The following is a 55,139-nucleotide window of genomic DNA, read 5'->3' on the forward strand; positions in this document are numbered from 1 at the left end:
ATGGCGTGCACTGCGAACTGGGTTTTGGTCAGGGCGTATCGGTCAACATCCACGCGACGGCCAATCCGGGTGCGTTTGTCGGCACGGATTTCCACCCGGGCATGGCCGCCCATGCCATCGACCTCGCCGCTGCCGCCAACAATGGCGCCCGACTCTACGACGACAGTTTCGAACAACTGTTGGCGCGCACCGATCTGCCGCAATTCGACAGCATCAGCCTGCATGGCATCTGGACCTGGGTCAGCCGCGACAACCAGAAATTGATCGTCGAATTCGCCCGTCGTCACCTCAAACCGGGCGGCATGCTCTATGTCAGCTACAACTGCTTTCCCGGTTGGTCACCCTCGGCGCCGCTGCGCAATCTGTTCAGCCTGCACGACCGTTTCGCCAACGCCTCGTCGCGCTCCGATCAGCGTATCGACGCCGCCCTGCAATTTTCCGAAGCGTTGCTCGCGGCCAACCCGAAATATGCTGCGGCGGCACCGAGCCTGGGCGCGCGGCTGCAGAGCATCAAAGGCCAGGATCGCCATTACGTCGCTCACGAATACTTCAATCGCGACTGGAACTGCATGTATTTCGCCGACATGGTCGACGCCCTCGCCCCGGCCAAACTCGACTACGCCACCACGGCGGTGCCGCTGGACTCGGTCGATCCGCTCAACCTGAGCGCCGAAGGCATGGATTTTCTGGAAACCATCGAACACCCGATCATGCGCGAACAAGCGCGCGACTACTTCGTCAATCAGCACTTCCGCCGCGATCTGTACGTGCGTGGCGCGACGCGGCTATCCGCAGCCGAACGTCGCGCAAGAATGCTTCACAGCCGTTTCGTCCTGCTGCAACCCGTGCACACCGTAGCCGCCTCGGTCACCGGCCCTGCTGGTGAAGCGACGCTGCAACCGGAGATTTACAATCCGGTACTCGACGCGCTGGCAGCTCAGGACTATGCCGCCAAATCGATGCGCCACTTGCTGTCCGAAGCAAATCCGCTGACTTACGACGACCTCGAGCAAGCGCTCGCGGTACTGATCGGCATGGGCGCTGTCGCGCCGTGCCAGAGCGAGGCTGCCGAAGCGCAGGTCAGCGGACGCTGCGCCGCCCTCAACCTGCAACTGTGCAAACGCTCGCTGTACGGTGCCAATATCCAGACGCTGGCCAGCCCGGTTACAGGCGGTGGCGTGACGGTCAGCCGCTTCCAGCAGCTGTTCCTGATTTCGAGCAAGCAAGGCAAACAGCACCCGGCCGAATGGGCACAACTGGCGTGGGGCGTGATCAGCGAACAAGGCGAGGTGCTCATCAAGGATGGGCAGCCGTTGCTTACCGCCGAAGCGAACATCGCCGAACTGACCGAACAGGCGCAGGTGTTTGCCGAGCAATCATTGCCGGTGCTCAAAGCACTGAAAATTGCCTGACGGCCAAGTTGCGCGGGCAGGCCAGAACTCTCTGGCGCTGCCCGCGTTTCTGATTCAACGCCAAAATTCAAAGCTTTACCAACCGTCCTGTTTCTTGAACTTTCGGCGCTATACCGCCCGTCCAGCTCCTCAGCAATAAACTAAATTTCTGCTCCGCCCACGCCTCACAACTATGCATGCGCCAACGCCCACCAAGGGCGAATGCGCGACAGCCTGGTCTGAGGAGTTTTTGATGTTCATACATAACAAGCGACTTCAATACACCGTCCGAGTTGCCGAACCCAATCCGGGTCTGGCCAATCTGCTTCTGGAACAATTCGGCGGCGCCAACGGCGAACTGGCTGCGGCAGCGCGCTATTTCACCCAGGCTCTGGCTGAGGAAGATCCAGGGCGAAAAGACCTTCTGCTGGATATTGCCACTGAGGAACTGAGTCACCTGGAGGTCGTCGGCTCGATCATCGTGATGCTCAACAGGGGCGCCAAGGGTCAACTTGCCGAAGGCGTTCAGGAGGAAGGTGAACTCTACCGAGCCCTGAATGGCGCCGGTAACGACTCGCACATCACCAGCCTGCTTTACGGTGCAGGCGCACCTCTGGTCAATTCGGCAGGTGTGCCTTGGACGGCGGCGTACGTTGATTCGATCACTGAACCTACCGCCGATTTCCGTTCCAATATCGCAGCGGAAGCACGGGCAAAAATTCTCTACGAACGCTTGATCAACATCACCGATGACCCAGGCGTAAAAGAGGCGCTTGGCTTTTTGATGACGCGCGAAATTGCGCATCAGCAATCGTTCGAGAAAGCACTGCATTCGATCCAGCCGAACTTCCCGCAGGGCAAGCTTCCAGGCATGCCCGAGTTCACCAACAAGTACTTCAACATGTCGGGCGAGCCGAACGTGCGAGGCCCGTGGAACGAGGGTGGCGCATGGGAATACGTGGAAAGCCCCGAGCCGGCGGTCGACGGCGGCGATGGGCTGGCGACGGTGAGTCTGCCTGCCGAGGACGTAGAAGTGCTGGAAGCGATGAAGGCACGCACGGCATCTGATCCGCTCAGCGAGCCGGTTACCGGTGCTGACCTGGGTTCAGGTTATGTGCAAGGCAAGGATATCTGACCTCAGTTTGGCGGCCCCGCACTGGGGTCGCCCCATGCTCAAGGTGAACCCTATGAAAGACACCAAAGTTTCTGCGCTGACCGCTGATCATTTCGAGCATCTGATGGAGCAAGCGTCTGCTGGTTTTGAGCTCGATTGCAAACAGGCCTGTCGAGGACTGAGGGTCAGCATGGCGGTAAATGTTTTCGGTATGGGCACGCTGCTTCCGAATAATTTTGCGGATGAAGACACAAGCAACCCATGGGATTCGCATGCGCAAACCAGCACCGTCTTGCCGGCCATGCCTCTGGTTGCCGAGCGTGCCGCGGCGCAGAGCAAATCGATGGACGTTGCGGAATATTTTCACCAGTAAAGGGAGCGTGACATGAGATCTCACAAAAACCCAGGTTTTCCAACAAGGCTGATGTTCGCGCCTGGCCTTTCGTTTTTGGTGGGTTGCGCGATATTCGCGGCCGGTACGCTGATCCTCTTGAGCGAATTTGCAGGAAGATTCATTTCGCTGTGAGCGTTGCATTTCTGTGTAACGGGAACGTGAATCACCCGAGCATTCAGAACAGCACGGAGGCTGCTTCGCGCATAAAGATCTCGATGGTTTTCGGTCCAATCCCTTCGAACGCGGACAGGCGCTTCTCCAGCGCCTTACAGTCAGCGCTCGCAGCCACGACGTTGCTGACCTTGCCGGCATACTCGCTGTTGAGCTTGTTGGCCAAGGCAAGCAATCGCGACGCGGTACTCTCGTCGTAACGCACATATCGAGCCTGCCCCAGCATCGACACCAATTGGCGGTGCGTGCATTGCGCAAGCTTTTGCGCGTTATCCTTACGATGCTGCTCTACTATGACCTGATACGCCGTGGCAGCAATCGCGCCCTGAATTCTCTTGCCCATCAAAAAACTGGCCAGTAGCCATTTGAACAGGCCGGTCTCATTGGCGTCTCGCAGGTCGATGTTCAAGTCACGGGCCGTGATGATTTTGCTCACCGGTCTCACCTCCAGGCAGCGCGTCCAATACGCATGTTGACCCGACAACACCGCGAACGATCCAATAGCCAGACCTGGCGCTGCGTCGGGCAATAAATTGAATCCCCAACGGCAAAGCGAGGTCATCTTTGAGTAGATGAGAGATGACACGCATAAGGACCCTTATATGCTCGGTCGCAAACTGCCCGACAAGCACGGGCATGACGCCGTAGAAACTGCTCCCATCAAAGCTGTAAACGACATTGCTGCCTTTCGCCTGACAGTGATCTTCATGCTGACGGTCATTCTGGCCTTCCTCGGGGTGGAAGGCTGGCGGACGTGGCGTGACTACCATTCCGCGTTCTCGTCCGCCCGTGATTCGGTCACCAACCTGGCTCGAGCCACTGCGCAACATGCCGAGGACGCGATTCGCCAGGTCGATGTGTTGACCGCTGCCTTGGGCGAGCGCTTTGAGGGCGACGGATTGCAAAACATCAATGCACCGCGCATCCATAAACTGCTGGTTCAGCAAGCCAAACTGATGCCGCAGTTGCATGGCCTGTTCATTTATGGCCCGGACGGGCAATGGATTGTTACCGACAAGGAAGTCATTCCAGACCCGGCGAACAACGCCGACCGCGACTACTTTCAATATCACCGCAACCATACCGACCGAAACGTTCGTATCGGTAAAGTGGTCAAGAGCAAATCCACAGACGACCTGATCATCCCCATATCACGGCGTTTGAATAATCCTGATGGCTCCTTCGCAGGGGTGCTGCTGGGGACGATCAAGGTCAGTTATTTCGTCGACTACTACGGGGATTTCAAAATCGACAACAAGGGCGCACTGGTGCTTGCGCTACGCGACGGAACCATCCTCGTACGTCGCCCCTTTATCGCTTCCGTTATCGGCCAGAGCCTTGCCGACAGTGCGATTTTCAGGAATTACCTCCCGGTTTCCAACGAAGGCATCGCCGAGGTCAAGGCCGTCGTCGACGGTACTGAGCGTTTGTATGGTTACCGGGCCTTGACCACCTATCCCTTGGTTGTGGAAACCGGACTTTCCCGTGAATCGATCATTGCGCCCTGGCGTTGGGATCTGATCAAAACCGGATTCGTTCTGTTGTCCGTTATCTCTGCATTCACGGTTTTCGGGTTGATCGTATTGAAGCAGTTGCGCCAGAGGATGGTGATGGAAAAGGACTTGCGTCGGGCGCACCAGGCCATGAAGGACATGGCACTGACCGACAGCCTCACCGGACTGGCCAATCGTCGACGGCTGGACACGGCGCTGCTCGATGAGATTCGCTTGGCCAGACGGCAGGGTTCGTCCCTGTCGTTGATCATGATCGATGTCGATCACTTCAAACTCTACAACGATACCTATGGGCACGCGGCGGGAGACGATTGCCTGAGCGCGGTCGGCCAAGCGATTTCGCAAGCGGTAAAACGGCCAGGCGATCTACCAGTCAGGTACGGCGGAGAAGAGTTTTCCGTGTTGCTGCCCAATACCGATATCCGCGGGGCAGCCCTTGTCGCTCAAGCGATACTCGAGGCCATTCGGTCGCTGGGCATCGAGCACATCGCTCATCCGCAAGGTCACGTCACGGCCAGCGCAGGTATTGCGGTCGGCAAACCTGGCGAAGAGGACGTGACCCCGGCATTCCTGATCGAGTCGGCGGACAAGATGCTTTATATGGCAAAGCAGAAAGGTCGGGATCGGTACTGCGCGGGCGAAGACGCGTAGCAGACACTGCAGACTTCCAGCCCCCGCGCCTTCAACGGGCGCGCAACATCACGGCAGCGCGAACGCGCTGTACTCCAAACACGGTCATGCGATGGAATTCCTGGTGACTGACTGGCAAGTGCTGACAGTCCATGCCGCGTTTGAGCTTACTGTGATCGACATCGGGATCGTGCAGATAAACGAAGTCCTCATCGCAGCCGGTGATGATCACCCAGTGTGGCGCTTTCAGACGGGTGAAACGGTAGCTGCTGATCAGCACCACGGGTTTGTACCCCGCGGCCAATGCAGCAGCGATATCCAAAGTCGAAGCCAGCACCTGCGCTACTTGCGTGGCAGCCAGGTCGTGGGCAAAACCCTCCTCGACCAGCTGCATGATGGTTTTTTTCTCCGGGCTGCGTACGCCCTGGAGAAACAGCGAGCCTTCGTGGCTGACCTCCAGGCGCACATCGAAACCGCGCCGCCAGGCCGCCAGCGCCAGGCCCTGAGGACTGCAGCCACCGTGTCCCGCCGTCATGAAAATGGTGGTTGCCTCGCGCCACAACTGGATTTCCTCTGCGCGAGTCATGCACCGGGTCGAGTCGATGGCGGCCATTGCCATCAGCAAGCACGCGGCGCCGCAGGTGAACTCGGTGGTCTGCTGGTAAAACGGCACTTGCCGTGCGGGCGGTGGCGTTTCGCGCAGGATGCGTTTCTCGTAACGCAACGCTTCGGCATGGTCCTCGTAATAGTCCTCGACAGTGGCGAAGCGCTGATAGCCATTGGCTTCGTAAAGGCGAATGGCGGCCGGGTTGTCGGCGCGCACTTCCAGCCGAAGCCATGCGCAATTGCGCGCTAACGCGCAGGCCTGGGCCTCGTCGAGCAGGCGCTGGCCAAGATTTTGCCCGCGCCAGGCAGGGCTGACGGCGATGGAATACAAACGCCCAAGCGAGGTTCCACGGTGAAACAGCACCAAGGCATAACCCACAAGCGTTGCGTCTGTGGTGGCGACGATCACAGACGCGTTGGCGCGACTGAGCATCCAGCTGAAGTTGCGCTGATTCAATCGGTCGGAGGTGAAACAGTCCTGCTCCAACGCGACCAGACCATCGATATCGTCCATCGATGCAAAGCGAAAATCAAAAGACATGGCAACACCGTAATTTTTGAGTAACGAACCGGGACAGGTTCAGTGCCCCGTGATTTATTGAAGCGGCGTCTTCTTCAACAGGGATCCATTACTCATGTCAGCGGTGCAAGCCAACGTGAACGAAGTATTAGACAAAACCGAGCATCCGACAATCTCCCTCAGCGAGGAACCTCCCAGTAGCAAACCCTCGGGAAGTCGAATGCTGTTACTCGTCGAGCGCAAGGAGGACTGGGCCGGTTATCTGCCCAGTGAGAGCCTGATGCTGGCTCAGGACTACCTTGAACACAGCGATGATTTTCCTCATCGCACACAGGTCATCAATCTCTGCCGCAACTACAAATACCTCGGCCAGGGGTACTACTGCTCACTGCTGGCCGAAGCGCGCGGCCACAAGGTTTTCCCCTCGGTGCGCACCGTCAGCGAGCTGACCCGCAAAGCGCTTTACGGGGTCGGGTTGAATGATCTGCAACGCACCCTGGAACGGGCGCTGGCCAACCACCCGTACGGCGAGACGGAAGCCTTCACGCTGTCGTTGTACTTTGGCAAGGCCTCGATTGCATCGCTGCAAGAGATCGGTCGTCAGCTGTTCGAAGCGTTCCCCTGCCCCATCCTGCTGGTGGAATTCCGCCGTGGTGAAACCTGGCAGATCGCGGGCATCAAGGCTGGAGCACTGCACAAGCTTCGCGACGAGCAACAACATGTTTTCGCCGATGCGCTGGATGCTTTCAACCGCAGAACATGGCGCCAGCCCGCTTCCAAACGCGTTGCCCGATACGACCTGGCCATTCTGCATGATCCCGACGAAGCACTGCCGCCCTCCAACCCTGCGGCCTTGCAGCGGTTCATCGCAGCGGGCGAACAGATGGGCATTGATGTTGAGCTGATCGAGAAGAAGGATTACGCGCGACTCGCCGAATTCGACGCGCTGTTTATCCGCGAGACAACGCGGGTGGATGATCATACCTACCGGTTTGCAAAGAAGGCTGAAAGCGAAGGTCTGGTGGTCATTGACGATCCGTCATCGATCCTGCGCTGTACCAACAAGGTTTACCTGGCCGACCTGCTCAAACGTCGTGGGCTGGGTATGCCGGTAACGGAAATTCTCTACAAGGATCGTCCGCAGGAACTTGAAAACGTCGGGCGTCGCCTGGGTTTTCCCCTGGTATTGAAAATCCCCGATGGCTGTTTTTCGCGTGGCGTAATCAAGGTGACCGATGCGCAGGCGCTGGCCACTGCCGCACAGGAACTGTTCGAACACTCGGTCCTGCTGCTTGCCCAGGAATACTGTTATACCGAATACGACTGGCGCGTCGGGGTGCTCAACGGCGAGGCGCTTTACGCCTGCCGGTACTTCATGTCCAAGGGACACTGGCAGATTTACAACCACAAGGCACTCCCCGGGGAGATCAACGGCCTGTGCGAGGCAGTGCCCGTCGACTAGGCCCCGCCCGGAGTCGTGCAGCTTGCCGTGCAAACGGCTCGGCTTATAGGCGATGGCCTGTACGGCGTCGACCTCAAGCAGGCGGGGGACCGGGTACTGGTCATCGAAGTGAACGACAATCCCAATCTCGACGCCGGGATAGAAGACGCGGTGCTGGGTGATGAACTGTATCGGCGCGTGCTGCAGGCCTTCACGCAGAGGCTGGAACTCAAACACCGTGGCCAGGCGTGGTGAGCGATGATTGAAGGGTATTGCATTGATCGCGGCGCACTGTGCGAGGCAGCTGAAGACGACGCGACTATCTGGCTGGTCGTTGCCCCGAACGCCACCGAGCAGGCAACGCTGCAGACACGCTTTGGCGTTGGCATGCAAGTGCTCGAATCGTCTCTGGACCCGGACGAGGTGGCTCGCATTGAAATCAAAGCGGATTACCTGTTCCTGATCTGGAAGCGCCCCGAAAGCTTCGATGGGCGCGCATTCAACGTCGCGTCGTTCGGCGTGGTGTTGAGCGAAAAGCGCCTGGTGGTGATTTGTGCGAGCAACGCCCTGCTCGCCAGTCTAGAGCACGACCCGCACATGACCGGTCCGCTGGACGTGTTGATGGCGCTACTCGCTGAAAGCGTTCACCACTACCTCGGGCACTTGCGGGTGGTTAAACAGATTGCTCGGGAAATGCAGCAGCAATTCACCCGAGCGATGGACAACGAGCACCTGGCCCAGATGTACAACCTGAGCGAAAGCCTCGTGTATTACGTCAATGCGATTCAAGGCAATGGCGCGGTGCTGACCCTGCTGCGCAACCACGGCCAGCGCCAGGGTTTCACCGATGCTCAGCTCGATTCGCTGAATGATCTGATAGTAGAAAACGAACAGAGCTATCAGCAGGCCAGGATTCACGCGAAGGTGTTCGCCAACCTGATCGAGTCCCACGGCAACCTCGCCAACAACAGCATGAATCGAGCCCTGCGCAAGCTCACGCTGATCAACGTGGTATTTCTGCCCTTGAACCTGATTGCCAGCATCGGCGGCATGTCCGAGTTCAGCATGATGACGGCGGGCGTCGCGTGGTGGATATCCTTTCCCCTGCTTATCGCCTGCATGGGCCTTATGGGGGCAGGGATGGTTGTCGCGCTGCGGCGCATGGCATAACGGCTTGAGATCAGCCATCAACTGGCTGGTCGACCACCCGAATATCCGTCAGCCCTACCCGCTCGGCCTGCTCAAGAATCTGCTCCGATGTCGAATCCGCCGTTGGCATCACCAGGCTGTTTTCAGCATCGCCCAGATGCAGTTCCAGCAGATGCATCGCGGCTTCGTGATCGGCCAGTTGCGCCTCCTTGAGCTCAGGCTTATAGGTACGATGCTCGCCGTTGAAACGGTATTCGATGTGGTAGGTGTACATGATGTCGTCCGCGTCGGTGGGAAAGGCACTGTTTATCCTGACGCGACGGTCAGCTTTTAGTTCAACTTGCCTGCCATTTTGCGTTCCCGGGCAAACTTTTTGCGCAGCCAGGCGTCCTCTTCTTAACTCTCCATAACAGCTGACCACAGCTAAGGACTGGCAATGACCTTTTTCATTTTCCTTCTGGCCTGCGCAGCGGCGGCAACTACCGGCGTGATGTTCAAACCCGGCCCGTGGTACGAGGCGCTGACCAAACCCTCTTTCACCCCGCCCAACTGGGCCTTTCCCGTAGCGTGGACAATCATCTATCTGCTGCTGGCCTGGGCCGGTTATCGCCTGAGCCTGATCCCCGGCAGTCAAACCGTGCTGGCCCTGTGGGCGGCGCAGATTGCCCTGAATACGCTGTGGACGCCGGTGTTCTTCGGCGCGCATCAGGTGCTGGCGGCGCTGGTGATTCTGGCGATCCTGTGGCTGGTGGTCGCGGCGATGATGGTACTCGCCCTGCAACTGGACGTAGTCACCGGGCTGATTCTGTTTCCGTATCTGGCGTGGCTGAGTGTGGCGGCGGCGCTGAACTGCTCGATCCTGATGAAGAATCGCCTGTGAGCGATTTCCCATGGCCGCAAGGCGAGCGCGAGTTGGCGCAAGTGCGTGCATTCAACAGGAAGCTCGCCTGGCTGCCACGCTTCAAGCTCCGCAATCGACTCACCCCACGGCTGATTCAAGCACTGTTGCGGGTGGGTCAGATCGGCGGCGCCGGCAAATTGCACCGGCATGGTCTGACGGCTGAACGCAAGATCATCGACACGGTGCCCGTACGCATCATCCGCCCCAAGGGCAAGGCCAAAGCCGTGGTAGTGGATGTTCACGGCGGCGGCTGGGTGATCGGCAACGCGCAGATGGATGACAACTTCAACATCGCCATCGTCCGAACCTGCGACGTGGCGGTGGTGTCCGTCGATTATCGGCTGGCGGTGTCGACGCCGATCGAGGGCTTGCTGGAAGATTGTCTGCGCGCCACGCGTGGCATCTTGAACGATCATGAATTTGCCGGATTGCCCGCGGTGATAGTCGGCGAATCGGCCGGCGGGCATCTGGCGGCGGCCACCCTGCTCGCCCTCAAATCCTCGCCCGATTTGCTGCAACGAATCTGCGGTGCACTGCTGTATTACGGCGTCTACGACCTGACCGGCACGCCGAGCGTACGCAACGCGCCAGCCAATACATTGGTGCTCGACGGCCCCGGCATGGTCGATGCGCTGCGCCTGCTCACGCCGGATATGAGCGACGAACAACGACGCCAGCCACCGCTGTCGCCGCTGTATGGCGATTTCACCGGATTGCCACCGGCGTTGCTGTTTGCCGGCGACCTCGATCCACTGCTTGATGACACGCGGCTCATCGCTGAGCACTGGCGACACGCAGCGCCGGTGCAGATGTACGTGCTGCCGGAGTGTCCGCATGGATTCATTCACTTCCCTACGGCCACCGCTGACCATGTGCTGGCTTACAGCCGGAAATGGATCGCGGCGCAAGTGGCAAGCTACTCGATCAAGTCCGCCGACATCAGCCCGACGCTTTAGTAGCTGCCGATTGCATGGCGAGCCATACAGACCGCGACAAATAAAAGGCGCCCTTACCGGCGCCTTTTATTTGCACTGAATATTGCGCGATCGTTGCGCACATTCCGATTGTGCTTCAAATCGAAAACAGTCTTTACCAGATCCGCGCCTGTTTCCCCTGCCAGCCGCCGCATAGAGTTCGCTTCAGCAGCACACTCGACTTCAGAAGGAATATCCCCATGAAAATCTCAATGTTCGTCCTCGCACTTTTCGGCTTCAGCTCAGTGGTCATGGCTCAGGATTCGGCTCCGCCACCCGTCGGGCAATACACCTACGCCAGTCACCTCGACGTCGCCAAAATCATCTCGGAAGATCCCGTGCCCGATGTCTGCGCCGTAGTGCCGATGCACATGACTTATCAGGACTCTAAAGGCCAGCAGCACATCCTGCAATACGAGGTCATGGGCGGCTGCAGCAACGGCTGATCAAGCCCTTACCTCGCACACCCATTGCGTCTCAGAGTGGCCTCGCTGAGACGCAAATGCTTTTACCTTCAATCGACAAGCTCCTGAGCAGTGCTCGCCAACTGCGCGCCTACCCGCGTTTTCAAGGTATCGACGAATCGCGTGATCTTCGCATCGACAAATTGGCGAGACGTATAGACCGCGTAAACATTGCGCTCGTAGGTGTGGTAATCAGACAACACCCGCACCAGCCTGCCGGCACGCAAATCTTCAATCGCAGTGAAGCCCGCCAGCAGACCAATCCCCGCCCCTTCGCGAATGGCCACAGCCATTGCGTCCATGTCATTCACGCTGAAACTTGGTCCACTCGGGATGAACGTCGCGTCGCCCGCCTTGCTTTTGAGCTGCCACTCATCGCGCACGTAATCCACGGTTCCGAGCAGCAGGCATTGATGATCGCAAAGTTGTTCCGGTGTCTGGGGTGCACCATGTCGCGCCAGGTACTCTGGTGAGGCTACCAGCACGCAATGACTGACGCCGATCTTCTGGCTGACATACGCCGAGTCCGGCAGCGTGCGCGCGATGAGGATCGATACGTCCAACTGATCCTCAAGCAGATTGGGCATGCGCTGGGAGAGCATCAGGTCAACGGTTACGTCGGGGAAGGCCTGGCGATATTCCAGCACTGCACCGGTCACCAATTGCCGCGCCAGTCCGGGCACGCAATGCACCCGTAACGTCCCTCGCGGTAGAAGAGCTGCATTGCTCGCCTCGGCTTCGGCACTTTCCAGGTCGGCGAGTATTTTGACGCAACGCTCGTAGAACCTGCGGCCCGCGTCGGTTACCGAGAGGCGCCGGGTCGAGCGCTGTAGCAGGCGTGTGTCGAGTGTGTTTTCCAATGCCGAAACCGCACGCGAAACGTTGCCGACAGTGGAGTCGAGATGGTTGGCCACGGCAGTGAAACTGCCCATTTCGACCACCTTGATGTACACCGACATGTTTGAAAGTTTGTCCATCCTGATCGTCCTGTAGACCTGCCATCCACTGCGGATAAGGTCGGATGCTACACGCTCGCTCCTGCGCTCGATATTACCTTCTGGGACAACAATGATTCCCTCGTGGCCGGCTAAATCAAACGGCACGCCTTCCATAGACTGGATTCCACGGGACGCCTGAACCACCGCGTACAAGGCGCCGAACTCAATCCTGCAACTATGAAGGCGACATCCATGAACACTCCTTACGATCCGCTGTATCTCTTCATCGGTGGTCAATGGCTCACTGCTCAAGGCCGCGCGACCGCTGCCGTGGTCAATCCGGCAACCGGCGAGGAAATCGGCCAGGTTCCACTCGCCACCGCCGACGATCTGGATCACGCCCTCGAAGTGGCCCGACTGAGCTTCGAACAATGGCGCCAGACCGTGCCGGACCAACGCGCAAAAATCCTCAAGCGCGCCGCCGACCTGCTCCTCGAACGCGCTCCGCAGATCGCTGCGCAGATGACGCTGGAAGAAGGTAAGCCACTGCGCGAAAGCCTCGATGAAGTCACCCGCGCGGCGGAATATTTCGAGTGGTTCGCCGAAAGCGCACGACGCATCGACGGCCGCGTCGTGCCGGCCAATCGTCCGGGTGTATTGCAATTGGTCAAACGCCAGGCGATTGGCCCGGTCGCAGCATTCACACCGTGGAATTTCCCGGCCATCACCCCGGCGCGCAAGCTCTCGGCAGCGCTGGCCGCCGGTTGCAGTGTGGTGCTCAAGCCCGGCGAGGAAAGCCCTTCCACCGCGCTGGCCCTGGCCCGGGCTCTGGACGATGCCGGCCTGCCGAAGGGCGTGCTGCAAGTGGTGTTCGGCGTGCCGGATCAAGTTTCAAGCCATCTGATTGCCTCACCGATCATTCGCAAAGTGACCTTCACCGGTTCGGTGCCAATCGGTCGGCTGTTGTCGGCCCGCGCTGCCGAAGGTGTCAAGCCGATCACTCTGGAACTGGGCGGCCACGGCCCGGTGCTGGTATTTGCCGACGCCGACATCGAAAAGGCTGCTGTGGAAGGCGTCGCCAATCGCTTTCGCGGCACCGGTCAGGTGTGTATTTCCTCGACTCGCTTCCTGATCCAGCGCAAGGCCTATGCCGAGTTTGTCGAGCACTTCGTCGCGGCCACCCAGGCATTGAAAATCGGCGATGGCATGGATCCGCAAACCCAGGTCGGGCCGCTCGCCAACCCACGGCAACTGGCGAAGATGGAGCAACTGATCGCCGACGCCGTCGGGAAAGGCGCGCGGGTGCTGGCCGGTGGCGAAGCGTTGCCGGGCGCGGGCTTCTTCTTTCAGCCCACCGTATTGGCCGATGTGCCGATGAATGCGCGAGTCATGCACGAAGAACCCTTTGGCCCCATTGCCGTGCTGATGCCTTTCGATGAACTGAGCGACGGGTTGCAAGAAGCCAACCGCCTGCCCTACGGCCTCTCGGCCTACGCATTCACGTCCAATGCGCGCACCGCGGTCGACGTGGCCGATGGCCTGGAAGCCGGAATGATCGGCATCAACCAGTACCGCATCGTCGCCACCGAGCTGCCGTTCGGCGGTATGAAGGAAAGCGGCCACGGTTCCGAAGGCGGCATCGAAGGCATCGAGCACTACCTCACCAACAAATTCATCAGCCAGGTTTAAGGGGATTTCCATGTCGACTATCGATTTCAGCAGCCCACGCGAAGCCGCCCGCGCCTTCACCCCGAAACTGGCGCAATTGGTTGACTCAACGTTGTACCCGCAGATCTGGAGTGACCCCGCATTGGCACCCCGCGAGCGCAGCCTGATCACTGTCGCCGCGCTGATTGCCGGCGGCCACTGTGAAGAATTGCCCGCGCACCTGCGCCGTGCCGTGAGAAATGGCGTGAGCCATGAAGAGTTGTCGGCGGCGATCACTCACCTGGCCTTTTACGTCGGATTCCCGGGCGCCATCACTGCCTCGGCGATCGCCAATGCCACCCTTGCCGACACGGAGCAACGCTGAGATGAAAGCCATCAACCTGAAAGAATTCGGTTCGGCAGAAGTGCTGCAACTCGGCGAAGCACCCAACCCTGATGTGCGCCCGACCGACCTGCTGGTGCGCGTCTACGCGGCCGGCGTGAACCGTGCCGACCTGACCCACCGAACCGGCGGCTACGGCCATGCGAACTTCGGCGACTCTTTGATCATCGGCCTGGAGATTGCCGGGGAAGTGCTGGAGGCCGGCAGCGAGGCCAGCGGATTCGCCGTCGGTGACCGGGTGATGGGCGTGGTCGGCGGCGGCGCCTACGCCGAACTGGCGCGCATCGACTACCGCATGGCCATGCCGATTCCGGCGCAGCTCGACTATGTGCACGCAGCGGCGATTCCCGAAGTGTTCGTCACTGCCCACGAAGCGATGCTGCACCTGGCCCGACTCAAGTCAGGTGACTCGGTGCTGATCCATGCCGCCGCCGGTGGCGTCGGTTCCGCTGCCGTGCAACTGGCCTACGCCACAGGCGCCACGGTGTACGCGACCACCGAAGGCAGCAAGCTGTCGCGTGTCGAACACTTGGGTGCCGATGTGGCCATTGACTACAAGAGCGAGGATTTCGCGCAAGTCATCGCCGACAAAACCCAGGGTCGCGGCGTCGATGTGATCATTGACTTCGTCGGCGCGCCTTACTTTGCGCGCAACCTCGCCTCGCTGGCCCACGGTGGTCGTCTTGTCCAGGTCGGCATCCTCGGCGGCGGCGGCAAGGTCGACGTGGAGCTGGAGCACATACTCTATCGGCACCTGCAAATCATCGGCACGGTGATGAAGTCGCGCACGCAGCCGGAGAAGCACGCGATGATCAAGCGCTTTCGCGAACACTGGCTTGGACGCTTCGCCGGCGCCGCGAGTCTGGAACCGGTGGTGGACAGCACCTTCCCGCTGTCCCGCGCAGCCGACGCCCATCGGCGGATGGAGTCTTCGCAGAACGTCGGGAAGATTATCCTGACGATGCAGGCCGAGGATTTGCGCTAAGGCAGGTTGTTCAGATCTGCGACAGGCCGCCGTCAACCATCAATTCCACACCGTTGACATATTTCGCATCGGCGGATGCCAGGAACAGCGCCGACGAGGCGATTTCTTCAGGCTCGGCCATGTATCCCAGTGGCGTGATCTGCTCGACGTGCTGGCGCAGCACGGCGACGTCACTTTCGCTCATCTTCAAGCCGTTGTCCATCAGCGGCGTGCGGGTGAAACCGGGGCTCAGGACATTCGCTCGAATCTTGCGACCTTTGAGTTCGTTGGCCCAAGTCCTGGCAAAGGAACGTACCGCGGCTTTGGACGCGTTGTAGAGGCTCAGTCCTTCCATGCCATTGCTGGAACAGATAGAGGCCGTCAGTACGATCGACGCGCCATTTTTCAGTAATGGCATCAACGTCTGCACGGTAAAAAAGACCCCCTTGACGTTAATGTCGAACAGGTTGAAATAGGCGGCTTCAGTGGTCTCGCCCAGCGGGTTCTTTTCGCAAATGCCCGCGTTGGCAAACACGCAGTCCAGTTGGTCGTCGCGCGCCTCGATCGTCGCCCTGAGCCTATCGAGATCAGCCTGGCGGGCGACATCGGAAATGACCGCGACCGCTCTATCGCCAAGCTTGGCCACCGCCGTCTCCAGCGTGGCTGCCGAGCGCCCGGTGAGGTAAACGCGCCTGGCGCCCTCGGTAATCAAACCCTGTGCAATCGCAAACCCGATTCCGGTGGACGCGCCGGTGACGACAGCGACCTGACCAGCGAATTTACCTGACATAACTGACTCCTCAATCTCGGTTGTGTGGCTCGACTGGAGCCACAGTCCGGCCATTTTGCGAGGAGTCAGGGGCGCAGCGGCACTGCCATAAATGAACATTGGCCGTTCAATTATGTGAGGCGTCAGCGAAGGTTTGATCGTTTAGATTGAAGTCAGCTGACTCCAAGCATCACCCGCAATCGAGAATATTCTGGAGCCGAAGGGTTGCAGAAAGGAGACCTTATGCCTCAAAAAAAAGCAGCCCTCCCGCAACCGCGACGCTGGCTGATGTTCGCCATCTTGTTGGTCGGTGCATTCTTGCCGCCGCTGGACTTTTTCATCGTCAACGTAGCGCTGCCTTCCATCCAGCAATCGCTGGGCACGGCCTCCTCCGCTGAGCAGTTGATCATCTCTTCTTATGCGGCGCTGTATGCCGTGACGCTGATCACCGGCGGACGGCTTGGTGACATCTTTGGCCGCATGAGAATGTTCTTCGTCGGCCTGATTGGCTTTGCCGTCGCCTCACTGATCTGCGGTGTCGCCGAGTCACCCTGGGTGTTGATCGCCGGACGCTCGCTGCAAGGCGTGACGGCCGCCGTCATGGCGCCGCAGGCACTCGCTTCAGTGCAGGCGATATTCCCTGAGTCGGAAAAACCCTTGGCGTTGAGCCTGTATGGCGCGGTGTTTGGCCTGGCGTCGGTAATCGGCCAGGCGCTTGGCGGGATTCTGATCTCGCTCAACCTGATGGACCTGGGCTGGCGGGCGATATTTCTGGTGAATCTACCGGTTGCGTTGCTGGTCATTCTGATCGCCATTCCCGTGGTCAAGGAAACCCGTGCCCCCCAGTCCAGCAAGCTGGATATGGGCGGAACGCTGTTGTCGATGGTGACGCTTGCGGCGCTGATCGTTCCACTGATCGAAGGGCGTGAAGCGGGCTGGCCGTTGTGGGCCTGGCTATCGCTGGCGGCGGTGCCACTGCTGGCCTGGCTGTTCTGGCGCTACGAAACCCGGTTGCATCAAGCGCAAGGGTCACCTCTGCTCAATCCTGCCGCACTTCGAGCGCCCGGCCTGGGCCGATCATTGCTGGTCGCGCTGACCTTCTACGCGATCGGCGTGTTCTTCCTGCTGTTTTCCATTTATTTACAGGGAGCACTGCAGACGAGCCCACTCAGCGCAGGTCTGGTCTTCCTTCCCTTCGGTGCGGGTTTCTTGCTGGGGCCGCTCGCCACCCAGCAATTCCGGCGTTTGCTGGGCTCGTACGTGAATCCCTTCGCAATGGCGCTCGAAGTGCTGGGCTTCGTGCTGTTGGCCTGGCTCGTGGCGCACACACCGACGGCCGTCATGCCCCCTGTGCTGTCACTTGCCGCCATACTCTTTCTGATCGGCTTAGGACAAGGACTGGCCCTTCCGACATTGATGCGCATGATCACAGGACGCGTGGCACCGGCGTATGCCGGAATGATTGCGGGCATCACCAGTTCCACCCTGCAAATCAGCACATCACTGAGTGTAGCGATCATCGGCGGCATTTTTTATACGCTTCTGGGCACGGACACGGATGCGGCCGCCATCACCCACGCCTTCACCGTCTCCATACTGTGCATCGCCGCATGCGTGGCGGTAGGCGCGGGACTGAGCCTGACCCTTGCGCGCCAACCTGCTGCGGCACTGCAAACGGCAGCCATGCACCCGGCAGAGTGAATCACCCGCCTGCCTGAGTGCCGGTCATCATGGAAGCAAGGTCGGCCAAGGCGCGAAGGCTGTCCATCTGGCGCATGTCCTGGTGGTAGCCCATCCAAATGTCGCGGCCCGGTGGCGGTTCATCCGAATCGATCAGTCGCAGAGCCGTCAACCGGTCGCCCAAAACGCGCGGCAATACCGCAACGCCCTGCCCTTGCGCGCACATTTGCGCCTGAACCGTGCGGCTGCTACTGGTGAACACGGTACGCGCCAGAGGGTAACGCTGCTGCAGCCACTGCACGTCAGGATAATGAGACTGGGCAACACTCATGGTAATCAAACCCACCCCGCCGCCATTCGGCTCGGGATCAGGCGATCCGACCGCCGCGTACAACCCATAGCTCAGGGAGACAAGCTTGCGGTGCACGATATCGGCTTCGGTGAAAGGAACGATTCGAAACGCGATGTCAGCGTCGCGACGAGCCAGGTCAAACAAACGATGTCCGGCAATAACCTCGGGCACGATCAACGGATAGCGTCGCCCCAGTTCACTCAGCACCGGAGCGAGCACATAACAGGCAAACCAGTCAGCGCAGGAAATGCGCAACACACCCTCGGGCTGTGCGCTGTCCCCCGCGAGGCGCCTTTCGATGGCCAGCGCACTCTGCTCCATTTCCTGCGCCAGGCTGAGCAGCTTCTCTCCGCTGTCGGTCAGCACCAGACCTTGGGTGGTACGCAGGAAAATGGGCTGGCCACTGGACTGTTCAAGCACTTGCAAACGCCGCCCGACGGTCGGATGGCTAACACCCAACAGCTTGGCGGCAGCGCCCAATGACCCGCTGCGGGCAATCGCGAGAAAGACTCGCACATCACTCCAGTCCATGCTCTGCCCCCGTACAAAAATGAACAGTGAGAGTGCAGCAATGACAGTGCCGTAGCAATCCCGCGCCCTACATACTTGTCTGCATTCACCGTCGTCGAATACCCACCGGAGACTGCAAATGAAGATTGGTTTTATCGGAGCGGGAAGCCTGGGCAGAGCGATCATTCCACGGCTCGTGCGGGCTGGCCATCACGTCTCGGTGTGGAACCGCAGTCACGCGGCGATCAAGGATCTTGAAGGCATCAGCGTGCTCGAATCGCCGGCCTCGGCGTTTCAGCGAGAAGTCGTCATCAGCCTGCTGGCCGATGATGCCGCCGTCAGGCGAGTGCTGCTCTCCAGCGCTGCTCTGGAGCATGCAGACAAGGCTTGCGTGCATGTCGTGATGTCGACCTTGTCGCCTTCGCTGATGTTGGAGTTGCAGCGCGAACACGAAGCGGTCGGCATGGCATTGATCGCGGCACCGGTCTTCGGCGTGCCCGCAGTCGCGGCTAAAGGCGAGTTGAATATCCTGGCGGCCGGATCGCAGGCGGCTGTCTCGACCGTCCAACCGCTGTTCGATCTGCTCGGAAAAAACACCTGGTACCTGGGCGATCAACCTGAACAGGCGTGTATCGCGAAAATCGCCGGCAACATGATGATCACCCAAGCCATCCAGTCGCTGGGCGAAGCAAGCGGACTCGTTCAACGCCACGGACTGAGCCCTTCGATTTTCATCAGGCTGATGACCCAGACTCTGTTTGCCTGCCCCAGTTATCAACGCTATGGGCAGAACGTCGTCAACCACAGTTTTGAACCGGGTTTCAAACTGTCGCTTGGCCTCAAGGATATAAATCTGGCGATTGATGCCGGTCGTCTCAAGAACCTGGAACTGCCTGCGGCAGATGCCGTGCGACTGAAAATGACGTCGGCGGTAGCCAGGGGGGATGGCGAAAAGGACTGGTCTGTTTTCGCTCAGCAGACGAATCACTAAGAAGCTCTTTGGAACAACTGTCACGAGGCCATTCATGGAAAACTCCGGCATCGCGCGTCAACTCTCAACATTCAGAAAAACCATCGACAATATCGACGCCGCCCTCATCCACATGCTCGCGGAACGGTTTCGCTGTACCGATGAGGTCGGGTTGCTCAAAGCCCGATATCAGTTGCCTGCGGTAGACCAGGCCAGAGAGCAGCAGCAATTCCAACGTCTGGCAGTACTTGCGCAAGAGGCCGACCTGGACAGCGCCCTCGTGCAGAGGCTGATGCAGTTCGTCATCGGCGAAGTGGTCGAGCGCCACAGACAGATCGCCGCCAGGCATGAGCCGAAACCCGCCAACAACCCTAACCCTCGGGCCTGACCCCGGCGCCACTTATAGAAGCAATCAGACAAACGAGCAGAACCGCATGAAATGGCCAACGATCGAGCAAATTCGCAGCTTCACCGACCTGCCCTCTGGCTACAGTTGGGATTACCTGAAACGTGAGGAAATCAATGTCGCGACGGATTTTTTCCGTACATGGTTTCCCTCCATTTCGGTAGGGTTGGGAAGCCCGTTTCTGGACCAGCCGTTCTACGCAGACAACGTGGTGCTCGAAGACGATCCGGAGCGAGGAATATTCGCTATCGTCGTCCGCCACAATGGTGAAATTGTCGCCATCGCCACGTGGGAAAAAATGGACGGCGCTGACGTTATTTTCGGGCGGGTGGGCGCGGTAGCCAAACCGCACCGACGAGCCAGACTGGCCGTTGCGGCCCAGGACCTGGGAGAAAAAATCGGCACGTTCATGGGCGCGGGTCTGATCTATGGCATGGCAACAACCCGCACGCCGTATATGCAACAAGCACTGGAGCACGCCGGTTACAAAGCCGTAGGGATCATGCCTGGCCTCGACCAAGAAGAAACAGAGCCCGGAGTCGTGCGCAGGGTTTACGAAGTCATCTACGTAAAACGCCTCGCCCCACCCGCGGACTTTCTTATTCCCTCTGAGCAAAACCTCACCCCGGCAGTCGCTCGGCTCTACGCAGAAATATTTCGAGGTGACGGCGAAGACTTTTCTGGTGCGAGCGCTGAAAACCTCCGTCCAAGACCTGATTGATAGGATCAGGCAATACTTGAATCCGATCCGGCATAGCTCAACAGCGTCACCCTTCCTAGCATGGCCTCTCCAATCGCCTGCAGGAGTACAGATCCATGAAGACCCTTTTCGTCACCGGTGTCAGCAGCGGCTTTGGTCAGGCTTTGGCCAAGGAGGCACTTGCCCAAGGCCATAGGATCATTGGCACGGTTCGCAGCGAATCCGCGCTCGAAGCCTTTGAGACGTTATCGCCCGAGCGGGCCCACGGCGTGCTGCTGGACGTTACCGATTTCAATGTCATCGACTTGGTGGTCGCCGGTATTGAGGATCGCCACGGCCCGGTGGATGTGCTGGTCAACAACGCAGGTTATGGCCACGAAGGGATTTTCGAAGAGTCATCGCTGGAGGAGATGCGCCGCCAGTTCGACGTCAATGTCTTTGGCGCGGTGGCGGTGACCAAGGCGTTCGTGCCGTATTTTCGCCAGCGGCGCGCGGGGCACATCCTCAATATCACCTCCATGGGTGGCCATATCACCATGCCGGGAATCGCTTGGTACTGCGGCAGCAAATTTGCCCTGGAGGGCATCTCCGATACGCTGAGCAAGGAGCTTGCGCCCTTCGGTATTTTTGTCACCGCTGTGGCGCCGGGTTCATTTCGCACCGACTGGGCCGGCCGCTCAATGCAGCGCACGCCGCGCAGTATCGGTGATTACGACGAAAGTTTTGATCCGGTGCGCAAGGCCCGCGAGGAGAAAAGCGGCCATCAGTTGGGCGATCCGCAGAAAGCCGCACGCGCTATGTTGACGATAATCGACAGTCCAAATCCCCCCGCTCACTTGTTGCTAGGCAGCGATGCCTTGGCACTGGTGCGTGACAAGTTGCAGCAGACGGCGGAGAGTATTGAGCAATGGCAAGCGCTCAGCCGCTCGACAGATAGCTGAGCGATGCGGAGAACCTTAATGCTTGATCCGAAAGATCCAACCACGGCGCGCATGGTCCAGTTGATGAACCAGCTCGCACCACTGGAAGGCTACAACCTCAGCCCACTGGACGATGTGCGTTTCCTGCGTTCCAACCGACCACTGACCCGCACGCCGGTGCTGTATGAACCGGGCATCGTCATCCTTTGTCAGGGGCGTAAACGCGGCTATCTCGGCGAGGAAATCTATGTCTACGACGCTCAGCATTATTTGGTGGTGTCGGTGCCGGTGCCCTTCACCATGGAAACCGACGCCAGCGAGGCCGAGCCAATGCTGGCGGTGTACATGCGTCTGGATTTCGCCCTGGCTGGCGAGCTGATTCAGCAGGTGGATGAACTGTGGGATTTCCCCACAGCCCAGCCGACGGGCATGTACGCCTCGCCTCTGGACGAACCGCTACGCCAATCGACCCTGCGCTTTCTTGAAGTGATGAGCAACGATGCCGATGCGCGAATCCTTGGCCCGGCGATGCTGCGCGAGCTCTACTACCGCATCCTCACAGGCGAACAAGGTGGCACCCTGCGCGCCGCTATCGCGCAACAAGGCCAGTTCGGCAAAGTGACCCGCGCCATCCACAAGATCCACAGTTGCTATCACCAGCACCTCGACGTAGAAACCCTCGCCGAAGAGGCGCAGATGAGCGTGCCGAATTTTCATCTGCACTTTCGCAAGGTCACCGATTCCTCGCCGATGCAGTATCTGAAGTCGACGCGATTGCACCAGGCGCGATTGCTGATGCTGCGCAACGACCTGACCGCCGCGAAATCGGCGTTTCTGGTCGGTTACGAAAGCGCCTCGCAATTCAGCCGCGACTTCAAACGCCTCTTCGGCCGCACACCGCTAGCGGAAGTGGCGTGGATGAAACAGGCCTATGCGCTGCCAGCACCGGCGACTGCGTCGCCGTTTGTGTCTTCGCATTGATCTTTTAACGTGCCAGCGTCTTCGCCATGATGATCGTGCGCTCCTCCTGATGAAATTCATCTCTGACTTTCTTGAAGCCGAGCGAAGCATAGAAGCCTTCTGCGGTGACTGAGGAAGGAACGCGCAGCAGATGGAAACCTGCGTCCATGGCGAGTGATTGAATGCTCTTCATCAGCTGTCTTCCGACACCCATTCCTTGAAAGTCCGGGTCGACAAATACGCTTCGAACAACGTCTCGATCGAGACTTGCCGTTGCGACGATTTGATTGTCGAGCGCAGCGACCAGCACCTGACGCTCAGCCAACAAGCGAAGGATCTTCGAGGGCGAAAAACTGTCAATCACTCGATCAATGATATCGGGTGGATAGTCGCGGGCATTGCTCTCACGGAGCGTCTTGATGATCGTTTCACTGATAGCCGGCGCATCCGCATCTTTTGCGATTTGTATTTGAATACTCATCAAAAGGCTCCTTGCTTGTCAGTTCCATGTACCGCGCACTTATCGCAGCAAATTCGCAAAATATGCCTGTCCGCTATTTACCTCCGAGGCTTCCGCCACCATCGACACTGATCACCTGCCCAGTCACGAACGAAGCTTGTGCACTCAGCAGGAAAGTAATGAGCGAGGCAACTTCGGCGGGCGTTCCCAATCTTTGCATCGGAATGGTAGAGATTATTTGCCGCTCGCCGTCACTTCCCACCGGGCGCGTTTTGCGAAAAAGCTCGGTGTCGATAGGGCCTGGCGCGACGGCATTGACGGTGATGCCCGTCGGCGCCAATTCAAGCGCCCATGTACGAGTGATGCCGACCAGAGCGCTTTTTGCAGCAGCGTAAGCCGTTCTGTCACGGGCGCCATAAATGGCACGGCTGCACACATTGACGATGCGACCAGCAGCAGACCGTTTGAGCGACGGCAAGCAAGCCTGGGTAACTTGCACGGAGGCTCTGACATTCAAATCAAAGACTTTTTGCAGCGTTTCCAGATCGAGCGTTTCGAGGCTTTGCGCAGTCGCAACGCCTGCGTTATTGACCACGGCATCAATCGGTGTCTGCTCCAGCAGAGTCCCGAGCATCTTGCCTGTCTGTTGGACGTCGCTTAAATCCGCGAGCAACAGCTTCCCGGGAAAATCATCAATCGGATGTCGGGCAATACCGACCACGTTCCACCCCGCCTGGTGCAACTGGGTACTGAGCGCGAAACCAATGCCTTTGGTTGCACCTGTTATCAGTGCGGTTCGGCAGTTGCTCATCATCAGCTTCTCCTCATCGACTCGAAACCTATTGATAGCACAGTCGACTCAAACCATGGTCAGCACGACAACGACCGCAGACGCCGCCTACATCCGGTGCCTCTCCAACAAAAAATCCACAAACAACCGCACCCGCGCCGGCATCGCCGCGCCACCGACGAACACCGCATGAATCGGTTCTTCATCGCCGGGGTTCCAGGCTTGCAGCAGCGGGACCAACTCGCCGCGCTGCAAGTCTTCCCTGACGGTGAACTCGCCAATGCGCGCGATGCCGGCGCCGAGTCTGGCGAATTGGGCCAGTGCTTCACCGCTGCTGCATTCGATGTTGCCGCTGACCTTCAGGGAAAACTCCTTGCCGTCGCGGATAAACGGCCAGTTGGCTTCGGCGCGGCGGAAGTTGAAGCGCAGGCAGTTGTGCTTGAGCAGGTCTTCCGGTTCGAGAGGAGTGCCGTGACGCCGCAGATAATCGGGCGATGCCACCACGACTTGCCCGGTGTGGCCGAGCCGGCGGGCGGTGAGTGGGCTGTCGGGCAGATGGCCAAAGCGTATGGCGACGTCCGCCTGGCCGGCGAGGATGTCGACCACCTCGTCGCCGAGGCTGAGGTCGACGACGATGTTCGGGTAACGGGCACTGAAGGCTGTAACCAACGGCACGATGGTCATCCGTCCATGGCCAAGGGCGGCGCTGACGCGCAATCGGCCCCTCGGTACGCCTTGGTCGGCAATGGCTTCCTCCACCTCGTCCATGTCGGCCAGAATCCGCCGGGCACCGCGCAGGAACGCTTCGCCCTCGGCGGTAAAAGTCAGCGTGCGGGTGGTGCGCAGCAGCAGGCGGGTACCGAGGCGCTGTTCGGCGCGGGCGATGATCCGACTGACCGCCGAAGGCGTTAGCCCCAACGCACGCGCAGCCGCTGAGAGGCTGCCCTCCTGCGCCACGGTGACGAACACACTCATCTCACCTGACCTGCCGTTGAAGTCCATTCGTGCCTCTTGCGCAAAGGTGATTGCCAAAATCGCTATCTACCGCCTGAAAACGATGGATCGTAGCATTGGCGGCATAGATGAGGAGACTTTCCATGCGTATCAATCCACCACTTGTTGCACTCGCCGTCGGCGCCTTTGGCATCGGCGTCACCGAGTTCGCACCGATGGGCATGTTGCCCGGTATCGCTGCCGATCTCGGGGTTTCCATTCCCGCCGCCGGGCTGTTGGTCAGCGCCTACGCCTTGGGCGTTTTGCTTGGCGCCCCACTGATGACCCTGACCACCGGCAGGATTCCCCGCCGCTATCTGTTGATCGGGCTGATGGCGATTTTCACTCTTGGGAACCTGATGTCGGCGCTGGCCACCGATTACTACAGCTTGATGGTCGCCAGGGTGATCACCTCGCTCAATCACGGTGCGTTCTTTGGGGTTGGCTCCGTGGTCGCCGCCAGCGTGGTCGCACCGGAAAAACGCGCCGGTGCCGTGGCGGCGATGTTCATGGGCCTGACCCTGGCGACCATTGGCGGTGTGCCGATGGCGGCCTGGTTTGGTGAGCTGTTCGGCTGGCGCACTGCGTTCTGGGGCATCACCGGCCTCGGCGTGTTGACCATGGCAGCGTTGTGGTTCGCCCTGCCGAACCTGAAGGCACCGGAGCGTGCGGGTGCGCTGGCGGAAATTCGCGTGCTGGGCCGGGGCCCGGTGCTGGCAGCGCTGGCCCTGACCGTTGTCGGCTCAAGTGCGATGTTTACCGTGTTCACCTACATCGCGCCGATCCTCAGCAGCGAGGCCCACGCCTCCACCGCTTTCATCACCGCCATGCTGGTGCTGTTCGGAGTCGGCTTGACGCTGGGCAACATGTGGGGCGGCAAGGCTGCTGACCGCTCGATCGATCGCACTCTGATCGTGTCGCTGAGCGCGCTGATTCTGGTCTTGCTGGCGTTCACTGTGCTGATGCGCTGGCCGCTGCCGGCCGCCGTGGCCATTCTGATCTGGGGTATCGCCAGCTTCGCTCTGGTGCCGCCGCTGCAGATGCGCGTGATGGAAGCGGCCAAGGACGCGCCCAATCTGGCTTCGGCGGTGAACATCGGTGCGTTCAATCTTGGCAATGCAATTGGTGCGGCGCTGGGCGGTGCGGTGATCAACGCCGGGCTGGGTTATCCGGCAATTTCCCTGGCCGGCGCGGCAATGGCGGGCCTGGGACTGCTGATGGTGTTGGCGTTTGCCTGGCGTTCCAGAGCCAGTGCCGCTGCGGTGGCTTGAGCCATTCGCAGCGCTATACCCCGCCCTGCTGATACTCACGCGGCGTGCAGCCAAACTCGCGACGAAACACCGTGTGCAGATACTGCGCAGATTTGAAGCCGCACGCCTGAGCTATATCGGCAATCGCCGAATCAGTATTTTTCAGTCCATTGGTAGCCGCCGCCAGTTTGAAACGCAGAATCTCGTCATGCACGCTGCAGCCGCGCTCGGCACGAAAGTGCGCCTCCAGCGATGAGCGCGACACGCCGACATACGCCGCCACTTGTGCGGTCTTGATGCCCTGGCAGGCATATTGGCGGATGAACAGCAGCGCTTGCATGACGTAGGGATTGCCCAGCGGTTGGTGCAGACTCGACACCTGTACGTTGACCGCGTCAGGCGGGATCAGAATCTGCGTGCCGGTGGACGGCATGCCGTGAAGCATCTGGTGCAGCAGCTGTGCGGCGGTGCGACCCATGGTTTCGGTGCCCTGAATGACCGAACTCAGGGGAACTCGGGTCAGGCTGCGGGTCAGCGGGTCGTTGTCGATGCCGATCAGCGCGACCTGTTCGGGCACGGCGATGCCGGCGGTCAGGCAGGCTTGCAACAGTTGCCGGGCGCGGGCATCGCTGACGGCGATAATGCCGATGGGTTTGGGCAGGCTGTGCAGCCAGGCGATCAGCTGTTCCACGGCGCTGTCCCACAGCGGTGCGCTGGTGCCCATGCCGCGATAGATCTCGGCATGCAGGTCATCGCGCTGCATCAGTTTGCGGAAGGCTTTTTCGCGCTCCTGCGCCCAGCGATTGGCCTGCGCCTGGGGCAGACTGAAACAGGCAAAGCGCTGCAACCCCGCCTCGACCAGATGCGAGTAAGCCAGGCTGATCAACCCATGGTTATCGGTGGCGACGTAGGGAATCGCTTTCGGATAGGCGCGCTCATCCTCGTAGGATCCACCCACCGCCACCACCGGCAGATGGATGTCGGCCAGTGCCTCGCCAATCAGCGGATCGTCGAAGTCGGCAATGATGCCGTCACCCTGCCAGCGCTCGATGCCCTTCAAGCGACAGAGAAAATCCTCTTCCAGAAACAGATCCCAGGAAGCCCGAGTGCTGCTCAGGTAGTTGCCGATGCCGCTGATGATTCCTCGGTCATAGATCTTGCTGCCGTTGAACAACAGGGCGATGCGATGCACGGGCGGTAAGGTTTTCATTCAGGATCCGGATTTTGCGCCAAGCCATTCGCGAGCAGGCTCGCTCCCACATCAGACTAGGCGCGAAGCCGCCGAAGCTCAATACGCAAAATCGCACTGTGTGTTGAGGCTTTTCATAATCAGCAGGCACGGGGCCGTTGCTAGTATCGAGACACCGCCAAGAACAACAAGGACAAGGTCCATGCCGTACTTCCCCGATATCGAGCCGGTTCGCTACGAAGGCCCGACCAGTGATTCGCCCCTCGCCTTCCGCCATTACGATGCCGACAAACTGATCCTCGGCAGACCCATGCGCGAACACCTGCGCATGGCCGCGTGCTATTGGCACACCTTCGTCTGGCCGGGCTCCGATGTGTTCGGCGCTGGCACCTTCAAGCGTCCGTGGCAACGCAGCGGCGAGCCGATGCAACTGGCCATCGGCAAGGCTGAAGCGGCGTTCGAGTTTTTCAGCAAGCTGGGCATTGATTACTACTGCTTTCACGACACCGACGTCGCCCCCGAAGGCAACTCCCTGAAGGAGTATCGCGAACACTTTGCGCAAATGGTCGATCGCCTCGAGCAACATCAGGAACAGAGCGGCATCAAGCTGCTCTGGGGCACCGCCAACTGCTTCAGCAATCCGCGCTTTGCCGCCGGTGCCGCGAGCAATCCCGATCCGCAAGTGTTCGCCTGTGCCGCCGCGCAGGTGTTCAGCGCGATGAACGCAACCCATCGCCTCAAGGGCGCCAACTACGTGCTGTGGGGCGGTCGCGAAGGCTATGAAACCCTGCTCAACACCGACTTGAAACGCGAGCGCGAACAACTCGGGCGTTTCATGCGCATGGTGGTCGAGCACAAGCACAAGATCGGCTTCACCGGCGACCTGCTGATCGAGCCCAAGCCGCAGGAGCCGACCAAGCACCAATACGATTACGACAGCGCCACGGTGTTCGGTTTTCTCCAGCAGTACGGCCTGGAGAAGGAGATCAAGGTCAACATCGAAGCCAACCACGCGACCCTGGCCGGTCACAGCTTTCATCACGAAATCGCCACGGCCGCTTCATTGGGAATTTTCGGCAGCATCGACGCCAACCGTGGCGATCCGCAGAACGGCTGGGACACCGATCAATTCCCCAACAGCGTCGAAGAGATGACCCTGGCCACCTATGAAATCCTCAAGGCCGGGGGCTTCAAGAATGGCGGCTTCAACTTCGACTCCAAGGTGCGCCGGCAGAGTCTCGACGAGATTGATCTGTTTCACGGTCACGTTGGCGCCATGGACGTTCTCGCCCTTTCCCTGGAGCGCGCCGCCGCGATGGTTGAGAACGATCAGTTGCAAGCGCTCAAGGACCAACGCTATGCCGGCTGGCGCCAGCCGTTCGGGCAAGCGGTGCTGGCCGGGGACTTCAATCTCGAGTCATTGGCCGAGCACGCATTCAGCAACGCGCTGAACCCGCAAGCCGTCAGCGGTCGCCAGGAAATGCTCGAAAACATCGTCAACCGCTACCTCTATCGCTGATCGCCAAGGGAGGCTGCCGACGCAACGACGCTGTGACAATTGCACGACAATTCTGTGCGTGCTGCGTCGGCAGATTCTCTACAGTTCTAGCAGCCCGATATTCATCGTCAGGCCGTGTCTTTCCAACAAAAATAAAAGGACGCACCACCATGAAGAATTTGAAACGTACGCTGTTGGCCAGTGCGCTGGCGTTGTTGGCCCTGCCGGTAATGGCCGACGCTACTCATCCGAAAATCGGTTTCTCGATTGATGACCTGCGCCTGGAACGCTGGTCCCGTGACCGCGATTACTTCGTCGCGGCGGCGGAGAAAATGGACGCCAAGGTCTTCGTGCAATCAGCCGATGCCAACGAGCAGAAGCAGATTTCGCAAATCGAAAACCTCATCTCTCGAGGCGTCGACGTAATCGTCATCGTGCCGTTCAACGCCACGGTGCTGACCAACGCCGTGGCCGAAGCAAAGAAAGCCGGGATCAAGGTCGTGTCCTATGACCGGCTGATTCTCAACGCCGATGTCGACGCCTACATTTCCTTCGATAACGAAAAGGTCGGCGAGATGCAGGCCAGCGGCGTATTGAAAGCGGCGCCCAAGGGCAATTACTTTCTGCTGGGAGGTGCCCCTACCGACAACAACGCCAAGATTCTCCGTGAAGGCCAGATGAAGGTGCTGCAACCGGCCATCGACAAGGGCGATATCAAGATTGTCGGCCAGCAGTGGGTCAAGGAGTGGAACCCGACCGAAGCCCTGAGCATCGTTGAAAACGCCCTGACCCGTAACAACAACAAAATCGACGGCATCGTCGCCTCCAACGACGCCACCGCTGGCGGTGCGATTCAGGCACTGGCCGCCCAGCAATTGGCCGGCAAGGTACCGATTTCCGGCCAGGACGCCGACCTCGCGGCGGTCAAACGCGTGATCGCCGGCACGCAGACCATGACTGTGTACAAACCACTGAAACTCATCGCTTCCGAAGCAGCCAGGCTCTCGGTGCAACTGGCGCGCAACGAAAAACCGGCCTTCACCTCGCAGTACGACAACGGCAGCAAGAAGGTCGACACCATCCTGCTCACGCCAACGCCGTTGACCAAGGACAACATCGATTTGCTGGAACAGGACGGTTTCTACACCAAGGCGCAGATCGCCGGGCAGTGATCCGGTCGTAAATCTTGATCAGACCTGTGGGAGCGAGCCTGCTCGCGAAGGCGGAGCGTCAGCCAGCAAAGCTCTGTCTGAAAAGGCCCCTTCGCGAGCAGGCTCGCTCCCACCGGGTCAGTGTCTGAGCCTTTGGAATACGAGCTTTCGTTATGTCCGACTATCTGCTGCAAATGAACGGCATCGTCAAAACCTTCGGCGGTGTCAAAGCGCTTAATGGCATCGACATCAAGGTCAGGCCCGGTGAATGCGTGGGCCTGTGCGGCGAGAATGGCGCCGGCAAGTCGACACTGATGAAGATTCTCTCGGCGGTCTACCCCCATGGCACCTGGGACGGTGAAATCCTCTGGGACGGCCAGCCGCTCAAGGCGCAGTCGATCAGTGAAACCGAAGCCGCCGGCATCGTCATCATCCATCAGGAACTGACCCTGGTGCCCGACCTGTCGGTGGCGGAAAACATTTTCATGGGCCATGAGCTGACGCTGCCTGGCGGGCGCATGAACTACCCGGCGATGATCCACCGTGCCGAAGCCTTGATGCGTGAATTGAAAGTGCCGGACATGAACGTCTCGCTGCCGGTTTCGCAATACGGCGGCGGTTATCAGCAATTGGTGGAAATCGCCAAAGCGCTGAACAAACAGGCGCGTCTGCTGATCCTCGACGAGCCCTCCTCGGCCCTGAGCCGCTCGGAAATCGAGGTGCTGCTGGACATCATCCGCGACCTCAAGGCCAAGGGCGTCGCTTGCGTCTACATCTCGCACAAGCTCGATGAAGTTGCCGCTGTGTGCGACACCATTTCGGTGATCCGTGACGGCAAACACATCGCCACCACCGCGATGGCGGACATGGACATTGCGCAGATCATCACGCAGATGGTCGGCCGCGAAATGAGCAACCTCTACCCCAGCGAGCCCCACGACATTGGCGAGGTAATCTTCGAAGCGCGCCGCATCACCTGCTACGACGTCGACAACCCCAAGCGCAAACGGGTCGATGACATTTCCTTCAGCCTCAAACGCGGCGAGATTCTCGGCATCGCCGGGCTGGTCGGCGCCGGCCGCACCGAGCTGGTCACCGCGCTGTTCGGCGCCTATCCCGGCCGTCACGAAGGCGAAGTCTGGCTGGACGGCCAACCGATCGACACGCGCACGCCGCTCAAAGCGATCCGCGCCGGCCTGTGCCTGGTGCCCGAGGATCGCAAGCGCCAGGGCATCATTCCCGACCTCGGTGTCGGCCAGAACATCACCCTCGCTGTGCTCGAGAGCTATTCGAAAATGACCCGCATCGATGCCGAAGCCGAGCTCGGTTGCATTGACCGGGAAATCTCGCGCCTGCATCTGAAGACCGCTAGCCCTTTTTTGCCGATCACCAGCCTGTCCGGCGGCAATCAGCAGAAAGCCGTGCTGGCGAAGATGCTGCTGGCCAAACCACGGGTGTTGATCCTCGACGAACCGACGCGAGGGGTGGATGTCGGCGCCAAATACGAGATCTACAAGTTGATGGGCGCGCTCGCTGCTGAGGGCGTGTCGATCATCATGGTCTCGTCGGAGCTGGCCGAAGTGCTCGGCGTGTCCGACCGCGTGCTGGTGATCGGCGACGGCCAGTTGCGCGGTGACTTCGTCAACCATGAACTCACTCAGGAACAGGTGCTCGCCGCCGCCCTCAGCCAGCCCGGCAGCCATAACAATAATGATCGGAAAACCGCGTAAATGAATCAGGTCAAACAACTGTTCACCCGCTACAAGATGCTCGCGCTGGTATTTGCCGTGGTGTTGATCTGGCTGTTCTTCAGCTGGCAGACCGAGGGTGGCTTCCTCACCCCGCGCAACCTCTCCAACCTGCTGCGGCAGATGTCGATCACCGGGATTCTTGCCTGCGGCATGGTGCTGGTGATCATCAGCGGCGAGATTGACTTGTCGGTCGGTTCACTGCTCGGCCTGCTGGGTGGTCTGGCGGCGATTCTCGACGTGGTCTATCACATTCCGCTGCTGGCCAACCTGAGCCTGGTCGCCCTGTGCGGTTTGGTCATCGGGCTTGCCAACGGCTACATGGCTGCGTACTTGCGCATCCCGTCTTTTATCGTCGGCCTGGGCGGCATGTTGGCGTTTCGCGGCATTCTGCTGGGAATCACCGGAGGCACCACCATCGCCCCGGTTTCGCCCGAGCTGGTCTATATCGGCCAGGGATATCTGCCCCACGCGATCGGCACCGGTTTGGGTGTTCTGCTGTTCGTGCTGACAGTTTTCCTGACCTGGAAACAACGGCGCAATCGTGCCCTTCATGGTCTTGCCGCGCACTCGATGGTGCGAGACGTGGTGCGCGTGCTGGTGATCGGCGCGGTGCTCGCTGGCTTCGTCCAGACCCTCAACAGCTACGACGGCATTCCCGTGCCAGTGCTGCTGTTGCTGATTCTGCTCGGTGTGTTCAGTTACGTGACCAGCCAGACCGTGTTCGGCCGCCGCGTCTATTCGGTGGGCAGCAACATGGAAGCGACGCGCCTGTCCGGGATCAATGTGCAGGCGGTCAAGCTGTGGATCTTCGGCATCATGGGCGTGATGTGCGCCCTCGCCGGGGTGGTCAACACCGCACGCCTGGCCGCCGGCTCTCCGTCCGCTGGCAGCATGGGCGAACTCGACGCCATCGCCGCCTGCTTCATCGGCGGCACCTCCATGCGCGGCGGCTCCGGCACCGTTTACGGCGCCCTCCTCGGCGCACTGGTGATCACCAGCCTGGATAACGGCATGTCCATGCTCGACGTTGATAGTTACTGGCAGATGATCGTCAAAGGCAGCATTCTGGTGCTGGCGGTCTGGGTGGATGTGAGTACGCGCACCGCGCGACGCTGAGGCGTGCAGCAGCGTTCGTCGAACGCAAATGAGGCCTGATCACAGGCCTCACTGTCTCACATCAACGGCGTGAACCGTCGCTTGCGACTGGCTTAAACATGCTTTTCTGCGTTAAAACCATCGGCGTTTTCAAACACTCCCATGAAGCCCGGAACGGTAGTCTCACGTGCCCAGTCACGTTGCAGTTCGCAATACATCTGCACCCGACTGATCAGTTTTGCCCCAGCCTGTTCCATCCGCCGCAATGCGGCCTCATGCGCGGCAACTGAGGTACCACCGACCGCATCGACCGGCACGTAGACTTCATAACCTTCCTGAATCGCGTCCAGCACCGGGAAGGTCAGGCACGCCTCAGTCCACAATGCAGTCATGATCAGTTTGCGCCGGCCAATGGCCTTGACCGCTTGCTTGAACTCGACGTCTTCCCAGCTGTTGATCGAAGTCCGGTCGTAGGTCGGCAGATGCCCCAGCTCATCCTGCAATTGCTGAATCGGCGGCTTGTTGCGCCCGGTCGCAACGTTGACCGTCGAGTGCACGATTGGCAAGTTGTAGTTGACGGCCGCCTTGGCCACGCTGGCGATGTTGAACACCAACTCATCGCGCGGCATGGAGCGGATCGAGGACACCTGGATCGGTTGGTAGTCGATGATGATCAGCGCCGCGTTTTCCGGCGACAGGAGTTGATCGGTGAGCGGGTTGCGGATTGTTTCGCTTGTCATGTGTTGCTCCTGCTTCTAGTTGTCTTTTTACGCCTGGTGAAATGCGAGCGTCCGCTTGATGGCCGGGCGGGCGTTCACTGCTTTCGCTGGCGCGGGAGGGTCACTTCATTCCGGATCACGGCCGCTAGGCCAGTGGTACGGAAGCAGGATTGTGCTGTTGCGGGACTCGTCGCAGTAGTAGCATCGCGTGCGTTGCTGTGTCGCATTTTGAGGAACGCCGATTTGGATATCGAAGAGCTGCAAACCTTTGTAGAGGTGGCTGATGCTGGCGGTATTTCGTCTGCTGCGATCCGGTTGGGCGTGTCCAAATCGATTGTCAGCCGCAGGCTCGCGAGGCTGGAAGCGGAGTTGGGCATTCAATTGTTGGCACGTACGACACGCGGCGCAGCGCTCACCGAGGCCGGAACAACCTTTCGCGAGCATGCCGCCCGAGTCTGTGCCGAAATCGATCTGGCGAAGGAAACGATGTTGCCTTCCGGCGCCCTCGGTGGGCGTTTGAGAATTGCCGCGCCGCTGTCCTTCGGGCCGACGCACTTCGCGCCCATGCTCGCAGAAATGGCTCGTCGCCATCCGCAGCTGCAAATACAGACCTGCTACAGCGATCGCTTCGTTGACCTGATTGCCGAAGGTTATGACTGTGCGATCCGCGTTGGCTATCTACCCGACTCCAACCTGATCGCCAGAGGCATCGGGCCGATTTTCACCAAACTTGTCGCCAGCCCCGATTACATAAAAGCCCACGGCGAACCCGAATCGCCGCAGGCGCTGGTCAACCACGAAGCGCTGATGCAAGCGACCGAAACGTGGCAATTCATGGATGGAAACAAGGTGATCTCGGTGCGCCCGCAAGGACGCTTCAAGGCGGACAACGGTGTGGCGCTGGTCGCGGCGGCGAGAGCGGGTCTGGGTGTCGCCTACCTGCCAGACTGCCTGACTTATGAGCATGTCATCTCCGGTGCGCTGGTGCCGATCATGACCCGATTCCCACCGCCCCCCGCAGGTGCCTACGTGGTTCGCCCACCGGGGCCGCATCCGGCGCGCAAGATTCAGGCCCTGGCTGAACTGCTGATTGAATCGTTTGGCCAGTCCCCACATTTCGCCAAACCCGTTTCTGTTTGATATCCAACCTCGGAAAAAGGAAGTGTCCGATGCCAACGCCTGTGCTCCATCTGTTGTGCGGCAAAATCGCTGCCGGAAAATCCACCCTGGCCCGATCATTACACGCTGAACACTCAGCCATTCTGCTCAGCGAAGATCACTGGTTGGCCAAGCTTTACCCTGAGCAGATCAATTCGGTTGCCGACTACGTCCGACATGCCCGGCAGATCCGTCAAGTGCTCGGCCCGCTGGTAACGGACATGCTCGCTGCGGGAGTTGCCGTGGTGCTGGATTTCCCGGCCAACACCCCGACCGATCGTCAATGGCTGCGCGGCCTCGCAGACGCGGCGCAGGTTGCTCATCGACTTCACTACCTCGAAATCGACGATGACACCTGCCGGCGCCGACTGCATCAGCGCAATGCACGTGCCGAGCATGAGTTCGCGGCGACCGACGCCGAATTCGATCTGATCACCAGCTACTTTAGTGCCCCGGAGGTTTCGGAGGGGCTGGTCGTTGAAGTTCATCGACATTCAAGCGTCTGACCAGCACGTCAATGAATGCATTGCCTTGGCGACTCGCACTGACGCTACATTCAAACGCCATCCACCGCCGGATAATCCACATACCCTTCCCTGCCCTGGCTGAACCAGGTACTCATCTCGCTCGCCACCAGTGGCAACTGCCGGGCGAATCGCAGCGGCAAATCGGGGTTGGCAATGAACGGTCGTCCAAAGGCGATGGCATCGGCAAGGCCCGCGTCCAATTGCGCCTGCGCCCTGGCGAAACCGTAGTCCGAATTGAGGATCAGCACGCCTTTGAACACTTCGCGAATCACCCCGGCCAGCGGCGGTCGTTCCGACTTGCCGAAGGTGCCGTCCAGCGGCGGTTCGCGAACTTCCAGATGAGCAATGCCAATCGATGACAACACTTGGGCCGCGCGGGTGAAAAGTGCTTTGGGATCACTGTCGCGGATGCCCTGCTCATAGCTGCTTGGCGTCAAGCGCACGCCAGTGCGGTCGGCGCCGATGACGCCAGCGACTGCCTCGGTTACTTCTTTCAGCAAGCGGATGCGGTTGTCGATCGAACCGCCGTAGGCATCGGTGCGAAAATTGTCGCTGTCGCGCAGGAACTGGTCGATCAGATAGCCGTTGGCGGCGTGGATCTGCACGCCGTCGAAACCTGCTTCAATCGCGTTGCGGGTGGCCTGACGAAAGTCTTCCAGCAGTGCGGGGATTTCTTCCAGAGGCAGAGCACGCGCCGGGGTATAGGACTGTTTGCCAGCGTAAGTGTGTGCCTGCCCCGGCGCGGTGGTGACCGAAGCGGAAACCGGCTGCCCGCCGCCGAGGTAGCTCGGATGCACCACACGGCCCATGTGCCACAACTGGGCGATGATCCGGCCGCCAGCGGCGTGCACGGCATCAGTGACCTTGCGCCATCCGGTGACCTGTTCGTCAGACCAAAGGCCTGTTGCGTACGGCCAGCCCAGCCCTTGCTGGCTGATACCGATCGCTTCGGAAATGATCAGGCCGGCGCTCGCCCGCTGCCGGTAATACTCGACCATCATTTCGGTCGGAATGTGCTCGCGAGTGGCGCGCGCCCGGGTCATCGGTGCCATCAGGATACGATTGGGCAAATCGAGCGCGCCCAGGCGCAGGGAATCAAATAACGATGTCATGTTCAAGTTCTCAAAAAGGTGGGCTGGGTCAAACCAGGCGGGCGCCGCCGTCGATGTTGAGCACGGCGCCGTTCATGAAGGTGTTGCTCATCAGGAACACCGCTGCCGCGCCAGCCTCTTCTGCTGTGCCGAGACGATGCAGCGGCAGTACCTGCTCAAGAGAAGCAACAAACGCATCCCGCCCTTCGCCCAGTGCCTTGCCCAGAATCGGTGTGTTGATCGGGCCGGGCGACAGCGTGTTGACCCGCACCGGTGCCAATTCCAGAGCCAGACCGCGAGCCAAGGCTTCCATTGCCGCCGACGCAGCGGCGAGCACCGCCGTGCCATAAGCGTTCGGGCGATCGGCCAGGGAGCCGGAGATGAAAGTGATCGAACCGTCTTTTGCCAACCTGTCACCGAGCACACGAATCGCATTGATCGACGCCCAGATGCGCTCATCGAACGCGCGGTGCAGGTAAGCCAGATCCGCCGCGAGTACGGTGCCAGCAACGAACGTCCCGGCGAGCAGCACGAGGTGATCAACCTGGGGAATATCAGCCAGTGCGGTTCCGACAGCGTGGCTGTCAGTCACGTCAGCTGCGCGCCAGCCGTCAAGGCCATGCTCGGCGGCAGCCCGCTCGGCACGCGCGGCGTTCGAACCGATGACGATGACCTTGGCGCCGGCGGCTTTTGCTTGCACCGCAGCGGCCAGGCCGATGCCTGAGGTGCCGCCGAAAATGACCACGGTTTTGCTGGTGAGTGTAGAAGGCAGGGTTTGGCTGATGTTCATGCTGAGTCTCCGTCTGGAACACCTGAGTGGCGTTCGATGGGCAAAGACTACGGCTTGGAAGCCACATTGATAATTGGGCCAGAAGTCGCTTTACTAGTGCCATGAAGGCACAAATTGGATTGGATCGTTTAACCGGGCTTATTGCCTTTGCGCGAGCGGCTTCGCTGGGCAGCTACACGGCTGCGGCGCGAGCACTTTCGGTGTCGCCGTCGGCAATCAGCAAAAGCGTGCAGCGACTCGAAGAGCATTTCGGGTTGATGCTGTTCACCCGCACCACGCGCTCGCTGGTACTCACACCGGAGGGCCGTGACCTGTATGAACGGGCGCTGCGGATTCTGCGCGAAGTCGAAGACATCGATCAGGCTGCCGTCGCCTCCCGCGCCGAGCCTTCCGGCGTATTGAAAGTCACCGCGCCGTTGCCGATTGGCTTGAACATCCTCGCACCAGCCCTGCCGAGGTTTCGCGAGCAGTACCCAAATCTGACTATCGATCTGCGGCTCGGCGACCAATATTCCGACATCATCGAACAAGGCATCGACGTCGCGGTTCGGGTTGGCAACCTTGCCGACTCGCGGCTGATTTCCCGGCCGTTGGGGCCGCATCGAATCGGCGCGTTTGCCTCACCGGATTATTTGAAACGCAGGGGCGTGCCGCTCACGGCGGAGGATCTTGTGCAGCATGAGTGTGTGAATTTCCGCTATCAAAGCACTGGGCAAAGTCTGCGCTGGCCTTATCAGACCGCTGACAAGCAACTGGAACTCGCGCCGGACGCGGCGTTCACCGTTGATGCCAGCGATGCGGTGGCGGCAGTTGTGGCTGCTGGCGGCGGTATCGGCATCTCGCCGCATTATGTGGCGGCAGCGTATGTTCGCCGGGGCGAACTGATCCCCGTCCTGCCGCAGTTCACCGTGGAGCGCTTCACCATTACCGCGTTGTGGCCGGAGAGCCGTCGCGGTAGCCCGAACGTGAAAGCGTTTACGGCGTTTCTGGTTGAGCTGTTTCCGTCGACACCGCCATGGGATGAGATCATTGATCAGGTGACAGCCGCGAGACAGCAATAACCCTTTGGTTGTGTATTGATCCGCAGCCCCTCACCCCAGCCCTCTCCCAAGGGAGAGGAAGCCGATTTGTATGCTGTTCAAATCCTGAGTCAGGTCCGGTAGTTCTATTGTGTGGTGTCACGCATGCCGTTCATATTGGCCAGCGCCGAGGTTATCATCGCGCCAAAGCCGCCGAGGACATCCGCCCATGCCCGCCATGAAAACCCGTCCTACCCCCGCGCCACTGCTCAAGCCCGGCGAAACCGTGGTGCTGTTCGACGGCGTGTGCAAACTGTGCAACGGCTGGGCGCGCTTTCTGATTTGCCATGATCGCCAGCGCCGCGTGCGTCTGGCGGCGGTGCAATCGCCCGAGGGCCAGGCCTTGCTGGCGTGGGCCGGTTTGCCGCTGGATGAGTTCGACACCATGGCGGTGATTCGCGACCGGCATTACTGGGAGCGCTCGGATGCATTCCTGGAAGTGGTCGGGCAATTGCCGGGGCGCTGGCAACCGCTGAAACTGCTGCGAATCTTCCCACGTCGCCTGCGCGATTGGGCCTACGATCGCATCGCCCTGAATCGCTATCGGCTGTTCGGCAAGTACGACACTTGCCTGCTACCAACAGCGGATCACGAAAGTCGTTTTCTAAAGGCCCACGGCTGATCCGATCAGTTGCAGCGGCGTCATCTTCGTCACCATCATCAGCACGATGACAAACATCCCCGCGAACCCGGCGATGCCCATCCAGAACCACCAGCGGTAAGTGCCCGCGTAGCGATCATCCAGAGGCAGGCCACCCTCGCCCGCGCTCAGCGCCAGGCTCTGCAATCGCTTTTGCAGCACCAACACCGGCAGCCACAACGCGCCAACGCAGAAGAAAATGATCAGCGAAGTCAGCAACCACTCAATGCTCATCGACAGCCCGGAAAGCCGCACGAGCAGATAGCCGGTGACAACCTGGACAAACCCTGCAGGCGTGGTGATCCACGTGTCGAAACGCACCACCATCCGCGCGACATGGGCGATCACCTGCGGGTTGCCGCTGCGGCTGGCGGCGATCAGGTAGAGGTAGGAACCCATGCCGAAACCAAACAGGAAAATCGCCGCGATTACATGCAGGTACTTCAGGCAGAGATAGAGCATCTCAACGCTGCCCTTCGCGGAACTGAATCGACAGGCTCAGATTCGTCGGATCATTGATCGCCGCCAGATATTCGTCGACGCTGATTTCGCCAACACACGGTCGCGCGCCAGATTCCGGCACATAACCCCGAGCCATTTTTGTGGCGAGGGCGACGGCGGCGCAGCTGGGGATTTCCGGGCCTTTGTCATTCAGCGCGGTGAGTTGCGCGGTCATGCTCAGTGGTTGGCCGTCGACACCGATGCCGTGAACATCAATGTACATCGCGCTTTTGCCATCACCGAAACGTTCGAACCACGTACCCAATCGATGCAGGCGCGCCGCCCAGCGCAGATGATCGCGCACCAGACCGAAGCGCAAGGCTTGCGCCAGCAAGGCGTTGGCGAGACCGCCGAGTTTCAGACCGGCACCGGCCTTGAAGCGCAGCGTCTGCGCGCCATAGCGCTGGGCGAATATGTCCATGTCCGGCACATCGACATTGGCCAGCACCCGCGTGCCCAGTTGCGGCATGCTGCGCAGGGTCAGGTCGAGCCAGCCCAATACTTCGTGAGTATGGCCATTGTGCAATTGCCTGATTGGTTTGCCGGCGTAGGCGAGCACGCCCTCGACCGTGGACAGCCCCGGCATCTTCGCCGAGGAAGAAATGCCATGCTCGATCGAATCGATTCGCGCAAAGCGCTGGCGCTGATGATCGATGATTGCCGAAGACAAGGTCGGCACCGAACTGCAACCGCTGAGCACGGCGACGCCGGCCTGTCTGGCGCGGGCATCAAGCACATCGATGCCGTTGACGAAGGTACGGCAGTCAGCCAGATCGCAATAATTCACACCGGCGCTGATGCAGCTTTCAGCAACCGCGCAGGACTGCCCCTGAAACGGCCCGCCGGTATGCACCACCAACTGAATATTCAACTCGCGCAACGCCGATTGGAACGCGGCGCCCATCGCATCGCCGCACCAGCCTTCGCACGTACGGCCTGATTGCGCTTGCAGCTCATCGACCTTGCGCTGCAACTTGCACGCATCGCGGCCCGACAACACCAACTCAATCTCTGGCACCAGCGCCAGATGCCGACAAACGATGCTGCCGAAATTGCCGTAACCACCGACGACCATCACCCTGAATGCCATTGCCCTGTCCCTGTTCCAGCCCAAACGTGTGGCGCAGAGGATATAGGCCGCAGCGACGATCAGAAATTTATTTTGAAACCGGGTATCGCTACGTCCGCTCGCCCATGCAAAAAGAATGAACCCAAAGCCCCTCTCGTCGCCTAACGCACAGACCATCAGGAGTTAAGCCTATGCAAATCGAAACCGTGTGGATCGTATTGGCGGTCATTCTCGTGCTGATCGAGCTTTGGGCCATCAACCGGGTGCGTAAAAGCGAGGGGAAATCGAGCAATAAAGGCGTGTGGATCGTGCTGATCGTGTTCGTACCGCTGTTTGGCCTGATCGCCTGGGCGTTGGCGGGGCCCAAGCATATCGGCCATGGTTCGGCTTCCCAAGCCAACAGATAGGGCGTGGGCCAACGCCCATCTCCAGCATCACCAACAGCCCGGCATTCGCCGGGCTTGTTATATGCAATGCTTGCCCAGCGGATATCTTGCAAGCTGCACGAAAGCGTTGTGCCTGCTCCTCCGCCAGCCCTTGATTTAGACGTGGTACGTTCAATCGGCGAGTTGGCATGAGTCATGCGATAGCCTCTCCTTGAATACACAGCAGCGCGAAAAAAAGAACGCTGTGTTCAATCCGTGAACAGCAGAGGCCACAAAAAATGAATGCCATCGACCTTCTCAAAGCCGACCATGAAAAAGTCAAGGCCATCCTCAGCCAGTTGAGCGAGTCCACCGACCGGGCGCTGAAAAAACGCGTCGAGTTGCTGGGCAAACTGGAAATGGAAATCACCCTCCATACCCGCCTGGAAGAAGAGATCCTGTATCCCGCGTTCAAGGAAGCCGGCAGCAAGGAAGAAGACATCATGTACTACGAAGCCAAGGAAGAGCACCGCACCGTCGACTCGCTGGTACTGCCTGACTTGAAAGAAACCGATCCGGGCACCCCGGAATTTGCCGGTCGGGTCAAGGTGGTCAAGGAGTTGCTGGAGCACCACATCGAAGAGGAAGAAGAGGAAATGTTCCCGAAAGCGCAAAAGCTTCTGGGCAAGGCCAAGCTCGAGGAACTGGGCGCGCAAATGGAAGCCCTGAAGGCGAGCCACAAAAAGGAAATGGCGGCCAATAACATCGCCGCGTAAAGTGCTGAAGACACCAAGGCCCGGCAGCGATGCCGGGCTTTTTTGTGGCTGACAGCAGATTTATCGTATGGGCGCAATCACGAGCACACCGCAAGCCCTGTAGGAGTGAGCCTGCTCGCGATAGCGTCAGGTCAGGCAACCAGCGGAGAGCGACACTCCGCTTTCGCGAGCAAGCTCGCTCCCACATTGGATATGTGGTGTGCGGGAATTCCTGAGCAAACCGCGAAACCTGTGGAGTGTCCGCCGACTTCCAGTCCGGACGCTTTGCTGGATGCGCGAGTAGCGCACACCCCCTGTAGGAGCTGCCGAAGGCTGCGATCTTTTGATCTTGTTTTTCACAATCAGAAGATCGCAGCCTTCGGCAGCTCCAGGTTTTACGGTGTTTTTGAGTCAGTGTTCCGCCGGGACCAGGGCTTTGCTTGCTGAGCGTGTGCAATTGCAGAACGCCCGGCGCGCCCGTTTCGGGGATGCGGATTGCGTTGGCCATGTTCAGCACCTTTGCGTCATCAATCGTTGAGCTCCATTGCTGCAACTGATGCAGCTATCCGAGCAGCCACTCCCCACTTAAACGCTAATCGAACGCGCCGTTGAGCACCTCATAGATCAGCCCGGTGGCCAGCGCAACGAGGATCAGGTCGGTGCCCACCTGCTGCCATTCATAGCCGTCATAGTGAGGCAAGTGGCCGAGCAAACGCCCGTCCAGCTTCTTGGCGATACCCGGCGGCAGCGGTTTGCCGCGCGCCAGATTCTTTTGAATGCCCGGTGGCAGCGGCGGCCCTGGATTCCAGTATTCGCCACGATAGCCACCAATAATGCCGAGAATATTGCCGCGATCAACGCTAGGGCCGCCGCCCCGATTGCCGGAGGATGGCTGCCCCTTGTTGCCCTGCCCCTGACCGCCCGAGCCCTGTTTGCCGTGATCCTGCATATTCTGCGGTTTGCCCTTGCCGTTGCCCTGGCCGCCTTGACCACCCTGGCCCTTGCCGTTGCCGGGGTCGGCCAGTGCCGTCGTGCTGCCAACCACCAGCGCGAGGCAGGACAACGCTGCAACCAATGTGCGAGCTTTTCTCATATGCGGTTCCTTTGGTTCGCCGTGCTCTTGAGTCTGGGAGCATTGTGCTCAGCTTAGTGGATTTCTCCTTGCTGACCACTCGGCCTTGCGTCAGGATTCCCACCCTCTCCAGCCCCGATCAAAAAAACCATGAATCGTCAAAAGAAGCTGCAGCAGTTATTCAAGGAAAAAGCCAAAAAGGCCAACGCCAAACTGGCGCCGAAAAAACCCAAGTACATCTGCAAGGCCGACCGTCTGAAGCTGGAAGCCGAAGCTGCGCAGGCATCAGGCGAGCACGTGGAAAGCTGAATCAGGCTGTTTGCCGCGACGTAAGCCAGGTCATCAGCGCCGCCAGCACCAGCAAAACCGCGCTGGCGAGAAACGTCAGCCGATAACCACTGCCGTCGAACAGCAGACCGCCGACGGTGGACCCCGAAGCAATCGACAACTGCACCACCGCCACCATCAGCCCCCCACCCGCTTCCGCATCGTCGGGCAACGTGCGCGCCAGCCACGACCACCAGCCCACCGGCGCCGCTGTCGCAATCAACCCCCATAATCCCAGCAACACGAACACTGCGACCACAGAGCTGCCCAGCCCGATCAGCGCGACCGCAATTATTGCCATCAGCAACGGGATAGCGATCACCACACGATACAGGCCTTTCTTCAGTACCGAGCCGATAATCGCAGTGCCGATGAACCCGGCCACACCGATGACCAGCAGAATCATTGACAGCACAGAAACCTCGACCCGGGTCACGGTTTCCAGAAACGGCCGCAGGTAAGTGAACAGAACGAACTGGCCCATGAAGAACATGCCGGCGCTGAACATTCCGAAAGCGACCCGGCGGTCTTTGAATAACGCAAAGACGTTGCCTGCGCTCGCCTTGCGCGGTACAGCCGGCAGCGTCGGCAAGCTGATCCACTGCCACAACAGCGCAATCAATGCGACCGGAATCAGACAGAAAAACGCCCCGCGCCAGCCCATCACACTGCCGAGATAACTGCCCAATGGCGCCGCCACCACCGTGGCCAAAGCGTTGCCGCCATTAAAGATCGCCAAAGCCCTGGGCACGCTGGCCGACGGTACCAGACGCATGGCCAGGGCCGCCGACATCGACCAGAAACCGCCAATCACCACGCCGATCAAGGCGCGGCCGATCATGTACACCGTGTAGTTCGGCGCCAGGCCGACCACCAGGCCAGACACACACATCAGCGCCGTCAACAGCAGCAACAGCGTCTTGCGATCCATCGCTGCGGCGAGCCTGGCAATCGTCAGGCTGGTCAGCACCGCGAAGGCGCCGGAGATGGCAATCCCATAACCGGCCAGACCTTCGCTGATCTGCAGATCAGCCGCCATCGGTGTGAGCAGACTGACCGGCATGAATTCGGAAGCGATCAGCGCGAAGACACACAGCGTCATCGCGAACACGCCGCTCCAGTACGCCGATTGCTCGCCGGTTGCAGATACGCCCAAAGATTGGGCTGTCGGGTTGTCGATTACGTGGGCCGTCATCAGAAACCTGCCTTGGGATGAGAATGGGTCGAAGCGTTTTTGCTGCGCTACTCAGTCCGCAAAGCTTGACGGATTGCGTTTGACTTGATTAGTAGCGGTAATCTTCATGTGCTTTTGAGAAAAATTCAGCAATGAGCAACGCCAAAGTCAACGACCTCCAGGCTTTTCTTGCGGTGGCACAGGATCAAAGCTTTACCAAAGCCGCCGCCCGCCTTGGCGTCACTCCGTCTGCGCTGAGCCATACCATCCGTGCGCTGGAACAGCGTCTCGGGATTCGCCTGCTCGCCCGCACTACACGCAACGTGTCGCCGACCGAGGCTGGCGAACGCTTGATGCGTTCGATTGCGCCGCTGTTCGCGCAGATCAGCGCGGAGCTGGAAGCCTTGGGCGAGTTGCGCGACAAGCCCAGCGGCACGATCCGCATCTCGTGCACCGACGACCAGATCGAATTGTGCATTCGGCCGATGCTCGCAGGCTTCTTGAAGAACTACCCGGACATCACCCTGGAGTTTTACGTCGACTATGGCTTCACCAATGTGGTCAAGGAACGCTTCGACGCCGGCATCCGCCTGGGCGAGTCGATCAGCAAAGACATGATCGCCGTGCGCATCGGCCCGGACTGGCGGCTGGCCGTCGTCGCGTCCCCCGACTACTTCGCCCGCCACCCGGCGCCGGCCACGCCCCATCAGTTGATGGAGCACACCTGCATCAACATTCGCCACAAATCGGCCGGTGCGATTTACGCCTGGGAGTTTGCGCACGAGGATCATGACTTCAGCGTCAAGGTCGAAGGGCAACTGGTGTTCAACAGCATCCTGCATGTGCTCAATGCCGCCGTGGATGGCATCGGCATAGCCTACGTGCCCGAGCAACTGGTGGCGCCGTATCTGGCCGATGGGCGACTGCTGGAAGTGCTGGCTGACTGGTGCCCGACCTTTCAGGGGTATCACTTGTATTACCCGAACCGGCGTCAGGGCTCGGCGGCATTTGCAGCGTTTGTCGAGGCGCTGAAGTACAACCGCTGAGACCACATTCGCAGAGCCAGACACCGATCCCACAAGGCTTGACCGGTGTTGGCACGATCGCGAGCACACCACAAAAACTGTGGGAGCGAGCCTGCTCGCGAAGAGGTCAGGTCTGGCGATTCACCTGTGTCTGATACACCGCTTTCGCGAGCAGGCTCGGTCCCACAAGGTTGACCGGTGTTGATTGCGTGTGAAGCAGAGGGCAGCCACCCAATCTGAATTTTCTTGCCATTAAGCCCCCTAAAATCCCAAGCGGTCGATACACGCCCGCCGATGCTAGGAGGGTCAACACGCATGTCGGATACTCAGGCGCCTTCGCGGCGAAACTCACACGAATCTACCCAGGCGCTTTTGAGCCGTTTGCTCATGGCCCGCGGTCCCGGCGGTCAGGAGGACGAGGTCCGGGCGATCTGCCTTGAGGAGCTGGGGCGCCATTGCGATGAGGTCTGGACCGATCGGGCCGGCAATGTCATCGGCCTGCTGGAGGGGAGCGAACCGGATCCGGAAGGCAACAATGCCGTGCGCATCATGGGCCATATGGATGAAATCGCCATGGTGGTCAAACGCGTCGAGCCGGACGGGACGTTGCGGTTGGTCGCTTTGGGCGGCGCGAACCCGGTGAACTTCGGCATGTGCCCGGTGGATATTCTCGGCGACACGCAAACCCTGCCCGGGGTGCTGTCGTTCGGTTCGATGCACGCCACGGCAGGCTCGCCGCAGGGCAAGGATGTGATGAGCGGCGCGGTGGAATGGAAGGACGTGCACATCATCACTCGCCAAAATCCGCAAACCCTGCAAGACATGGGCGTACGTCCCGGCACTCGCGTTGTACTCAGCCAGCACTGGCGCACGCCGTTTCGGGTAGGCGACGCCACCGCCGCGCATTTTCTCGATGATCGTGCGCCCGTAGTTGCCATGCTCCAGGCCGCCGAGCAGCTGAAGCACAGCCACACCCAATTGCGGCACGACACCTACTTTGTCTTCACCACGCTCGAAGAAGAAAGCAACGCCGGCGCGATGTACGCCGCTGCACATTTACCCGGCGATATCACGATTGCCGTGGAAGTCGGACCGGTGCTGAGCGAATACGCAACGCGACTGTGCGCCGATCCAATCATCGATACCGGCGATCAGAAAGGCTATTACTCACGCGGCGTGGTGTTGGCCCTGGCCGACGCGGCCAGGCGTTGCGGTTTCAATCCGCAGTTCGCCCTGCTGGTGGATTTCGCTTCCGATGCCAGCGCGGTAATGAGCTCCGGGATCAGCGCTCAGGCCGGATGCGTGGCAATTCCGACGGAAAACACCCATGGTTTCGAACTGGTGGTCGATGGCGCGATTGAAGCGTGCGCAGCAACGCTGGTGGAATATTTGCTAGGCCCGCAAAACGAGGTGCCGAGTTGATCGCAGCACCGTAAGAAGGGAGGCCCCTTGCAGGCCTCCCTTTTCTGCTCAGCGTCAGGAGGTGCCCAGACCCTGCGACAGATCCGAAGACGAAGGCCGCGCCGGATCCGGCTTCGGTTCCGCTTCGGTTTGCTCGGTGGTTCTGGTCACTGTGTCGCGCACCGCTTCGTAGCCCTCCTGGGCTTTTTGCTTGGCTTTATCGACCACGCCCGCGCTGGTGCGGCCCATGTAGCGCTGCTCGGTGGAGGTGGTCGGCAAGGCTGCGCCAAGCAAGGCACCCAGCGCGACGCCGGCGGCAGCCACCATCAGCGGCTGCTCCTTGAGCAGATGACTGAATTGCTGTCCGAGCACCTGCGAGTTGCGCGTCAGCCGATCCCCAGCGTCGTGCATCGCATGGGTCAGATTTTCCTTGGCGGCGCCGACGTTGTCACCGAGGTGGCTGGCCTTGCCTTTGAGCGATTGATAACCCTCCTTCAGCGAATCGGTGGTGGAGTGCAAATGTGCGCGGGCGCTGTCGATACCGTCCGCCAGACCGTCCGCCCACTCGCCGGCCTTGTCCTGATCCGGCCCGCTGCGGTACGTCGGTTGCGGCACCGGCGGCCGGTTCTGACTGATCATCAACCAGAGCAGCCCGACCGAAGTCAGCACCGCCGGCACGGGGTTATTGCGCACGCTGGTGCCGAGGTTGGTGAAGAAGGTCGAGCCGTTGCTCTGCATCATCCCCCAGGCCTGATCGATCATCTGCCCAGGAGTGAACTTGCTTTCCAGTTGATCGACGATGTTGCCGATGCTGGCGCGCTGCGCATCGATTTCACGCTCGATCTGCTCCGGGCTCTTTTCCGCTTCGATATCCAGTTCGCTTTTCATGAGACTTTCCTCCGCAGCGCTTCCTGATCCTTGTTCAAGGCGTCGAGGGTGCGATCAGGTTTGAAATGGGATGGCTCGAATTGCTTTTTCCCCGATTGCAGCATGGCAAAACCGATGATCATCACCACCACGCCAACGATCAGCGCGGCCAGCCACGGCGCCATGAACATGCTCAACCCGTAGACCGCCGACAGCAGCAGGATGATGAAGCCCGCGAGAAACACGATCGCACCGCCGGCAACCGCAGCGAGACCGGCCTTCAGGGTGGTGAGGCTGTTATGCAGTTCGGCTTTGGCCAGGGCCAGTTCCTTGGTGAACAGCGCTGGCACTTCCCGGGACAGTTGCCGCAACAAGCCGACCACTGACGCGTCATCCGTTTGGCCGAGGGGTCTGGCCCCGCTCAGATCAGATTCATCTCTGTTCATCACAGTTCTCCTTTGGCGTCGGGTGCATGCGGTACGGAAGCCGCTGCGAAATCAGAGGGGTGATCGTGTTCGTTGGGTGAAGTCGGGGTGATGCCGGTGGCAAGTCCCGGGTTGGGTTGGGTCGATGAGGCCATTGACGATTCATAAGGCCGTTGCGCGCCGTAATCCGCCGGCGGTGGCGTTGATGTCGTGCCAGCGGCCGGATCGTGTTCCGCGCTGACAGTCGCCGCCGCAGCCGTGCCCGCCTTGAGAAACCGCGACAGGCCGAAGCCGATGGCAATGCTGCCGGCAATGAACAAACCCGGATTGCTGCGCGCCAGATCCGCCGCATCGTGCAGCAACTGCTCGGCACTCTTGCCACGCAGATTGCCCGCCAGCCCGGTCATGGAATCCGCCATGTCGGCGATGTAGTCGGACATGCCCAGCGCGTCCTTGTCCTGCAGCTCCGAAACGAAGCTTTTCGCACCTTGCGCCAGCGCTTCGATTTGCTCGGCCGCCGTGTCCCGGTACTGGCCGAATTGGGCATCGGCTTGCTGACGGGCACCGCCCAGCGCTTCGTTGACGTTTTCTTTCAAATGATCAAAACCCTGTTCAGGCTTGCTGTTTGGATCGCCTGATTCAAAGCCTGCCCTGCTGTCTGAAGTGTTCATGTCGCCCCTCGCCTTCTCACTGAAAACGCAAAAACGGGACTTCACGGCAACATCGCCTCGAGCCCCCACATAGCAGAGGACGGAGCGGTTGGCGCGAGAGTTCAAAGAGGTTGATGAGCGTGCAACGTCAGGCGTGGATCACCGACGAAAGGTCGTAATGCAAGCTGGCGCGCTGCTGTGATTTGAGGATTTTGTTGAGCTTCTGCGCCTGCCTGAGGTCAAGACAAGGCACAAGGGTTCGTCCTCGCCATGGTATGGAAACCCTCAACGCCGCTGATAGATGGCAGAATCCCCACACCCTGATCACTTCGGAGACCGCAATGCTTCGCCTGTTTGAACAAAGGCTCGACCCCTTCCCACCCGACGAGGCGCCGCCACCGCCAGTCGGCCTGATGCGTTTTCTGTGGGCCTGCACCCGGGGCGCGCGCGGTTACATCCTCGCGTTCGCCCTGCTCAGCGCCAGTGTGTCGATCTACGAGGCGTGGCTGTTTTCTTTCCTCGGGCAAGTGGTGGATCTGCTCTCGACCTGGAAATCCGGCGGCGCCACGAGTGGCGAAGAAAGCCGCGTGCTGTGGGGCATCGGCATTGTCCTGGTGGTCAGCATCGGCCTGGTTGCGCTGCGCACGATGGTCCAGCATCAGATTCTGGCGATCAATTTGCCGCTGCGCCTGCGCTGGGATTTCCACCGGCTGATGCTGCGCCAGAGCCTGTCGTTCTTCTCCGACGAGTTTTCCGGCCGGGTCACGACCAAGGTCATGCAGACAGCACTGTCGGTGCGCGAGGTGTTGTTCACGCTGATCGAAATCCTCCCCGGCATTGGTGTTTACTTCATCGCGATCATTGCGCTGGCTGGCGGTTTTGCGCTGAAACTGATGCTGCCGTTTTTGGCCTGGATCGTTCTGTTCGGCCTGGCGATGGTGTATTTCGTGCCGCGTCTGGGCAAGGTCGGCCAGGAACAGGCCGACGCACGCTCGTCGATGACCGGGCGGATTGCCGACGCGTACACCAACATCACCACGGTCAAACTATTCTCGCACTCCAAGCGCGAGGCGCATTTTGCCCGCGCGGCGATGGAGGATTTCAAGCTCACCGGGTTCCGCCAGATGCGTCTGGTCAGCCAGTTCGAAATCGTCAATCAGGCGCTGGTGGTCACGTTGATCATCGGCGCCGGCGGTTACGCGCTGTGGCTGTGGCACCAGGGCGAAGTCGGCACCGGCGCTGTCGCAGCGATCACCGCCATGGCCTTGCGCATAAATGGCATGTCGCACTGGATCATGTGGCAGATGACCTCACTGTTCGAAAACATCGGCACCGTGCAGGACGGCATGGCCACCCTCACCCGCGGCCCGAAAGTGCAGGACGCGGCGGATGCCAAAGTGCTGCAGCCCAAGGGCGGCGAAGTGGTTTTCGATAAGGTCAGCTTCAACTACAACGGCGAACGCCAAGTGCTCGACGGCTTGAGCCTGCACATTCGTCCCGGCGAAAAAATCGGTCTGGTCGGCCGCTCCGGTGCTGGCAAATCAACACTGATCAACCTGCTGCTGCGCTTCTATGACGTTGATCGTGGCGAGATTCGCATCGACGGGCAGAACATTGCCCAGGTGACTCAGGACAGCCTGCGCAGCGCGATCGGCATGGTCACGCAGGACACGTCGCTGCTGCACCGCTCCATCCGCGACAACATCGCTTACGGTCGCCCCGACGCCACCGATGAAGACATCCACCGCGCGGCGGTGAATGCCCAGGCCGATGGCTTTATCAGTCAGTTGAGCGACAAGCAGGGGCACAGCGGCTACGGCACTTTGGTAGGCGAGCGCGGCATCAAGCTGTCGGGCGGCCAGCGCCAACGCATCGCCATCGCCCGGGTGATGCTCAAGAACGCTCCGATCCTGCTGCTCGACGAAGCCACCAGCGCGCTGGACTCTGAAGTCGAAGTGGCCATCCAGGAAAGCCTCGATGAAATGATGCAGGGTAAAACCGTCATCGCCATCGCCCACCGCTTGTCGACGATTGCGGCGATGGATCGGCTGATCGTCATGGACGAAGGCCGCATCATCGAACAAGGCACCCACGCGCAATTGCTGGAAAAGAACGGCACTTATGCGCGGTTGTGGCAGCACCAGAGCGGCGGGTTCCTCGGGGAGGATCGCGGCTTGGTCGAGGTGATGGAGGAATGATCGTCAGATCGCAAGCAGACGTTCAGCAACGTCTGCTTGCGGTTCAACGTCGGCCAGAAGCTCAACCTCCAGTCAGGGGTTGGTCTCCACCCGGAAAAACGCCACCCTCAATGTGGTACACGCTCGGTTCTGCGGAAAAATAATCCTCCAGCCCCAGCATGAACCGCTGATGATCTTCGCTGGCTTCAAACCCCGGCGTGTGATCCTCGAGCGATTGCCAGCGCACGATCAGGTTGAATTGTTCAGGGGTTTCGATGCCTTGCGCCAGCAAGTGACCCGCGTAACCCTTCGCGCGAGTCAGCAGCGGCTCGACTTCGGCAAATGCGCGCCTGAAGGCTTCGGTGTGTTCTCGGTGAACGGGCAGCACCGCGATTTCATAAACCATGATGTTTCTCCAGAATGACTTGTACGAACGACGTGTTCAAACGATGAGCGAAGGCTCGACGGCGATGGCGATTTTTCCCAGCAGACCGTTGTTGGGGCTTTCCAGTCGGGCGTGGGCGCGCGGGATGTCGGCGAGTGAATAAACAGCGCCAACGTGTGGCCGCAACTGGCCGCGCTCGACCAATGCACTGAGCTCATCGAGCTTGCCGCGGTTCTGCCGCGTGAATACGAAATGATAACTGGCGTTCTTGCCCCAGGCTTGAACAAGGTTCTGCGGCTGCGCGATGTCTACGATGGAAACTACGCGGCCAAGCTGAGCGAGCGCGTCGGGACTGCGCGCCAGGGTGTCGCCGCCGATAGTGTCGAAGACCACATCGACGCCGTGGCCAGCGGTTTCGCGCATGATCGCCTCGACGTAATCCTCTTGGGTGTAATCGATGACCACATCAGCGCCGAGGCTGCGGGCGAACTCGGCATTGTCCTCACGCACGGTCGTGAACACCCTGGCCCCGATGGCTTTTGCCAGCTGAATCGCCACATGACCGACACCGCCCGCGCCGCCGTGGATCAGAATGCTTTCCCCTACTCGCAGCACAGCGCGCACGGTCAGCGCTTCCCAAACTGTACCGCCAACCAGGCTCAGGCTGGCCGCCTCAAGGTGGCTCAGCGAGGCAGGTTTTCTGGCGATAATGCTTTCGGCCGCCACGTGGTACTCGGCATAACTGCCCTGCCCGTCGAAGATCTGCGGGGTGTACCAGACTTCGTCGCCTGGGGCGAAGGCTGTAACACCCGGTCCGACCGCTTCGACAACGCCCGAGACATCGTGCCCGGTAATCGCCGGCAAGGGCACGAGGTCGGGATAGTCACCGCGCCGCACCTGATAATCCAGCGGATTGATCGAAGTGGCGTGCACGCGGACGAGCACTTGCCCCGCTTGCGGCACTGGTTTGGGCACGTCGCTGAGTTCGAAGGATTCAGGACCGCCGAAGGATTTGAGAATCATCGCTTTCATGGCAAAACCTCGTATCGATAAAGAGGGATATCGAGATATCTCGATATCTTGCGGTAAAAAAAATTACAGCTCTTTCCCTATGATCTCTGCAAGCGCGCTGATGGCTGCCTCATTGCGTTTGTAGTAGGTCCATTGACCGATGCGCCGCACTTCCACCAGACCCACCCGTTGCAAGGTGGCGAGATAACCCGACACTGTCGACTGCGACAGGCCGATGCCTTCCTGGATACTGCTGACGCAGACGCCCTCCTTGAAAACGTCACCCTCCTCCTGCGGGGGGAAGTTCTTCACGGGATCCTTCAGGCCATCAAGGATCTTGAGGCGTGTCGGGTTCGAGAGGGCTTTGAAGATTTCGATCAGTTCCATGCGCCGAGGATATCGAGATTTTGCGATATGTCAATGCCCGTGATGATGAGATTTGTGGTTAGCGACGGGCGGCAGTGGCGCCCGTGTTCCAGGGAAAGCGAAAGACAAGGGTCAAGTCATACGATCTCCAGATTCCGTAGCCGCCGCATGAAAGCCGGGAATAAAAGGCTTCAGGCTTGCCCGCCCCGTTCGGTTTACGGTACAAACCGTCAGGTCGTACGACAACATAACAAAAACTTCAGCCACTCCTTGTGGCTATCACTTTGAGATCTGCCATGTCCCGCACCGAATTTGCACCGACCGTCCCACCTCCTTTCCCCCGTTATCTCGCCGTGATCATTTTGCTGTGCATGGGCTGTGCTTTCGCCGGTAACCACGTGGCGGCACGCGTGGCTTTCGATGATGGCGCGGGGGTTTTGCTGGCGATTCTGATGCGTTCCGGCGGAACCTTGCTGGTGCTGGCCATTCTGGTGCTGTGGCAGCGGCAAAGCCTGCGTCTACCGCCCGGTGTCTGGCGCTGGCAATTGCTGTTGGGTCTGCTGATTACTGCGCAGAGCCTGTGCCTGTACTCGGCCGTCGCGCGGGTTCCGGTGGCGTTGGCGCTGCTGGTAGCCAACGTGTTTCCCATCCTGCTCGCCTTGCTCACCTGGGCGCTGGGCGGCCCGCGACCGAGTGCACGCACCGCGATGTTGATGGGCTTGATCCTTGTGGGACTGGTGTTCGTGCTCGACATCCCGGGACGTCTTTCAGCCACTGCCAGTGTCGGCCCGCAATGGCAGCTGGGCGTCACACTTGCCTTCTGCGCCGCCAGCGTATTTGCCTGTGCGCTGTGGATCACCGATCACAAACTGTCGCAGGTGCGGGGCTCGGTGCGCAGTCTGCTGACCATTTTCATCGTCTTCAGCAGCGTCAACCTGGCCGGACTGACCGGCGCCCTCCCCGGCGGACTCAACCTCCCCGCCACCTCGACCGGCTGGCTGGCCCTTGCCACGCTAGTGGTACTGTATGGCACCGGTTTTATCGTGTTGTTCATCTCCGTGCCCCGACTGGACATGCCACGCAACGCACCGGTGATGAACATCGAGCCATTGGCGACGTTGCTGATGGGGTGGATTGTGCTGGATCAGATGCTCAGCAAGGGGCAAATCGTTGGTGGGGTGATTGTGGTAAGCGGGATTGTTTTGCTGACTTATCGCAAAGCGGCGGTGAAGGGTTGAGGCGAAAGTCGAGGTGCGGGTGGCGTACGGGAGCGTCGAGTTTCGAGATCAAGGACATCAAGATGTCGACTGAAGCACTTCAGCATCATTATTGACACTTGAACGTTTCCTTGAGCAAATCGGCAAACTTGTCTTTGGCACGATGAAACTCTACGTGCTTGTTCCATATGAAGTAATTTGTCACAGGTGTTAAATCTTTAAAAAAGTATCCCTGTATATCGCCGACCTGCCTGAACTGCTCGAAGATCCCCTTCGGTACCAACGACACCCCCGCCCCTGAGCTCACGCATCCGAGGATGGTGCCATAACTGGCGATACTCGTTATCGAACTGGTTACTTCGTGCCGTTCCAGCCAGTTAACCAACGCCTTTCTGTAGGGGCATCCTTCAGGCCACATGAACAAATCCACGCCATGCAAATCCTCTGGCTGACGTATCGAGCCTGCGGAGGGCGAGGCAATCAAGACCAGATCCTCCTTGTAGATTTCCATACTCTCAAGATCCGGGTGTTCCGGTCTCACGGCAATAACTGCACCATCGAGCTTGTGACTTAGTACATCAGCGGATAATTGCGACCAGTCGCCAGTGCTGAATTGCATCTGTACCGCGGGATATAGTTGATGATAACGGGACAACACCTTGGGTAGTCTGCCGGTAGCAGACGATTCTATAGCGCCAATCCTGAAGTCCCCGGATGGCGCTGACAAAGGATCAAGCGCTCTCTGTGACTCTTCACATAAAGACAGAATCCTGTTGGCGTAATTGAGGAACAGCCGCCCGGAAGGACTGATTACCAGTCCTCTGCCTTTCCTTATAAAGAGCGAAACTCCCAGTTCACGCTCTAAAATCTTGATTCGATTGGTGATGTTGGACGGCACGCAATGCAACCGCTCAGAGGCCCGAACAATACTGCCTAGATCGGCCACTGCCTTGAACATGATCAGCTGCGACAACTCCATTCCAACACTCATTAAAAGTGAATGATCGCGTGAGTATAAGTCACTTGTCGCACGCTAACAACTCGGGTTAGCTTCCAGATTGCCAAGCCTGCAAATGTATAAAAAACCCAACTATTTCATCGGTCTTTAGGGAAAAGGACACATCATGAGCTCAGCATCGCCACAGAGTCGTCTGGACACTTTCGAACATAAATCCATGCAAGAATTTGGCGAAACATTTCTTCAAGGGCTGCCCAAACACATACGCAACTTGAAAATTCCCGGACGCACGATAGAAGAAAATCAACGGCGGCAGCCCGTACCGGCCTGCATCGGAAACGTGGCTGAGCTGCAGGACGCCATGCTTGAGGTACTCAATCATCCCATCACGCAAGAAGCACAACTGGCGACTGAAAGCGCCTTCAGGGCGTTCCTGGAAAAAAACGGTAAGGATTCGTCGGTATTGAGCTTTTTCAACGGATGGAACGAGACCCATAAAACTACCAGCCTGGTCTCGGCAAAAATTATCATGCGCCTCTCGGCGGATGCGATATCGGTGTCCGCCGACAAGCGTGAGGGTTATCACAATGTCATGGCCCATATGCACGAAGTGGCGAAAGATGATTTTGGTCTAGGACATCAGGGCCATGACGGCATGTATCACTACATGACCGCAGCTTTTGGTGCAACCGCCTGGGTTGAAGAACAATTTAAAATTCCGGAAT

Annotated in this window: 58 protein-coding genes and 1 pseudogene (2 of these 59 cut by a window edge); 35 read left to right on the top strand and 24 right to left on the bottom strand. The window is 59.6% G+C overall.

Features of this window, described 5'->3' with window-relative positions; genetic code table 11:
- The 3 genes from VNV36_RS12910 to VNV36_RS12920 all read left to right on the top strand — a co-directional run.
- Positions 1–1,412: the 3' portion of a methyltransferase regulatory domain-containing protein gene (locus tag VNV36_RS12910; protein WP_325718096.1), read on the top strand. It extends 130 nt beyond the left edge of the window; 1,412 of the gene's 1,542 nt are visible here — the last part of the coding sequence; its start codon lies off the left edge, out of view; it ends in the stop codon at positions 1,410–1,412.
- A gap of 232 nt (positions 1,413–1,644) precedes the next feature.
- Positions 1,645–2,526, top strand: a complete 882-nt coding sequence (locus VNV36_RS12915) for a manganese catalase family protein (protein WP_325718159.1) — start codon at positions 1,645–1,647, stop codon at positions 2,524–2,526.
- A 52-nt stretch (positions 2,527–2,578) separates the two neighbouring features.
- The gene (locus VNV36_RS12920) at positions 2,579–2,878 is read left to right on the top strand and encodes a hypothetical protein (RefSeq protein WP_325718097.1); all 300 of its coding nucleotides are present in this window, start codon (positions 2,579–2,581) and stop codon (positions 2,876–2,878) included.
- A gap of 196 nt (positions 2,879–3,074) precedes the next feature.
- Here VNV36_RS12920 and VNV36_RS12925 read toward each other — a convergent pair whose 3' ends face one another.
- The gene (locus VNV36_RS12925) at positions 3,075–3,506 is read right to left on the bottom strand and encodes an HhH-GDP family DNA glycosylase (protein ID WP_325718160.1); all 432 of its coding nucleotides are present in this window, start codon (positions 3,504–3,506) and stop codon (positions 3,075–3,077) included.
- 166 nt (positions 3,507–3,672) lie between these two features.
- On the opposite strand from VNV36_RS12925, the gene VNV36_RS12930 reads away from it, so the two are divergent.
- The gene (locus VNV36_RS12930; protein WP_414705510.1) at positions 3,673–5,235 is read left to right on the top strand and encodes a sensor domain-containing diguanylate cyclase; all 1,563 of its coding nucleotides are present in this window, start codon (positions 3,673–3,675) and stop codon (positions 5,233–5,235) included.
- 31 nt (positions 5,236–5,266) lie between these two features.
- Here the strand turns inward: VNV36_RS12930 and VNV36_RS12935 are convergent, their stop codons facing one another.
- Positions 5,267–6,361: a GNAT family N-acetyltransferase/peptidase C39 family protein gene (locus VNV36_RS12935; RefSeq protein ID WP_325718098.1), complete on the bottom strand. Its 1,095-nt coding sequence runs from the start codon at positions 6,359–6,361 to the stop codon at positions 5,267–5,269.
- Between the two features lie 94 nt (positions 6,362–6,455).
- On the opposite strand from VNV36_RS12935, the pseudogene VNV36_RS12940 reads away from it, so the two are divergent.
- Positions 6,456–8,036: pseudogene (locus VNV36_RS12940) on the top strand (RimK family ATP-grasp domain-containing protein).
- 3 nt (positions 8,037–8,039) lie between these two features.
- Positions 8,040–8,951 (top strand): magnesium transporter CorA family protein, encoded by a 912-nt coding sequence (locus tag VNV36_RS12945; protein WP_325718099.1) that lies wholly within the window; start codon positions 8,040–8,042, stop codon positions 8,949–8,951.
- Positions 8,952–8,961: 10 nt separating this feature from the next.
- Here the strand turns inward: VNV36_RS12945 and VNV36_RS12950 are convergent, their stop codons facing one another.
- A complete protein-coding gene (locus VNV36_RS12950; protein ID WP_325718100.1) occupies positions 8,962–9,204 on the bottom strand; it encodes a hypothetical protein in 243 nt (80 codons plus the stop codon).
- Positions 9,205–9,366: 162 nt separating this feature from the next.
- On the opposite strand from VNV36_RS12950, the gene tspO reads away from it, so the two are divergent.
- The 3 genes from tspO to VNV36_RS12965 all read left to right on the top strand — a co-directional run bounded on the left by tspO (position 9,367) and on the right by VNV36_RS12965 (position 11,251).
- Positions 9,367–9,810: a tryptophan-rich sensory protein TspO gene (gene tspO, locus VNV36_RS12955; RefSeq protein WP_325718101.1), complete on the top strand. Its 444-nt coding sequence runs from the start codon at positions 9,367–9,369 to the stop codon at positions 9,808–9,810.
- A complete protein-coding gene (locus tag VNV36_RS12960; protein ID WP_325718102.1) occupies positions 9,807–10,787 on the top strand; it encodes an alpha/beta hydrolase fold domain-containing protein in 981 nt (326 codons plus the stop codon). Before tspO ends, VNV36_RS12960 begins: the two co-directional genes overlap by 4 nt.
- Positions 10,788–11,005: 218 nt before the next feature.
- The gene (locus tag VNV36_RS12965) at positions 11,006–11,251 is read left to right on the top strand and encodes a DUF2790 domain-containing protein (RefSeq protein WP_325718103.1); all 246 of its coding nucleotides are present in this window, start codon (positions 11,006–11,008) and stop codon (positions 11,249–11,251) included.
- Positions 11,252–11,319: 68 nt separating this feature from the next.
- On the opposite strand, the gene VNV36_RS12970 is transcribed toward VNV36_RS12965, so the two are convergent.
- On the bottom strand, positions 11,320–12,246 hold the full coding sequence (locus VNV36_RS12970) for a LysR family transcriptional regulator (protein ID WP_325718104.1): 927 nt from the start codon (positions 12,244–12,246) through the stop codon (positions 11,320–11,322).
- Positions 12,247–12,459: 213 nt separating this feature from the next.
- Here VNV36_RS12970 and VNV36_RS12975 point away from each other — a divergent pair, with 213 nt between their 5' ends.
- The 3 genes from VNV36_RS12975 to VNV36_RS12985 are packed head-to-tail and all read left to right on the top strand — an operon-like array spanning position 12,460 to position 15,242.
- On the top strand, positions 12,460–13,896 hold the full coding sequence (locus tag VNV36_RS12975; protein WP_325718105.1) for an NAD-dependent succinate-semialdehyde dehydrogenase: 1,437 nt from the start codon (positions 12,460–12,462) through the stop codon (positions 13,894–13,896).
- 10 nt (positions 13,897–13,906) lie between these two features.
- Entirely contained in the window at positions 13,907–14,239 is a 333-nt protein-coding gene (locus VNV36_RS12980; RefSeq protein WP_325718106.1) for a carboxymuconolactone decarboxylase family protein, read from the top strand.
- 1 nt (position 14,240) lies between these two features.
- Positions 14,241–15,242 carry an NAD(P)H-quinone oxidoreductase gene (locus VNV36_RS12985; RefSeq protein ID WP_325718107.1) on the top strand — a complete coding sequence of 334 codons (1,002 nt, stop codon included), beginning with the start codon at positions 14,241–14,243 and terminating at the stop codon, positions 15,240–15,242.
- Positions 15,243–15,252: 10 nt separating this feature from the next.
- On the opposite strand, the gene VNV36_RS12990 is transcribed toward VNV36_RS12985, so the two are convergent.
- A complete protein-coding gene (locus tag VNV36_RS12990; RefSeq protein WP_325718108.1) occupies positions 15,253–16,011 on the bottom strand; it encodes an SDR family NAD(P)-dependent oxidoreductase in 759 nt (252 codons plus the stop codon).
- Positions 16,012–16,233: 222 nt separating this feature from the next.
- Between VNV36_RS12990 and VNV36_RS12995 the strand changes: the two genes are divergently transcribed.
- Positions 16,234–17,691 (top strand): MFS transporter, encoded by a 1,458-nt coding sequence (locus tag VNV36_RS12995; protein WP_325718109.1) that lies wholly within the window; start codon positions 16,234–16,236, stop codon positions 17,689–17,691.
- Between the two features lies 1 nt (position 17,692).
- On the opposite strand, the gene VNV36_RS13000 is transcribed toward VNV36_RS12995, so the two are convergent.
- On the bottom strand, positions 17,693–18,553 hold the full coding sequence (locus VNV36_RS13000) for a LysR family transcriptional regulator (protein ID WP_325718110.1): 861 nt from the start codon (positions 18,551–18,553) through the stop codon (positions 17,693–17,695).
- A gap of 118 nt (positions 18,554–18,671) precedes the next feature.
- Between VNV36_RS13000 and VNV36_RS13005 the strand changes: the two genes are divergently transcribed.
- The 5 genes from VNV36_RS13005 (at position 18,672) to VNV36_RS13025 (ending at position 22,509) form a co-directional block, all read left to right on the top strand.
- Positions 18,672–19,523: an NAD(P)-dependent oxidoreductase gene (locus VNV36_RS13005; protein WP_325718111.1), complete on the top strand. Its 852-nt coding sequence runs from the start codon at positions 18,672–18,674 to the stop codon at positions 19,521–19,523.
- Between the two features lie 34 nt (positions 19,524–19,557).
- Positions 19,558–19,890, top strand: a complete 333-nt coding sequence (locus VNV36_RS13010) for a chorismate mutase (RefSeq protein ID WP_325718112.1) — start codon at positions 19,558–19,560, stop codon at positions 19,888–19,890.
- 46 nt (positions 19,891–19,936) lie between these two features.
- A complete protein-coding gene (locus VNV36_RS13015; RefSeq protein WP_325718113.1) occupies positions 19,937–20,629 on the top strand; it encodes a hypothetical protein in 693 nt (230 codons plus the stop codon).
- 95 nt (positions 20,630–20,724) lie between these two features.
- The gene (locus tag VNV36_RS13020; RefSeq protein ID WP_325718114.1) at positions 20,725–21,549 is read left to right on the top strand and encodes an oxidoreductase; all 825 of its coding nucleotides are present in this window, start codon (positions 20,725–20,727) and stop codon (positions 21,547–21,549) included.
- An 18-nt stretch (positions 21,550–21,567) separates the two neighbouring features.
- The gene (locus VNV36_RS13025) at positions 21,568–22,509 is read left to right on the top strand and encodes an AraC family transcriptional regulator (protein WP_325718115.1); all 942 of its coding nucleotides are present in this window, start codon (positions 21,568–21,570) and stop codon (positions 22,507–22,509) included.
- 4 nt (positions 22,510–22,513) lie between these two features.
- Here the strand turns inward: VNV36_RS13025 and VNV36_RS13030 are convergent, their stop codons facing one another.
- The 3 genes from VNV36_RS13030 to VNV36_RS13040 all read right to left on the bottom strand — a co-directional run bounded on the left by VNV36_RS13030 (position 22,514) and on the right by VNV36_RS13040 (position 24,740).
- Complete coding sequence (locus VNV36_RS13030; protein WP_325718116.1) at positions 22,514–22,969, bottom strand: GNAT family N-acetyltransferase; 456 nt, start codon at positions 22,967–22,969, stop codon at positions 22,514–22,516.
- 73 nt (positions 22,970–23,042) lie between these two features.
- A complete protein-coding gene (locus VNV36_RS13035; RefSeq protein ID WP_325718162.1) occupies positions 23,043–23,759 on the bottom strand; it encodes an SDR family oxidoreductase in 717 nt (238 codons plus the stop codon).
- Positions 23,760–23,846: 87 nt separating this feature from the next.
- A complete protein-coding gene (locus VNV36_RS13040) occupies positions 23,847–24,740 on the bottom strand; it encodes a LysR substrate-binding domain-containing protein (protein ID WP_325718117.1) in 894 nt (297 codons plus the stop codon).
- Positions 24,741–24,835: 95 nt separating this feature from the next.
- Between VNV36_RS13040 and VNV36_RS13045 the strand changes: the two genes are divergently transcribed.
- The gene (locus VNV36_RS13045; RefSeq protein WP_325718118.1) at positions 24,836–26,002 is read left to right on the top strand and encodes an MFS transporter; all 1,167 of its coding nucleotides are present in this window, start codon (positions 24,836–24,838) and stop codon (positions 26,000–26,002) included.
- Between the two features lie 13 nt (positions 26,003–26,015).
- Here VNV36_RS13045 and VNV36_RS13050 read toward each other — a convergent pair whose 3' ends face one another.
- Positions 26,016–27,191: a XylR family transcriptional regulator gene (locus tag VNV36_RS13050; RefSeq protein ID WP_325718119.1), complete on the bottom strand. Its 1,176-nt coding sequence runs from the start codon at positions 27,189–27,191 to the stop codon at positions 26,016–26,018.
- A gap of 181 nt (positions 27,192–27,372) precedes the next feature.
- On the opposite strand from VNV36_RS13050, the gene xylA reads away from it, so the two are divergent.
- The 4 genes from xylA (at position 27,373) to VNV36_RS13070 (ending at position 32,686) form a co-directional block, all read left to right on the top strand.
- The gene (gene xylA, locus VNV36_RS13055) at positions 27,373–28,689 is read left to right on the top strand and encodes a xylose isomerase (RefSeq protein WP_325718120.1); all 1,317 of its coding nucleotides are present in this window, start codon (positions 27,373–27,375) and stop codon (positions 28,687–28,689) included.
- Between the two features lie 149 nt (positions 28,690–28,838).
- On the top strand, positions 28,839–29,840 hold the full coding sequence (xylF, locus tag VNV36_RS13060) for a D-xylose ABC transporter substrate-binding protein (RefSeq protein ID WP_325718121.1): 1,002 nt from the start codon (positions 28,839–28,841) through the stop codon (positions 29,838–29,840).
- 152 nt (positions 29,841–29,992) lie between these two features.
- Complete coding sequence (xylG, locus tag VNV36_RS13065; RefSeq protein ID WP_325718122.1) at positions 29,993–31,549, top strand: D-xylose ABC transporter ATP-binding protein; 1,557 nt, start codon at positions 29,993–29,995, stop codon at positions 31,547–31,549.
- Entirely contained in the window at positions 31,550–32,686 is a 1,137-nt protein-coding gene (locus VNV36_RS13070) for a sugar ABC transporter permease (RefSeq protein WP_325718123.1), read from the top strand.
- Positions 32,687–32,778: 92 nt separating this feature from the next.
- Here VNV36_RS13070 and VNV36_RS13075 read toward each other — a convergent pair whose 3' ends face one another.
- A complete protein-coding gene (locus tag VNV36_RS13075) occupies positions 32,779–33,405 on the bottom strand; it encodes a hydrolase (protein WP_325718124.1) in 627 nt (208 codons plus the stop codon).
- Positions 33,406–33,627: 222 nt separating this feature from the next.
- Between VNV36_RS13075 and VNV36_RS13080 the strand changes: the two genes are divergently transcribed.
- Both VNV36_RS13080 and VNV36_RS13085 read left to right on the top strand, forming a co-directional pair.
- Positions 33,628–34,524, top strand: a complete 897-nt coding sequence (locus VNV36_RS13080; protein ID WP_325718125.1) for a LysR family transcriptional regulator — start codon at positions 33,628–33,630, stop codon at positions 34,522–34,524.
- Positions 34,525–34,553: 29 nt separating this feature from the next.
- Positions 34,554–35,048: a P-loop nucleotide/nucleoside kinase family protein gene (locus VNV36_RS13085; protein ID WP_325718126.1), complete on the top strand. Its 495-nt coding sequence runs from the start codon at positions 34,554–34,556 to the stop codon at positions 35,046–35,048.
- Between the two features lie 50 nt (positions 35,049–35,098).
- Here VNV36_RS13085 and VNV36_RS13090 read toward each other — a convergent pair whose 3' ends face one another.
- Both VNV36_RS13090 and VNV36_RS13095 read right to left on the bottom strand, forming a co-directional pair.
- The gene (locus VNV36_RS13090; RefSeq protein WP_325718127.1) at positions 35,099–36,181 is read right to left on the bottom strand and encodes an alkene reductase; all 1,083 of its coding nucleotides are present in this window, start codon (positions 36,179–36,181) and stop codon (positions 35,099–35,101) included.
- Between the two features lie 28 nt (positions 36,182–36,209).
- Positions 36,210–36,950 carry an SDR family oxidoreductase gene (locus tag VNV36_RS13095; protein ID WP_325718128.1) on the bottom strand — a complete coding sequence of 247 codons (741 nt, stop codon included), beginning with the start codon at positions 36,948–36,950 and terminating at the stop codon, positions 36,210–36,212.
- 26 nt (positions 36,951–36,976) lie between these two features.
- Here VNV36_RS13095 and VNV36_RS13100 point away from each other — a divergent pair, with 26 nt between their 5' ends.
- Both VNV36_RS13100 and VNV36_RS13105 read left to right on the top strand, forming a co-directional pair.
- Positions 36,977–38,011: a LysR family transcriptional regulator gene (locus VNV36_RS13100; protein ID WP_325718129.1), complete on the top strand. Its 1,035-nt coding sequence runs from the start codon at positions 36,977–36,979 to the stop codon at positions 38,009–38,011.
- A gap of 187 nt (positions 38,012–38,198) precedes the next feature.
- Positions 38,199–38,651 carry a thiol-disulfide oxidoreductase DCC family protein gene (locus tag VNV36_RS13105; protein WP_325718130.1) on the top strand — a complete coding sequence of 151 codons (453 nt, stop codon included), beginning with the start codon at positions 38,199–38,201 and terminating at the stop codon, positions 38,649–38,651.
- Here the strand turns inward: VNV36_RS13105 and VNV36_RS13110 are convergent.
- Together VNV36_RS13110 and VNV36_RS13115 are read right to left on the bottom strand one after the other, a co-directional pair.
- A complete protein-coding gene (locus tag VNV36_RS13110) occupies positions 38,634–39,131 on the bottom strand; it encodes a DUF2269 family protein (protein ID WP_325718131.1) in 498 nt (165 codons plus the stop codon). The two genes, VNV36_RS13105 and VNV36_RS13110, sit on opposite strands and share 18 nt — an antisense overlap.
- A 1-nt stretch (position 39,132) precedes the next feature.
- A complete protein-coding gene (locus VNV36_RS13115) occupies positions 39,133–40,260 on the bottom strand; it encodes a saccharopine dehydrogenase family protein (RefSeq protein ID WP_325718132.1) in 1,128 nt (375 codons plus the stop codon).
- A gap of 170 nt (positions 40,261–40,430) precedes the next feature.
- Here VNV36_RS13115 and VNV36_RS13120 point away from each other — a divergent pair, with 170 nt between their 5' ends.
- Positions 40,431–40,646 (top strand): PLD nuclease N-terminal domain-containing protein, encoded by a 216-nt coding sequence (locus tag VNV36_RS13120; protein ID WP_325718133.1) that lies wholly within the window; start codon positions 40,431–40,433, stop codon positions 40,644–40,646.
- Between the two features lie 257 nt (positions 40,647–40,903).
- Complete coding sequence (locus VNV36_RS13125; protein WP_325718134.1) at positions 40,904–41,380, top strand: PA2171 family ribosome-binding persister protein; 477 nt, start codon at positions 40,904–40,906, stop codon at positions 41,378–41,380.
- A gap of 571 nt (positions 41,381–41,951) precedes the next feature.
- Here VNV36_RS13125 and VNV36_RS13130 read toward each other — a convergent pair.
- Positions 41,952–42,452: an anti-virulence regulator CigR family protein gene (locus VNV36_RS13130; protein ID WP_325718135.1), complete on the bottom strand. Its 501-nt coding sequence runs from the start codon at positions 42,450–42,452 to the stop codon at positions 41,952–41,954.
- Positions 42,453–42,581: 129 nt separating this feature from the next.
- On the opposite strand from VNV36_RS13130, the gene VNV36_RS13135 reads away from it, so the two are divergent.
- Positions 42,582–42,740 (top strand): DUF2986 domain-containing protein, encoded by a 159-nt coding sequence (locus VNV36_RS13135; protein ID WP_325718136.1) that lies wholly within the window; start codon positions 42,582–42,584, stop codon positions 42,738–42,740.
- A 1-nt stretch (position 42,741) separates the two neighbouring features.
- Here the strand turns inward: VNV36_RS13135 and VNV36_RS13140 are convergent, their stop codons facing one another.
- The gene (locus VNV36_RS13140; RefSeq protein WP_325718137.1) at positions 42,742–43,953 is read right to left on the bottom strand and encodes an MFS transporter; all 1,212 of its coding nucleotides are present in this window, start codon (positions 43,951–43,953) and stop codon (positions 42,742–42,744) included.
- Positions 43,954–44,084: 131 nt separating this feature from the next.
- Here VNV36_RS13140 and VNV36_RS13145 point away from each other — a divergent pair, with 131 nt between their 5' ends.
- Both VNV36_RS13145 and VNV36_RS13150 read left to right on the top strand, forming a co-directional pair.
- Positions 44,085–44,978: a LysR family transcriptional regulator gene (locus VNV36_RS13145; RefSeq protein ID WP_325718138.1), complete on the top strand. Its 894-nt coding sequence runs from the start codon at positions 44,085–44,087 to the stop codon at positions 44,976–44,978.
- Between the two features lie 366 nt (positions 44,979–45,344).
- Positions 45,345–46,379: a M28 family peptidase gene (locus VNV36_RS13150; protein WP_325718139.1), complete on the top strand. Its 1,035-nt coding sequence runs from the start codon at positions 45,345–45,347 to the stop codon at positions 46,377–46,379.
- A gap of 54 nt (positions 46,380–46,433) precedes the next feature.
- Here VNV36_RS13150 and VNV36_RS13155 read toward each other — a convergent pair whose 3' ends face one another.
- From VNV36_RS13155 to VNV36_RS13165, 3 genes are read right to left on the bottom strand one after another with little or no spacing between them, the layout of a single operon-like run.
- Positions 46,434–47,246, bottom strand: coding sequence for a DUF3618 domain-containing protein (locus tag VNV36_RS13155; RefSeq protein WP_325718140.1), 813 nt, complete (start codon positions 47,244–47,246; stop codon positions 46,434–46,436).
- Positions 47,243–47,671, bottom strand: a complete 429-nt coding sequence (locus tag VNV36_RS13160) for a phage holin family protein (RefSeq protein ID WP_325718141.1) — start codon at positions 47,669–47,671, stop codon at positions 47,243–47,245. Before VNV36_RS13160 ends, VNV36_RS13155 begins: the two co-directional genes overlap by 4 nt.
- Positions 47,671–48,321, bottom strand: coding sequence for a hypothetical protein (locus VNV36_RS13165; RefSeq protein WP_325718142.1), 651 nt, complete (start codon positions 48,319–48,321; stop codon positions 47,671–47,673). Before VNV36_RS13165 ends, VNV36_RS13160 begins: the two co-directional genes overlap by 1 nt.
- Positions 48,322–48,641: 320 nt before the next feature.
- On the opposite strand from VNV36_RS13165, the gene VNV36_RS13170 reads away from it, so the two are divergent.
- Entirely contained in the window at positions 48,642–50,498 is a 1,857-nt protein-coding gene (locus VNV36_RS13170; protein ID WP_325718143.1) for an ABC transporter ATP-binding protein, read from the top strand.
- 61 nt (positions 50,499–50,559) lie between these two features.
- Here the strand turns inward: VNV36_RS13170 and VNV36_RS13175 are convergent, their stop codons facing one another.
- The 3 genes from VNV36_RS13175 to VNV36_RS13185 all read right to left on the bottom strand — a co-directional run bounded on the left by VNV36_RS13175 (position 50,560) and on the right by VNV36_RS13185 (position 52,260).
- Positions 50,560–50,883: an antibiotic biosynthesis monooxygenase family protein gene (locus VNV36_RS13175; protein WP_325718144.1), complete on the bottom strand. Its 324-nt coding sequence runs from the start codon at positions 50,881–50,883 to the stop codon at positions 50,560–50,562.
- A 36-nt stretch (positions 50,884–50,919) separates the two neighbouring features.
- Positions 50,920–51,894, bottom strand: coding sequence for a zinc-dependent alcohol dehydrogenase family protein (locus VNV36_RS13180; RefSeq protein ID WP_325718145.1), 975 nt, complete (start codon positions 51,892–51,894; stop codon positions 50,920–50,922).
- Positions 51,895–51,957: 63 nt separating this feature from the next.
- A complete protein-coding gene (locus VNV36_RS13185; protein ID WP_325718146.1) occupies positions 51,958–52,260 on the bottom strand; it encodes an ArsR/SmtB family transcription factor in 303 nt (100 codons plus the stop codon).
- Positions 52,261–52,535: 275 nt separating this feature from the next.
- On the opposite strand from VNV36_RS13185, the gene VNV36_RS13190 reads away from it, so the two are divergent.
- The gene (locus VNV36_RS13190; RefSeq protein WP_325718147.1) at positions 52,536–53,477 is read left to right on the top strand and encodes an EamA family transporter; all 942 of its coding nucleotides are present in this window, start codon (positions 52,536–52,538) and stop codon (positions 53,475–53,477) included.
- Positions 53,478–53,565: 88 nt separating this feature from the next.
- Here VNV36_RS13190 and VNV36_RS13195 read toward each other — a convergent pair whose 3' ends face one another.
- On the bottom strand, positions 53,566–54,435 hold the full coding sequence (locus tag VNV36_RS13195) for a LysR family transcriptional regulator (protein ID WP_325718148.1): 870 nt from the start codon (positions 54,433–54,435) through the stop codon (positions 53,566–53,568).
- Positions 54,436–54,580: 145 nt separating this feature from the next.
- Between VNV36_RS13195 and VNV36_RS13200 the strand changes: the two genes are divergently transcribed.
- Positions 54,581–55,139, top strand: the 5' portion of a protein-coding gene (locus VNV36_RS13200; RefSeq protein WP_325718149.1) for a hypothetical protein. Its footprint extends 416 nt past the window's final position; the window shows 559 of its 975 coding nt (coding positions 1–559); its start codon is at positions 54,581–54,583; its stop codon lies beyond the right edge, outside the window.

Origin of the sequence: Pseudomonas sp., assembly GCF_035554175.1 — a bacterium.
Lineage (GTDB): Bacteria > Pseudomonadota > Gammaproteobacteria > Pseudomonadales > Pseudomonadaceae > Aquipseudomonas.

Coding starts and splice junctions, on each gene's coding strand:
- VNV36_RS12915 (WP_325718159.1), top strand. CDS start 1,645: ATGTTCATACATAACAAGCGACTTCAATACACCGTCCGAGTTGCCGAA.
- VNV36_RS12920 (WP_325718097.1), top strand. CDS start 2,579: ATGAAAGACACCAAAGTTTCTGCGCTGACCGCTGATCATTTCGAGCAT.
- VNV36_RS12930 (WP_414705510.1), top strand. CDS start 3,673: ATGCTCGGTCGCAAACTGCCCGACAAGCACGGGCATGACGCCGTAGAA.
- VNV36_RS12935 (WP_325718098.1), bottom strand. CDS start 6,361: ATGTCTTTTGATTTTCGCTTTGCATCGATGGACGATATCGATGGTCTG.
- VNV36_RS12945 (WP_325718099.1), top strand. CDS start 8,040: ATGATTGAAGGGTATTGCATTGATCGCGGCGCACTGTGCGAGGCAGCT.
- VNV36_RS12950 (WP_325718100.1), bottom strand. CDS start 9,204: ATGTACACCTACCACATCGAATACCGTTTCAACGGCGAGCATCGTACC.
- tspO (WP_325718101.1), top strand. CDS start 9,367: ATGACCTTTTTCATTTTCCTTCTGGCCTGCGCAGCGGCGGCAACTACC.
- VNV36_RS12965 (WP_325718103.1), top strand. CDS start 11,006: ATGAAAATCTCAATGTTCGTCCTCGCACTTTTCGGCTTCAGCTCAGTG.
- VNV36_RS12970 (WP_325718104.1), bottom strand. CDS start 12,246: ATGGACAAACTTTCAAACATGTCGGTGTACATCAAGGTGGTCGAAATG.
- VNV36_RS12975 (WP_325718105.1), top strand. CDS start 12,460: ATGAACACTCCTTACGATCCGCTGTATCTCTTCATCGGTGGTCAATGG.
- VNV36_RS12980 (WP_325718106.1), top strand. CDS start 13,907: ATGTCGACTATCGATTTCAGCAGCCCACGCGAAGCCGCCCGCGCCTTC.
- VNV36_RS12985 (WP_325718107.1), top strand. CDS start 14,241: ATGAAAGCCATCAACCTGAAAGAATTCGGTTCGGCAGAAGTGCTGCAA.
- VNV36_RS12990 (WP_325718108.1), bottom strand. CDS start 16,011: ATGTCAGGTAAATTCGCTGGTCAGGTCGCTGTCGTCACCGGCGCGTCC.
- VNV36_RS12995 (WP_325718109.1), top strand. CDS start 16,234: ATGCCTCAAAAAAAAGCAGCCCTCCCGCAACCGCGACGCTGGCTGATG.
- VNV36_RS13000 (WP_325718110.1), bottom strand. CDS start 18,553: ATGGACTGGAGTGATGTGCGAGTCTTTCTCGCGATTGCCCGCAGCGGG.
- VNV36_RS13005 (WP_325718111.1), top strand. CDS start 18,672: ATGAAGATTGGTTTTATCGGAGCGGGAAGCCTGGGCAGAGCGATCATT.
- VNV36_RS13010 (WP_325718112.1), top strand. CDS start 19,558: ATGGAAAACTCCGGCATCGCGCGTCAACTCTCAACATTCAGAAAAACC.
- VNV36_RS13015 (WP_325718113.1), top strand. CDS start 19,937: ATGAAATGGCCAACGATCGAGCAAATTCGCAGCTTCACCGACCTGCCC.
- VNV36_RS13020 (WP_325718114.1), top strand. CDS start 20,725: ATGAAGACCCTTTTCGTCACCGGTGTCAGCAGCGGCTTTGGTCAGGCT.
- VNV36_RS13025 (WP_325718115.1), top strand. CDS start 21,568: ATGCTTGATCCGAAAGATCCAACCACGGCGCGCATGGTCCAGTTGATG.
- VNV36_RS13030 (WP_325718116.1), bottom strand. CDS start 22,969: ATGAGTATTCAAATACAAATCGCAAAAGATGCGGATGCGCCGGCTATC.
- VNV36_RS13035 (WP_325718162.1), bottom strand. CDS start 23,759: ATGAGCAACTGCCGAACCGCACTGATAACAGGTGCAACCAAAGGCATT.
- VNV36_RS13040 (WP_325718117.1), bottom strand. CDS start 24,740: ATGGACTTCAACGGCAGGTCAGGTGAGATGAGTGTGTTCGTCACCGTG.
- VNV36_RS13045 (WP_325718118.1), top strand. CDS start 24,836: ATGCGTATCAATCCACCACTTGTTGCACTCGCCGTCGGCGCCTTTGGC.
- VNV36_RS13050 (WP_325718119.1), bottom strand. CDS start 27,191: ATGAAAACCTTACCGCCCGTGCATCGCATCGCCCTGTTGTTCAACGGC.
- xylA (WP_325718120.1), top strand. CDS start 27,373: ATGCCGTACTTCCCCGATATCGAGCCGGTTCGCTACGAAGGCCCGACC.
- xylF (WP_325718121.1), top strand. CDS start 28,839: ATGAAGAATTTGAAACGTACGCTGTTGGCCAGTGCGCTGGCGTTGTTG.
- xylG (WP_325718122.1), top strand. CDS start 29,993: ATGTCCGACTATCTGCTGCAAATGAACGGCATCGTCAAAACCTTCGGC.
- VNV36_RS13070 (WP_325718123.1), top strand. CDS start 31,550: ATGAATCAGGTCAAACAACTGTTCACCCGCTACAAGATGCTCGCGCTG.
- VNV36_RS13075 (WP_325718124.1), bottom strand. CDS start 33,405: ATGACAAGCGAAACAATCCGCAACCCGCTCACCGATCAACTCCTGTCG.
- VNV36_RS13085 (WP_325718126.1), top strand. CDS start 34,554: ATGCCAACGCCTGTGCTCCATCTGTTGTGCGGCAAAATCGCTGCCGGA.
- VNV36_RS13090 (WP_325718127.1), bottom strand. CDS start 36,181: ATGACATCGTTATTTGATTCCCTGCGCCTGGGCGCGCTCGATTTGCCC.
- VNV36_RS13095 (WP_325718128.1), bottom strand. CDS start 36,950: ATGAACATCAGCCAAACCCTGCCTTCTACACTCACCAGCAAAACCGTG.
- VNV36_RS13105 (WP_325718130.1), top strand. CDS start 38,199: ATGCCCGCCATGAAAACCCGTCCTACCCCCGCGCCACTGCTCAAGCCC.
- VNV36_RS13110 (WP_325718131.1), bottom strand. CDS start 39,131: ATGCTCTATCTCTGCCTGAAGTACCTGCATGTAATCGCGGCGATTTTC.
- VNV36_RS13115 (WP_325718132.1), bottom strand. CDS start 40,260: ATGGCATTCAGGGTGATGGTCGTCGGTGGTTACGGCAATTTCGGCAGC.
- VNV36_RS13120 (WP_325718133.1), top strand. CDS start 40,431: ATGCAAATCGAAACCGTGTGGATCGTATTGGCGGTCATTCTCGTGCTG.
- VNV36_RS13125 (WP_325718134.1), top strand. CDS start 40,904: ATGAATGCCATCGACCTTCTCAAAGCCGACCATGAAAAAGTCAAGGCC.
- VNV36_RS13130 (WP_325718135.1), bottom strand. CDS start 42,452: ATGAGAAAAGCTCGCACATTGGTTGCAGCGTTGTCCTGCCTCGCGCTG.
- VNV36_RS13135 (WP_325718136.1), top strand. CDS start 42,582: ATGAATCGTCAAAAGAAGCTGCAGCAGTTATTCAAGGAAAAAGCCAAA.
- VNV36_RS13140 (WP_325718137.1), bottom strand. CDS start 43,953: ATGACGGCCCACGTAATCGACAACCCGACAGCCCAATCTTTGGGCGTA.
- VNV36_RS13145 (WP_325718138.1), top strand. CDS start 44,085: ATGAGCAACGCCAAAGTCAACGACCTCCAGGCTTTTCTTGCGGTGGCA.
- VNV36_RS13150 (WP_325718139.1), top strand. CDS start 45,345: ATGGCCCGCGGTCCCGGCGGTCAGGAGGACGAGGTCCGGGCGATCTGC.
- VNV36_RS13155 (WP_325718140.1), bottom strand. CDS start 47,246: ATGAAAAGCGAACTGGATATCGAAGCGGAAAAGAGCCCGGAGCAGATC.
- VNV36_RS13160 (WP_325718141.1), bottom strand. CDS start 47,671: ATGAACAGAGATGAATCTGATCTGAGCGGGGCCAGACCCCTCGGCCAA.
- VNV36_RS13165 (WP_325718142.1), bottom strand. CDS start 48,321: ATGAACACTTCAGACAGCAGGGCAGGCTTTGAATCAGGCGATCCAAAC.
- VNV36_RS13170 (WP_325718143.1), top strand. CDS start 48,642: ATGCTTCGCCTGTTTGAACAAAGGCTCGACCCCTTCCCACCCGACGAG.
- VNV36_RS13175 (WP_325718144.1), bottom strand. CDS start 50,883: ATGGTTTATGAAATCGCGGTGCTGCCCGTTCACCGAGAACACACCGAA.
- VNV36_RS13180 (WP_325718145.1), bottom strand. CDS start 51,894: ATGAAAGCGATGATTCTCAAATCCTTCGGCGGTCCTGAATCCTTCGAA.
- VNV36_RS13185 (WP_325718146.1), bottom strand. CDS start 52,260: ATGGAACTGATCGAAATCTTCAAAGCCCTCTCGAACCCGACACGCCTC.
- VNV36_RS13190 (WP_325718147.1), top strand. CDS start 52,536: ATGTCCCGCACCGAATTTGCACCGACCGTCCCACCTCCTTTCCCCCGT.
- VNV36_RS13195 (WP_325718148.1), bottom strand. CDS start 54,435: ATGGAGTTGTCGCAGCTGATCATGTTCAAGGCAGTGGCCGATCTAGGC.